Here is a 46,043-nt window from a genome sequence, read left to right on the forward strand (position 1 = left end):
AGGGCGGCGGGGACACTTTCGGCTGTGTCCCCTGCACCCCCGCAACGATAAGGGCGTTGCCCTTAACCCACACGCTTTCGCGTAGAGGATTTAGTATTTGTGGTTGAATATTACATTTCAAATACTGTCATTGCAAGCGAGTGAACCGAGCAGCCCAATCTTAAGCGATAGAACGAACGTCATTGCGAGGGCACACAGTGCCCGCGGCAATCTCAGCCGAGAGAAAATAGTAGTTACTGTACTTGTTCCATGTAGGGGATTGCTTCGCTATGCTCGCAATGACAAGTAAACCGCCTGTTGCCTGTCATTGCGAGGGCATTTATGCCCGTGGCAATCTCAGCCGAGAGAAAATAGTAGTTACTGTACTTGTTCCATGCAGGGGATTGCTTCGCTACGCTCGAAATGACAAGTAAACCGCCTGTTGCCTGTCATTGCGAGGGCATTTATGCCCGTGGCAATCTCAGCCGAGAGAAAATAGTAGTTACTGTACTTGTTCCATGCATGGGATTGCTTCGTCGGGCTTTGCCCTCCTCGCAATGACATGGTAGCCGTAACCCCAAAGGCGGGCGGAGAAGGGTTGCGGATTGCAACAACAGGAGCAACGCACGCGCACGGGCTGTATATTTAATACTGCCCTGTGCGGGCGGTGCTCACGTAGTTGCAAGACGCGCCCTTATACGCCCGCCGCCTACATTTTTTCGAAGAAAGTTCTCTTAAGCACCTCTTCCCTGTGCCCCTTGCTGAGAACGCAGAAACGAACGGCGTAACCGGAAACGCGGATTGTGAGGTTGGGATATTTCTCGGGGTGTTCGTGCGCGTCCAAAAGTACGGCGCGGTCGTACACGTTTATATTGAGGTGATGACCTCCGCGCGTAAAGTAGCCGTCCAAAATAGCCGCGAGATTTTTTTCGCGGGTGGGCTTGTCCTTGCCCAAAGTGGACGGAACTATGCCGAAGGTGTTGGAAATGCCGTCGCGGCAGTCGTTGTAGCTCAACTTGCTAACCGAGTTGAGCGAGGCGAGCGCACCGTTGTGTTCGCGGTTGTGGAGCGGATTTGCTCCGGGCGCGAACGGCTCGCATTTCTTTCTTCCGCAGGGCGTTGCGCCCGTCTTTTTGCCGTAAACCACGTTGCTCGTAATGGTGAGCAAACTCAAAGTGTGTTTTGCCGAGCGGTAGCACGGGGTGCGGCAAAGAGCCTTATAGAAATAGTCGGTGAGATGACGCGCTATATCGTCTACCCTGTCGTCGTCGTTGCCGTATTTGGGGAACTCGCCCTCGGTGATATAATCGGTTACGAGCCCGCTCTCGTCGGCAACGGGCGTTACGCGGGCGTATTTTATAGCCGACAAACTGTCGGCGGCAACGCTTATGCCCGCCGCGCCGAACGCCATAAGTCGCTCCACGCTCGTGTCGTGCAACGCCATCTGCAATTTTTCGTAGGCGTACTTATCGTGCATGTAGTGAATTATATTCATTGTGTTCACGTAAGTTTCTGCGAGCCAGTCTATATATTTGTGATAACGCTCGAGCACTTCGTCGTAATCGAGTTTGCCTTTAAGCGGCGGCATTTCGAACGCCACGCGTTCGCCCGTCATTTCGTCGCGCCCGCCGTTGATGCTCATCAAGAGCACTTTGGCAAGGTTGCAACGCGCTCCGAAAAACTGCATTTGCTTGCCTATCTTCATTGCCGAAACGCAGCAGGCTATGCCGTAGTCGTCGCCGTATATGGGGCGCATGAGGTCGTCGGACTCGTACTGAATGGACGAGGTGTCTATGCTCACGCGGGCGCAGAAATTTTTGAACTCGGCGGGGAGTTTTTCGCTCCAAAGCACCGTAAGGTTGGGCTCGGGCGAGGCTTTGAGATTGTAGAGCGTGTGCAGTATGCGATAGCTCGACTTGGTTACGAGCGTGCGCCCGTCTTCGCCCATGCCGCCTATGCTCTCGGTTACCCAGGTGGGGTCGCCCGCGAAAAGCTCGTTGTATTCGGGGGTGCGAAGCTGACGGTTAAGACGCAGTTTGAGCACGAGTTGGTCTATAAGTTCTTGCGCTTGAGTTTCGGTGAGCACGCCGTTTTTAATGTCGCGCTCTATATAAATATCGAAGAAAGTAGAAGTGCGCCCTATGCTCTCCGCCGCGCCGTTTTGCTCCTTTATCGCGCCGAGGTAGGCGTAATAAGTCCACTGGATTGCCTCTCGCGCGTTCTCCGCGGGACGGGTTATATCGTCGCCGTATTCTTTCGCCATTTGCGCCAGCTTGCCCAAAAAGTCCACCTGACGGAAAAGCTCTTCTCTGAGCCTAATGTTCTCCTCGTCCATGTACTTATGCGCGAGCGTTTCGAAATCCTTCTTTTTATCGGCTATGAGCCTGTCCGTTCCGTACAAAGCCACTCTGCGGTAGTCGCCTATTATGCGCCCCCTGCCGTAGGCGTCGGGAAGCCCTGTGAGTATGCCGTATTTTCTCAGTTTGCGCATTTCGTCGGTGTACACTCTGAACACGCCGTCGTTGTGCGTGGTCTTGTATTCGAAATTGTCCTCTATCTTTTGGCTCAACTTGTAGCCGTACGCCTCGCACGCGCCGCGAGCCATGCGTATGCCGCCGAACGGATTGACTCCGCGCACGAGCGGCCGTTCGGTTTGAAGCCCGAAAATTATTTCGTTTTCTTTATCCACGTAGCCGGGCTTGTAGCTTAACAGCGAAGAAACTTTTTCGGTGTCTACGCCGAGCACGCCGCCCGCCTCTCGCTCGCGCTTTAATAGGTCTTCGTAGTCGGCGAGCAGTTTTTGGGTTTTAGCCGTGGGCTTAGCCAAGAAATCGCCGTTTCCGAGATACGGCGTGTAGTTTTTTTGTATAAAGTCGCGAACGTCTATGCTCTCGCTCCAGTTGCCTTTTTTGAAATCTTTCCATGCTTCCATATTCGTTATTTTCCTTTTTAAGGTTATAATCCTTACTTACTTTGTTTAATTTTCGCAATTTTCGACAAAATTATACCTTTTCCGCGCTTTCGTATACGCATTCGAAATCCATCGTTTTCGTGCCGAGGTCGCTCGTGACCGCCACTCTGCCCGGTCCCGCAGATATGCTCCGAACGAAAAATCCGCCTTTGCCGCCCTGTAACGACAAGTGCCCGCTCCCTTCCACCGAAAGGCTTCCCGACGCGCACACCGTAACGGGCATAAAGCAGTAATCGAGCACGTTGCCGCGCCCGTCTTCGGCGGTGAGCGAAAACGCTATGCGCTCGAAAGATTTGGTGCACTTGAGAGTGCCCTCGCACGAGCTTTCCACCGAAAGAGTCTTTCTTATGGCGGGCATTATAACGCGCGTCTTTTTCACCTCGCCGCCGTATACGGCTTCGAACTTGTACGTCACGCCCTGCGGCGGTATGCGCAGATATTTTTCGGCAAGCGCGGTAATCTCGGCGTTGTCGAGCTTGCACAGCTTGCCGAGAAAATATGCCTTTTTGGACGCAACCGCGCCCAGCCGCGTAGGTCCGAACTTTTCGCAAGAACGTATCACGCTCTTAAACAGCTTGAGCCTGAGTCCCTCTCCCACCTCGCGAGCGGGCAGGTCGCCGCAAAAATCGTCTATCACCACGGGCGGATGCTTTAAGTGCGGGAAACGCTTGCGGTCGGGCAAAAATTCGCCCGTCTTTTCGCCGTCGCGATACATAACAATTTTGTCCGCGTTGGTAAACACATAAAGTTTGCCGGTAAAATCGCACTCGCTCAAATTACTGCTCAGTTCGAGCACCGGTTCGCCGTCGGTTTGGCTCATGTAGGCGAACGCCGCGAGCTTGGGATTGCGGTGCGCGTCGAACACGCCGTAGTGGTTCACGTTGTCGCCGTCGCCGTGCATGCGCCCCGCGGCAAAGTCGCAAAAGCTCATGCCGAACGCGCCGAGAGCCGCGCCGCCGAGAGTATCGTCTATAGCTTCGAGGTGGCGCAACGCCTGCTCGAGCCGCACGCTTTCGCCGCTGTACGCGCTCGACGGGCACACGCTCCCCGTGTGTTCGCTTATTATATAGGGCGCAAACCATTTGCGCTTAATCCGCCTTGCCCTCGAAACCCGTTCGCACTCGTTGTACGCAAACACGTCTTCGAACATTTTGCTCGCAACGAAATTGCGCGCGCCTATCGTGGCGCGGGTGGGGTCGGCGGCTTTCGCCGCTTTGTTCGCCTTAAAATACAGCTCGTCGCAGTCGGCGGAATTGTTTACCCGTATGCCCCAGCCTATTATGCAGGGCGCGTTGCGGTCGCGCAGTATCATGTCGGTTATGCTTTCGGTAAACGCTTCGCGCCAGTCGGCATTGCCTATGTAGCCGTCGCCGTACACGTCCTCTATTACCATTAGCCCTATGCGGTTGCACTCGTCTATAAAGTCGCGGCTTGCCTGTCCCATAGTGCGAACGGCGTTACAGCCCATTTCCTTTATTATGCGGGCGTCGCGCCTTTCGGTTTCCGCCGTGGCGGCTCTGCCTATGGCGGGATAGCAGTCGGCGCGGTTAAGCCCTATAAGTTTTATCTGCTTGCCGTTCAAATAAAATCCGTCGCGCCTGAACACGGCGGACGCGAAACCGAACCGCACCGTTTTGCAGTCTATAATCTTTTTGCCGCTCTTGAGTTTTACCGACGCCGTATACATTACGGGATTGTCGGGCTGCCAATACTCGGGCGACGACACTTCGCCGTGCAAGCGCATAGCCGAGCCAACCACCGTGCGCGGCGCAAGCTCGCCCACGGAGTTTCCCGAGGGGTCGAGAATTTCGCCGCTAAGCTCGGTGTCGGGATAGTAATCGTAAAGTTCCGCGTCGGCGGTGATTAAGCTCTTATTGCCCTCGCGCACCGTGCGCACGCAAACGTCGCGTATATCTCTGCCGTCGCATATCATAAACACCGCGTCGCGGTGCACTCCGCCGAAAAGCGTGAGCGGACCGCGCGTGCCGCTCCCGTACTCGGGTCGAAGCGCCGCGTCGGCTTTAATCACTATGCGGTTTTCGTAGTTGTATTTTACGGGCGCGGTGATATCGGCAACAAAGGGAGCTTCGCCCTTGTGACTCGTAACGAATATGCCGTTTACGTACACCTCGGCATACGAAAGCACCCCTTCCATTCGCAGAAGCAAACGCTTGCCGTTGTAGGTTTCGGGCACGGTGAGTATGCGGGAATACGTTCCCACCGCACGCATTGCGCGTTCGTCGAAATAATTTTCGCTGCCGCACTTTACGTTGTGCGGGAGCTGTACTATGAAACTGTCCGACCAGTCGAAATCGGGTTCGAGGCAATCTGCCAAAAATCCTCTTCTGTACAGCCAACCGTCGTTAATAGGTATTTCCTTAATCAATGTCCGCCTCCGTTCAGCATTGTAAAATACTGCACAAACTTATATTCGCTACGTTGCGAGTATATCTTGCCTTCGGCGTCTTTGCAGTAAAAATATACGTATGGATTGCTTATTTTGAGCGCGTCCGCCTCGCTCTGCTTGAACATGAACCGCTCCATTTCCTTGCGGTAAGAGGCAACCTCGCCGCGCACGAGCAGGTGCGGGATATTGTTTATATCGTCGGTTGCGGCGTAAAGCGGACGGTAAGAAACGTATTTGTCGGCGCAGTGCAAGCCTATTTCCACCACCGAAAGATTGCGAACGCCTGTGTTTACAATTCGCCAAATGAGCCTCTTGCTGTCGGGTATCATCTTGCCCTCTATACGCGCGCGCTTTTTGTTGGAATAAACGAATTTGACTATTTGCATTGCCGCCAACGCAAGCAACGATAAAGGCACTGCCGTAACAAAGAAATAAAACAGTATATCGAGTATCATTCGCATTACCTCTCTTTTGAGTTATTGCAACAGTTTCGCGCTTCGCATAATGCGCATGAGTATGGAAACAAGGAAATACGAACCGAGTATAACCGTTGTGGCAAAGAACAGTTCCGCCAAATCCAAGCCGGTCACTCCGAACAGGTCGGGCAGGAATATCACGCCCACTATGCTCACCGTAAGCACGGTAATCATGAGCACGGTGCGGAAACCGTCGAACGGCTCGCAAGTCTTATAGAGCACCATCATGCCGGTATAGGTCATTGCTATAACGAGCATGCTTTGGTAAATATCGTTGGGCATTGCTGGATTGCCGAATTTTTGATACAGATACGTTGCCATAACCGCGCAGGTGAGCGTAACTCCGCCCGGCAAACATCGCCCTATTACGTTCGACAGGAACCTGCCGCGTATGATATCGGTGTTTCTTTGGAAAGCGAGCGCGAAACTCGGCAGTCCTATAACCAGCATTTCGAGCATGAGAAGGTTGGAGGTATCGAAAGGATACGGCTTTCTCAAAATCAGGAAAATTACGGAGAGAGCCATGCTCATGAACGTTTTCATAAGGAACAGCGAGCTTGATTTTTGAATGTTGTTTATAACCCGCCTGCCCTCTTTCACCACGTCCGGCATGCTCGTAAAGTTGGAGTCCAAAAGCACGAGGTGGCTCACGTTTCTCGCCGCGTCGCTACCCGAGGCTATTGCCACGCTGCAATCGGCTTCGCGCATGGCGAGAATATCGTTCACGCCGTCGCCCGTCATGGCAACGGTATGACCTTTGGCTTTGAGAGCTTTCACGAGCAAGCACTTTTGTTCGGGCGTGACTCTGCCGAACACGGTGTACTTGTTCGCCGCCTCTATCACTTCCTGATTGCTGAGCCCCTCGAGCGAAATATAAAGTTCGGCGTTTTCCACGCCCACGCGGCGGGCAACCTCCGAAACGGTGATGGGATTGTCGCCCGATATTACTTTTACCGAAACGTTGTTTTCCTTAAACCACTTTATGGTTTGCACCGCGTCGTCGCGAATATGGTCTTCTATAACTATAAGGCAAACGGGACGGCGCACCGCGGGCAACTTTTCGCCCGATATCTCGGCGGGAGAATGAGCAAGCACGAGCACGCGGTAGCCGTTGGCGGCGTTCTCGCTCACAATCTTTTCTATGCGCACGCCCATATCTTTGAGCACAAACTCGGGTGCGCCGAGCATGTAAGTGCCCGCGCCCTCGAAAGTAACCGCGCTCAGTTTGCGCTGACTGGAAAAGGGCATAACCGTTTTGGGCTTGAGCACCGAGCTGTAGCCGAACTTGTTGGCGAGAGCCATTGCCGTTTGGTTGTTGTCTTCGGTGGCGGTGAGAACGCTTCCTATAATTTCCGAAAGCGAATTTTCCTGCGCTCCGCCCTTTATTTCTATTACGTTGTTTACCTGCATGCTGCCGTCGGTGATAGTGCCCGTTTTATCGAGGCACAGCACGTCTACGCGAGCGAGCATTTCTATGCAGTACAAATCCTGCACGAGCGTTTTCTTTTTGGCGAGCCGAATTACCGACACCGCGAGTGCGCTCGAGGTAAGAAGGAACATACCCGAAGGTATCATGCCTATAACCGCGCCCGAGGTACTGCTTATAATCGCCCGCCACTTTTCCATGCCCAAAAGCGCGGCAACGTCGGGACTTTTGTACGCGCTCCACAGCAAAAGAGCGGTAAGGGGTATCAAAATCACGCCCACCACGCGAATTATAAGGCGCACCGAGTTGTGAAGCTCGGATTTGGGCTTGCGGTACTTTTTGGCGTAAGACGTGAGCGTTTCCACGTAGTTGTTCGCGCCCACCTGCGTTACGCGGGCGTATGCCGTGCCGCTCGTAACGAAACTGCCCGAGAAAAGCTCTCCGCCCTCTTTCTTGCGCATGGGAACGCTTTCGCCCGTGAGCATGCTTTCGTTAACCTCTATATCGCCTTTTATCACAACCGCGTCGGAGGGTATCTGCTTGCCCATTTCGAGATAAATAATATCGTCGAGCACTATGTCCGATATGGGCACGGCTTTCTTTTCGCCGTCGCGCACCACAATCGCGCTCGGCGCGGTAATCAGGTTGAGTTTGGCTACGGTGCGTTTACTCTTTATTTCCTGCACTATGCCTATCGTTGTGTTTGCAACCGCTATAACCAAAAACAGCATTTGGTTGAACTTCGCGCCCACGGTAATGAGCGCGGCGGCAACGATGAAAATTATGAGGTTGAAGAACGTGAACAGGTTGGATATGAAGATGTGAGCGTAAGACTTGCCCGTTTTGGTCTTGCTCACGTTCACGTAGCCGTCGGCTTCCCTCTTTTCCACCTGAAAAGCGGTGAGCCCTTTGGAATACTCGGGCTCGTAACGCTCCGCCATGGAATAATCGGTGCTCACGAAACGCTTGCGCTTTTTTCTTCTCTGCGCGGTGAGCCTGTCTTGACTGAGCATAGAGCCGTCTATTGTTCTGCTTCGCGAAACGGTGCTCGCGCTCCCGTCGTCGTCGTTGCCGCCCGCCTCGAACACCCGCCTGTCTATGCGCAAGTCTATGGTGTTGGTGTCTTTGGTGACTACTTTGGGAAGCCCCTTGAGCCGCTCGCGCGTTTCCTGCTCGCGCTCCGCCCTCGCCGCCGATTTTTTGGCGGCGGCACTCTTGGTCGGCTTGTCTTCGCCGTCCATCATGCGCTTGGCTATTATTATTTCTTCTTCTGCCGATTTATCGAGCGGCGAACGGTTCTTTTCGCCTGCCGAAACGGTCTTGTTGCCCGCGGTTTTCTTCATGTTACAATTATACAGCAATGCGCCGAATGTGTCAAGCCCGATTGCGAGTAAAAAATTATCGCCGATTGTTACGATAAGGCGAATTCCCTTTTGCTTTTAATCCGATACATCGGAAAAAGCAACTTTGTCCAATTTTTTCACCGTAAAAACAATATCAAACGCGAAAAATTTCAAAAAAACTTTACTTTTTAACGCGGATACTGTATAATTATATAAAGATAATACTTTTGACAACAAAAATCGACTTTTTTCGATTTTCTATTTTACGGAGAAAACCACCGCATGCGTTGGAACTTAAAAAGAGCCAAAATGCTATTTGCACTGATACCCGCTATATCCATAGTGTTTTTCATTTTGACCTCCAATAACAATATATTCGCCGACCAGAGCTTTGCCGCCTTTGATATTTATATGCAAATATGCGACGCGGCGCAACCCGAAGAGGGCAAAAATTCGCCCCGCGATTACGACGCGGCGCAAAATTTCGCCATTGCCGCCGACGTTTACAACAATACCGACTCGGTGCAGGGCACCATTACGGGCACGGTTAACGCCCTCGGCGGCTTTTACACGCAGAAAGTGCAAAACTACCACGCCAAAACCGCGGGCCATATTTTCACCGAGTCCGTTTCCCTTTCGGCTATAGCCTCGGTAGCCGAGCAACGCTATTTCAAAGACGGCGCGCTTTTGTACAGAAAGGGCGAAACCTCGGGCAGTACCGTTACCGGCTGGGCAAGCGGCGTAACCGAGCTTGCGCCCGCGGTATACCGCCAGCGTTACGGCATAGTGCCGCAAGAAATATCCAAATACAGCGTTACGAGCGGCAACGGAGAAAAAGAAGGCTCGATAATTTCGGGCAGTCTCGTATCCGAAAACGCCGACGGCACGTTCACTTACGAACTCATATTAAACGGCGAACTCGCGCAAAAATACTCGCGCTACGAAATGATGACCTTTGCGGGCGTGACCGAGTACCCCACTTTTTACTCCTGCCGCATGGTTTACACGATTGACTCGGCGTGGCGCATACTCGAAGTTAAGAATTTCGATACCTACGATATAGCGGTAATGAACGGCATCAGGTGCGAAAGCTCGCTCACCGAAATTTTCAGTTACGAAGAAGGGTACATGCCCGAACGCGCAAAGATATTCGCGGACTACGTTCCCACCGGCAACACCGGCAACGTGGACGTTCAAAAAGGACCTTCGGAATATTTGAGCGAGGCGTTCGGCGATTACATATCGGGCGTAAAGCCGCTCAAACTCACCGCAAAAGCCGAATTGCTCGGCGAAACTTTGGATATCGCCGCGGCTATAGATATAAAAAACAACGATTTCCGCTTTAAGATAGGCGAAGATATCTTCGCGGCGTATTCGGGCAACGAAATATTCCTTTCGCTCGGCGAGAGCAAAGTTCGCGCCGCGGTTTCCGACCTAAGCCCCCTGCTTTCTTCGCTCGGCATAGATTTGGGCGGCTTCGGTTTTGACGCGAGCATACTCGACAAGCTGTTTGCCAACCACACCATAGAGGAAACGGACTCTCACGTGCACATTTTGATGCCTTTCGAACTAATGGGCATTAAACTTAACGTGGATATGGGGCTTATAAAGCTCGAAAACGGCAAGACCGCCGCCGACACCATAACCGCCGAGATTACGGCGGGTTCGGTAAATATAGACGCGGCCATACAAATCACCGACTCCGTTTCCCTTCCCGAGCTCGATAAAAGCGAATACGTTTCGATTTCGCCGCTGCTCGGCTCGATAGCCGATACTCTCTCGCAAAAGGCGTTCTGCGCGGATATAGCGGTACTCTTGCAAACCGACAATGCCGCCGAGAGCATAAGCGGCAAAATAAACGTAAACTTAAATAACGGCACGCAGATTTGGGGCGAACTCGGTTTATCGGGCATAGCCGCCGAATTCGCGTACGCAGACAACGCCGTTTATCTCGGCGCGGGCAATATAAAGCTCATGCTTCCGCTATCCGACGCGCACAGTCTGTCAGACTCGGTAAACGAAATCTTCGGCAGCATGGACGAGTTCGCGCAAAACGTCGCGCCGCTTTTGGGCAAAGAAACGGCGGACAAAATCGTTGCCGCGCTCGACACTGTAGACGATGCGATTTCCTCGCTTAAAAACGGGGATACCTCCGCTCTGCTCGACAAGCTGAACTTTATTTTGCCCGAACTCGGCGTAAACAGCATACTCAAACTTTTGTGCGGCGCGGAAATAACCCAAAATTCCGTAAAACTGCCGATTACCGCCGCAAACGGAAACGCCTTCGATATTTCGCTTAAAACGGACGGAAATTACATATCCGAGCTTTCGCTGAGCGGGCTCGAGCTGTTCGGCGTAAAAGCCGACTTAAACGCCGCGCTTACCTTCGGCGACAACGGCAACGCCAACGTAAAGCCCGACGATTACGTAAATATTCTTGCGCTCAAACCGGTGCTCGACGCGTTGCCCGCGCTGTTAAAGTCGGACAAATTCAACCTCGAAATAACCGACGGCTATCTCGGAACGTCGGTGATATCGGGCGAGCTTAACGGAAAGATACAGCTTTCGCTCTCCCCTCTTTCGGTAACGGGCAAGCTCGAGTTCCGCGGCAAGCACGATATTGCCTTTAAGTTCGAAAACGAAACGATATACGCTGCTATAAACGACTTGCGGGTTAAACTCGCGCTTTCGGACATAAACTCCATAGCCGACAAGATAGCCGCGCTCATTCCGCCCAAAACTCAAGACGGCGCGGCGGTGGGCGACGCGGCATACTCCGCGATTAAAGCCGCGGGAATTATACAAAACGCGCTCGGCGGAAAAACGCTTGCGGATATCCTCTCGTATGTAACGGGCTTTACTCAAAACGGTAACTGCGGCGTTACGGTATCTTTGGCATTCGGCGACTTTGCCGCGGATATCGCAATTTCGGCAAACGCAAACGCGCTCGTTCTCGACGCCTACAACATAAGCTACGGCGACGTGCTGAAAAACAGCCGCATAAAATCAGCGCTTTCCCCCGCCCTGTCGGTGGACTCTTTCGCGTTCGATACCGCTACGTTCTGCGACCTCGCAACGGTGAGCGACTACATTGCGCCCGTGTTCAACACGCTCGACGAAAAATATTTCAACGTGGCGTTTGACGGCAGCGTGCTCGACAGCCGCAACTCCGCGATTACCGTAAACGGCGAACTCAAAGTGCGCGTAACCGAGGGCTTTGCGGATATATACGCGCAAGTTTCGCTCGGCGGCAAAACGGGCGAACAAAACCTAAAAGTTTATCTTATAGACGGCACGGACTACTCCGCCGAAAACGCAAAGTTCGACGCCTACAAGTTACGCGCCTATCTCGACTACAACGGATTTACGGCAACCATAGACTACGAGTCGGTGCTCCGCATTGTGGGCGCGCTCTCCGATATCTTGAACATAAAGTCGGATTTGATAGACAACCTCGTAAAAGACGTTTACAACGAGTCGCTCGACCCGTCGGTATTCGAAACTCTGAACATAGCGGGGCTCGATTCAATCCGCGACGCGCTCAACTCCGTGCTCGGCGCGGCTGACGGCGGACTGTCGTCTATTCTCGGAACTGCCGCCGACAAAATGCTCGACTCCGTTCTCGCGGGCATATCGCTCGGATTTAACGAAAACGGTTTCCTCGAAATAGGCGTAAACAATTCGGTGTTCAATCCGTTCGACACGGGCAAAGCGGTTATCACGCTCGGGCACGACGGCAAACTTTTAACCCACGCGGGCATAAGCAATTTGAGCGTGAAAGGCAATACCGTGGATTTCAACGCGCGACTCGATTGCCAAGCGTTCGAGTTCCCCGCAGAGCCTACCGAAAACGTGAAAGACTTTTCGAGCATAGACGAGCTTTTGATAGCGGTTATAAAAACCGCGAGTCTGCGCGAATTCGAAATAACGGGCAAAATCAAGCTCAATTTGCTCGGACTGATTAAGCCCGAAATCCCGTTTAACGTAAAAGTCAAAATTCTTTCCGACGGCTCGACCGTTGCGGCGGTTAAGCTCGAAGTGCCTTACGTAATGTTCGGCTCGCTCAAGCGCACCGACAGCTACATTTACTTTGCCAACGACATGTTGTATTTCGTGGTGGACGTATGGGACAACGGCGCGTTCGGCGCGGGCAATTACAAGAACACCGAGTTCAAATCGGCAACGCCCGAGGAATTTTTGGCTAATCCCATAGATTACCTGTTCTTCCTGCTCCGCATGAGCGACTCCATACAGTCGCCCATCAAAAACGCAATGACCGGCTCGAGCGGCGGCACTCCCTCCGCCGACCTTAACCAAATACTCAAAGCGTACTCGTATAGCGAGCAAAGCGGCGCGTTCAACTTAAAATTAGGCTTAAAGGAACTTACAGGCAGTAAAGACCTTAACGACGTTAACATAAATCTTTACACCACCGACGGCTACGTATCGGGATTTGCGCTCGACACCAAGTTTACCGATATGAACATAACTCTTTCGCTCGAAAACACCGTGCTTTCCAACCTAAACGTACAAGACGGCAAAGTGCTCGGCGCAAACAAGCTCGCAAACGTAAGTTTCGGCAAAAGCGCGGCACAGCTCGGCGGCAGTATAGACAACCTCGAAGATTATCTTGCCGTACTCTTCCCCGTTGAAGCCGCCCAAACTTTGGGCAAAAAAGCCGAGCACAAAGCAGACCTTGCAAACGCCGCGGCGCAAAAGGCGGGCGAGTCCGTAACGGCGGCTCAACAAGCCGTAGATACGGCGCGTAGCGCATACGACTACGCGAACAAAGCCGCCGAATACGCCGAAAAGGCGGCGGCTCTGCGCACCGAACGCGGATACGCGGCGGCGGGCTATGCGGCTCTCGGCTCTATAAAAGCGGTATCGGCAACGGTAAACGCAGTAAACGCGGCAATAATCGCGGCGCAAAACGCGGGCGACGAAGGGGCGCAAACGCTGGAGAACGCAAACGCATTGCGCTCCGAAATTCTCGCAAGCATATCTTCCGTAGCCGCAAAAGCGGCAACGGCGGCAAACGCCGCTTGCGCCGAAAGCATAAAGGTTGCGGGCGAAACCGTTCGCGCTGCAGTTCAAAAAGCGGACTCGGCGCAAAGCGCGAACAATTACGCCGATTGGTTCGAAGCCGCCGCCCTTGCGGGCGAAACGCTTTCCGCCATAGAAACGGTGAACACGGCGAGCCGAGCGGCAAGCCTTGCCGCGGCAATCAGCGGCGACCAAAGCCTTATAGCTCAAGCCGAGCAAAACGCCGCGGCGGCGAGCGAGATATCCGCCGACTACGCGGGCAAAGCCGCAAACGTGGCGATAAATTCGGCTGACGCAATATCCGAGCGCGGCAAAGCCATAGCGCAAAATGCGTGTGAGAACGCTCAAAACTCTAACTACGAGTCTGCGAGCGCGAGCATAACCGAAGCTCTCGACTACGCTCGCGCCGCATTGCAGGCGGCAAACAGCGCGAAATCCGCGGCACTGCTCGCCGAGCTCGAGCAAACCTCGAACGAGGCTCAAGCCGCCGCCGACAACGCAGCTAAAGCCGCGCTCATAATAGGCGACAAACTGCTCGACACCTGCTCGCACTCGGTAACCGCGCTTTACGGTTCCATATCGGGCAAAGACGACTCCCGCGCTTCGCTCGAAAGCTCGCAATCCGAACTTAAAACGGTAAGCGAATTTGCAAATCTCGCGGCGCAAGCCAAACCCTACGCGGGCGAAAACGGAGCAAGCAGACTGAAAGAAATTTACCGCACCGCGGCAGACTGTGCGAACGCGACTCTTACGCGGGCGAACAAAGTTTTGCACGAGCTTGCTCAAAGCGCGGCGGCCGCCCTTACGCAAACGGTTGCGCAAATAGGCTCGCCAAACTACGGCACGAGCGATTTCGACAAAATAAAAGAGCACGCCGCCAAACTCTCGAGCGCGGCAGACCGTTTCGACTCGGCTATATTTACCCTTACCGAAAGCACGCTTTCTACCGCGAACGCAATCTACTCCGCCGCTCTTCCCATTCTCGACGAAACAGCCAAGGAAACGGCGCGGGCGTTACTGTTTGAAACTCTCAACGACGGCAACACCGTAACGGGCGCGTTCAACTTGCTCGACTCGGCGATTTCCTCCGCGCAGGCAACCGCGAACCGCGTTTGCGAATATTCCGAAAAGCTCAAAGCCCCTTGGTACGACGCGGCGGGATTATTCACGGTTAAGCCCGCAAAGGAAGCGGCAACCGCCGCCCGCGACAAAATAAACAATATAAACGCCGCCGCAGACACTGCCGCGACGGCATTAGACTCTTTACGTTCTTTGTATAAATCCATATACGCTTAATTGTCATTGCGAGGGCGTAGCCCGCGGCAATCTCATGCTACAAACACGTATTTTCGGCTTTATCTATTTACGAGAATGCGCCCCCGAAGCAGACGGTTATATACCGCCTTGGAGTATAACCTGCCCCATATTATGAGCGCGGACACAACGGTAACCCAAAGCACGATGTGCACCCAGCCGTAGCGGAAATCCAGCCAAATGCTCAGCGCGCTCGAAAAAAGCGCGAACGCGAACATCGCCGCCATGTAAACGTCGGCGGCAACGTGGTGCACTTTTATCCAAACGCGATTGTCGGCAAGGGTGTATTTGTTCTTAAGTCCTATCGCGTCGTTGCGCCTGAGTACGGGCAAAAAGTTTGCGAGCATACCCACGGTGAGCGAGGCGAGCAACGCCGCCGCGCCGAAAAACTCGAATGTCATGAGTAAGTCTATGCTGTACTTATATATATTGTATATCATGCCGTAGGCTATCGCGAACAAAAACACCACTCCGAGCACAAGCGCGGAAAGTATCATGTACTTAAAGTTCCTGTCCACCAAACGGCGAGCGCGGAACACTCGCGCGAATATAACCAAAAGCGCGGGCACAAATCCCATAAGCCCGAGATACAGGTACTGATATTTGCCGAGCGTAAGCGGCTTTTCCGCCCCGAGAATATTGAAAATTATTCGGTCGGGAAAAAGTTGCAAAGAACTCGCAACCAAAATAAACGGTAGTATGGATATCATGAGAGCCGCGGCGGAAAGCCATCTTTCTTTATTCGTCATTATTCTGTACCCTTTGTTATTATAAACCATATAAACGCTATTGTCAACACATACATAATACGGCGCTGTAGAACGCATAATATTGTTATGCGCAACCGTTCGTCAGTCCGAATAAACCGCTACGCCGAGCAGTCGCACGCCAAAAGAGCGTGCATTTTAATGATACTCACCGTTTCGGGCGCGTTTGTGGGCTGGGTAGCCGAAACGCTGTTGTTTTTATATAAGCGCGGCGACTTTGTAGACAGGGGTCTGCTCACCCTGCCGCTCTGCCCCGTTTACGGACTGAGCATGCTCGCGCTTTACGCGGTTATGCGCACGCCGCAGTCGGGATTTTGGAGGCTTTGGCGCAATAAATACAAAACAAAAACCGCACGGGTTACCGTAACGGTTTTAAGCGTTTTGCTTTACGCCTTAGTCGCCGCGCTGCTCGCAACGGCAACTGAATATACCACGGGCGTTGTGTTTTATAAAGGTTTCGGCATACGGCTTTGGAGTTACCACGCGCATAACAACAATTTCGGCGGCTACGTTTGCCTCAGCTATTCGGTAATGTGGGGTGCGCTCGCCGCCGCGTATATGGGGCTTGTGTGGTATCCCTTAATGCAACTGCTTTCTCATGCGGACACGGCGATACTCGCGCCTATTGCGTTCGTGCTCGTTGCGCTCACCGCCGCCGATTTCGGGTTCAATATTTTATACTTACATTTCCGCGGCGCAAGATACCTGCCTTTCGGGTAACGCCCGATATTTTTTGCAGTATGAGATTGCCGCGTCGCTACGCTCCTCGCAATGACACCGGGGAAGCATGTCATTGCGAGCGAACAAAGTGAGCGCGGCAATCCCCTTCATGGAACACGTACTATTTTTCTACCGTTTCTATAAAGGTTTCCATGTAGTCGGTCTTGCCTTGCCTATCGAGCGCGGCAAGATATTTTTTCTTTTCGGAAAAATACTTCTTTTTCTCTTTACCCGAGAGCGAAGCGACGTATTCTTCCTCGCGCTTTATATTTTGCTTTTTACGCTCGTTCTCGTCTATCACCGTTTGGAAAACCTCGAGCATTTTATCTACGCACGCCTCTATTCTGAACTGCTTCGAATACTCGAGATATTCCGCGCTCATCTTCTCTTTTTCTTCGGGGTGCTCTATAAACCAATCTATTTTGGCGGCAAGGTCGCTGCTGTCGCCGGCTCGGAAAATATTTCGGTCGGAAAGGGCGAACTGTTTGGTTGCGCTCATCTTAGCGTCGGCTATAACGGGCACGAGTCCGCAGAAAAACGCTTCCATGCAGGAAATGGCTTCGAGTTCCACCTCGGAGGCGTGCACGTACAAATCCGCCGAGCTGAATATATTTATAAGTTCTTCTTTGGAGCAAAATTTTATTTGCAACGGATTGGCGAGCAACTTTTCGCCCAGCTTTTCGAGCTTGCGCCGAATGTGCCCTTGCCCGCACAGCACGAGCTGTATTTTATCGGCGTATTTAGACTTTGCAACCGCCTTAATGAGCACGTCCTGCCGCTTTTCGCGCGCAAGTCTGCCCGACATAACTATTACGTATTTGCCTTCCCACTCGGTCGGGCGCACCGCTTGGGGATTGCCGTGAAAGTCGGATATCACGCCGTTTGATATAACGTGCTTGGCAGAGCGGTATTTGTATTTATTCAAAATTTCGCGGAGCATTTCGCTCGGGCAATGTATGTGCGAAAACCCGTCGAAAAACTTTTTGAACTTTTTATACAAAAACACGTTGAGCGGCTTGAGCTTGTTGAGCTTTATGTTATACGTGATGTTTTCGGGCTGAACGTGGAAAGCCGCCATATTCGCAACTCCCAACTTGTCCGCGATTTCTTTGGTAACTCGCTGTAGCTTAAAAGGCATAAGCATGTGCACTATATCGCTTCCCGCTATAGCCTCGGTTATTATCTTTTCGTCGGGTTCGGCAAACTTTATGCCGTTTCTGTCTATTATGTACTGAAACACGGGCAGTTTCCACTCGGGCAAAGTAAATATGCCGTCGCCGTCCACCTTAGAGGCGGTAAGCACACGCACCTCGTGTCCTTTTTCTTTTAATATTTGAGCGAAACGAAGCGCGGTGCACGCCGTGCCGTTGCTCGTTTCGCCGAATTGGTCCATAACGAACGTGATTATCATTGATTTTCGAGTTTATCTCCCTTTACGTCTACTAATATTATGCCACTTAATCCCCGAACTTGTCAACGATTAGCGTTAAATACAGGTTAAAAACGGATTAAATATCAATAACCGCGCTCGATTATGGGCAATAAGAACCGTCCCGTTTCGCTTCCCGCGATTTTGGCAACCTCTTCGGGCGTGCCCGCGGCTATCACCGTGCCGCCCTTGTCGCCGCCCTCGGGTCCCAAATCAATTATATAATCGGCGGTCTTTATCACGTCGAGATTGTGCTCTATCACCGCAACGGTGTTGCCGCCCGCCGCAAGTCTTTGCAAAATGGATATGAGCTTTTCCACGTCGGCTATATGCAAGCCGGTGGTAGGCTCGTCGAGTATATACAGCGTTTTGGAGGTGGAGCGACGGCTCAGTTCGGTTGCGAGTTTTACTCGCTGCGCCTCGCCGCCCGAAAGCGTTGTTGCGGGCTGCCCCATCTTTATATATCCGAGTCCCACCTCGTAGAGCGTGCGTATCTTGTTGGCTATCTGCGGAATGTTTTCGAAAAATCCGTACGCTTCCTCTATGGTCATTTCCAGCACGTCGGCTATACTCTTTCCCTTATATTTTACGGTGAGCGTTTCGCGGTTGTACCTCTTGCCGTCGCACACCTCGCAGGGCACGTACACGTCGGGCAAAAAGTTCATTTCCACCCGTATTATGCCGTCGCCGCCGCAACTTTCGCACCTGCCGCCCTTTACGTTGAAAGAGAACCTGCCCGCTTTGTAGCCGCGCTCCTGCGCGTCGGGCGTTTTTGCGAACAGCTCGCGTATCGCGCCGAACACGCCCGTATACGTTGCGGGGTTACTGCGCGGCGTGCGCCCTATGGGGCTTTGGTCTATACATATAACTTTGTCTATGCGCTCGAGTCCCTCGACAGAGGCGTGCTTGCCCACGGCGAGTCTGCCGCCCATCACCGAATTTGCCGCCGCGGGATATAGTATTTGGTTTACAAGACTGGATTTGCCGCTGCCCGAAACTCCCGTAACTGCGGTTATAAGCCCTATGGGAAAACTCGCCGTCACGTTTTTGAGGTTGTTTTGCTCGCAGCCCCTCAGAGTTATAAAACCGTTTTCGGGCTTTCTGCGCGTATCGGGCACGGGTATGCGCCGCTCGCCGCTCAAAAATTTACCCGTAACGGAGCGCGGCTCGGCTATAATTTCGGGTATTGTGCCCGCCGCCACTATCTCGCCGCCGTGCACGCCCGCGCCCGGTCCTACGTCCACCACGAAATCGGCGGCGCGTATCGTTTCTTCGTCGTGCTCTACCACTATGAGCGTGTTGCCGAGGTCGCGCAGGTGCGTGAGCGTTGCGAGCAGTTTTTCGTTGTCGCGCTGATGCAGTCCTATGCTCGGCTCGTCGAGAATGTACAGCACTCCCTGAAGCCCCGAGCCTATTTGCGTGGCGAGTCTTATGCGCTGAGCTTCGCCGCCCGAAAGCGTAGCCGCCCCGCGCGAAAGCGTGAGATACCCGAGTCCCACGTCTTTGAGAAAGCCCAAGCGGGCGCGTATTTCTTTGAGAAGCGGTTTTGCTATTATTTCCTTTGCGGGCGAGAACGTGAACGTATTGATAAAGTCGAGCAGTTCCACTATGCTGAGCCGAGTAATCTCTTCTATATTCCTGCCGAACAAGGTTACCGCAAGGGCTTCGCGCTTGAGTCTTTTTCCGCCGCACGCCTCGCAGGGCCGGGTGCGCATAAACCGCTCTATATCGTTCTTTACGTAGTCGGAGGCGGTTTCGCGATAGCGCCGTTCGAGATTTGTCACGATACCCTCGAACGAGGTGTTGAAACTCCCCTTGAAGTTATATGAGTTATACTGCATTTCTATCTTTTCGCCGCCGTTGCCGTACAACAAAATGTTTTTTATGTTTTCGGGCAGGTCGCGAAAGGGCACGTCGAGCGAAAAGCCGTATCTTTTGGAAAGCCCTTCGAAATAAAGTTGAGTTTGCGCCCCGCTGTCGAAATTCCAGCCGCTTATGGTGAGCGCACCCTCGCGCAAAGATTTGCTGCCGTCGCCGTAGATGAGTTCGGGGTCTATCGCTTGCTTATAGCCCAGTCCCAAACACTCGGGACACGCGCCGAACGGACTGTTGAACGAGAACAGCCGCGGCTCTATTTCGGCGAGCGAAATGCCGCAGTCGGTGCAGGCGTATTTTGTGTTGAACAGTCTTTGCTCGCCCGCGCACTCCACTACCGCTATGCCCTCGCTCAGCTTGAGCGCGGTCTCCAAACTGTCGGTAAGCCGCTTTTCTATTCCCGCCTTTACAACGAGCCTATCCACAACAACGCTTATGTTGTGCTTAATCTGCTTATCGAGCTTGATTTCTTCGTCGAGCGTGTAAGTTTCGCCGTCTACCCAAACGCGGGAAAAGCCCTGCTTGCGGTAGCCCTCGAACAGTTTGCCGAACTCGCCCTTTCTTCCTCGCACGGCGGGCGCGAGAAGCAGTATTTTACTGCCCTCGGGATACGCCATGATTGCGTCGGCGATTTGGTCTATAGACTGCTGTTCTATCTTTTTGCCGCACTTGGGGCAGTGCGCCTCGCCTATGCGGGCATAGAGCAGTCGGAGATAGTCGTATATTTCGGTCACCGTCCCCACGGTGGAGCGCGGGTTGCGGGCAGTGGTTTTTTGGTCTATGGATATTGCGGGACTCAAGCCGTCTATGCTCTCAACGTCGGGCTTATCCATTTGCCCGAGGAACTGGCGGGCGTAACTCGAGAGCGACTCCACGTATCGCCTTTGCCCTTCGGCGAATATGGTATCGAAGGCAAGGCTTGTTTTTCCGCTGCCGGACAGTCCCGTAAACACAATGAGTTTATTTCTCGGAAGCGTGATGTCCACGTTTTTGAGGTTATTTTCTTTTGCGCCTTTAATTACTATATTTTCCATTATCTTTTATCCTCTACGGCGGCGTATAGTGCACCGCATAGCGGCTACGTTTGCCACGCCCGCTCGGTTACGTATTAGAGTATACGCGCCCTCGCGTGCGCGGCAACTGTTGCCGCTCTTCGCCACACTCTCCGCCGCCTCATCTTTATCTTTTTATGGTAATGTTACTTGTTTTCTTGTCATTGCGAGGGCACTTGTGCCCGTGGCAATCCCAACCATGGAGCACGTACAGTTGCTTTTCCTTTCTCATGCCTTGGATTGCTTCGCTTCGCTCGCAATGACGGGGGGGGTGTTTCTTTTACTTGTCATTGCGAGCGAGCACCGCGAGCGTGGCAATCCCCTGCATGGAGCACGTACAGCCGCTTTCCCTTTCTTTCGGCTGAGATTGCCGCGTCGGGCTTCGCCCTCCTCGCAATGACGGTGTTGCTTATCTTTTCGCGCGTTTCATGCCGTCCTGTACCCTGCGTAGTTCCGTTATGCGGTCGCGCAGTCGTATTGCGGTTTCGAAATCGAGCGAACTACTCGCCACGCTCATCATACTGCGCAAACGGTCTATCTGGCGCGGTATATCCTCTTCGTCTATCTTCTCTTCTTCTTTCTTGGTGATTTCGAGCGTGTTGGTTATGGGCTTAACTATGGTTTTGGGCACTATGCCGTGCGCGTCGTTAAACGCCTTCTGCTTTTGCCTCCTGCGGTTGGTTTCGCCTATCGCCCGCTCCATAGAGCCGGTGAGCGTGTCGGCGTACATTATTACCCTGCCGCAGTCGTTTCGCGCCGCACGTCCCACCGTTTGTATGAGCGCGGACTCGCTGCGCAAAAAGCCCTCTTTGTCGGCGTCGAGTATCGCCACGAGCTGAACCTCGGGAATATCCAACCCCTCGCGCAACAGGTTTATGCCCACAATCACGTCGAACTCGCCCGCTCTCAGTGCGTTTACTATTTGTATGCGCTCCATTGTGCCTATATCGGAGTGCAGATAGTTTACGCGCACGCCGTGGTCGGCGAGATAGTCGGTAAGGCTTTCCGCCATGCGCTTTGTAAGCGTGGTTACGAGTATCCTGCCGCCGCGCCCTACCGTGCTCTTAATCTCGGTCAAAAGGTCGTCTATCTGACCTTCGGTGGGGCGCACCGTTATTTCGGGGTCGAGCAGTCCCGTGGGGCGTATTATCTGCTCCGCCGTAAATCCGCCCGCCCGGTCGCGCTCGTAAGGCGCGGGAGTCGCCGATACGTATATTGTTTGCCCTATCCGCGAATTGAATTCGTCGAAGGTGAGCGGTCGGTTATCGTACGCCGCGGGAAGCCTGAAGCCGTAATCCACAAGGCTTTGCTTGCGGCTGCGGTCGCCCGCGTTCATTGCCCGCACCTGCGGCAAAGTCATGTGGCTTTCGTCCACAAACAAAAGAAAGTCGCGCGGGAAATAGTCCAAAAGGGTGAACGGCGGCTGCCCGGGCGCTCTGCCGTCGAAATAGCGCGAGTAGTTTTCTATGCCCGTGCAATACCCCATTTCGCGCATCATTTCCATATCGTATTTAACGCGCTGACCTATGCGCTGAGCTTCAATGAGCTTGCCCGCGTCGGTGAAATATTTTATCTGCTCTTCCATATCGCGCTCTATTTCGAATAACGCGCGGTCCATTGTTTCCTTTTCCACCGCGTAGTGACTCGCGGGAAATATCGCGGCGTGTTTAAGCCTGTTAACCACTCTGCCCGATACTATTTCGAACTCGCTCAAGCTCTCGATTTCGTCGCCGAAAAATTCCACTCGCACCCCGAGGTCGCTCGAGGAAGCCACGAATATATCCACCGTATCGCCCTTCACCCTAAAGTCGGTACGCTCGGCGGCTGTGTCGTTGCGCTTGTAATTTATTTCTATCAAGCGGCGTATGAGGTCGTCGCGGCTCAGTTGGTCGCCGGGGCGGAGCGATACCGCGAGTTTATAATACTGCTCGGGTGCGCCCAGTCCGTAAATGCAGGATACCGACGCCACAACCACGGTGTCGCGCCGCTCGTAAAGCGAGCAAGTCGCGCTGTGCCGCAACTTGTCTATCTCGTCGTTTATCTGCATGTCCTTTTCTATATAAGTATCGCTCGAAGCGATATACGCTTCCGGCTGATAGTAATCGTAATAACTCACGAAAAATTCAACGCGGTTATGCGGAAAAAACTCGCGGAACTCGTTGCAGAGTTGCGCCGCGAGTATTTTGTTATGCGCGAGCACAAGAGCGGGCCGCCCCATACGCGCAATCACGTTCGCCATCGTAAAAGTTTTGCCGCTGCCCGTAACTCCGAGCAACACCTGACTGCGCAATCCGTCGCTCAATCCTTCGCACAGTTTATCTATAGCTTCCGGTTGGTCGCCCATGGGGGCATACGGAGCGCACAACTTATATTCCATGCGATTAGTATACCACTTTACCGCCTTTTTCGCAAGTAATTACAAATCTTTTAACAACACTTTAAGCAATTCCAAATCGCCCATTACCTTATCAAACCTTTGTGAAGATAAATCATATCCCTTTTTCTTACTGCTCCAATTTTCGCAACAACCGTTATAATCGATTATTTTTTCGTAAACGTCACAATAGTATACTCCTCGCCGCAGAAACCAATAGAACGGACCTTCAACCATCGTTTTGCACGCATTGCAATTGCCGCACTTTTTCACCTTGCTCGTTTTCACGGCTGTCCTCCTCTATAACCTCGCGTATCGCCGAAATTTGATTTAATAAATCGTTCAAACAATATTGTACCGACATTCTTATATGTTTGCGTAGCGGTTTGGCTTTATAACTTTCGCAATTTTCATGCAAGGTTACTATTCCGCGCTTTTCACAACACCACCCCACTTTGGATTTATTATATCGCTTATCGCCTTTGGTATAAAAAACATTAAATTTTCTGCATCTATAACAATGATTTCCCGAATTGTCCATAGCTTACTCTCCTTAAACTTTGTATTGTTAGCTAACATAAAACTATTTTACAATATATTTATAAACTTTGCTTGGTTTCTACATATTTGTAACCAGTAAAATTATGTAAATATTTAGTGTAAAAAGAAAATAGCCTGTTGCGAATAACGCAACGGGCTATTAACATGTCATTGCGAGGAACTTTAGTTCCGAAGCAATCTCATGCATGAGAAAGCAATAGCCGCTGTACCTGCTCCATGCAGGAGATTGCCGCGCTCGCGTTGCTCGCTCGCAATGACAAAGTAATCAGTGCTCGCTCGCAATGACAGGGTAATTCGCAGCTACTTTATTTCCGTTACATCGTAGCCGGCGTTTTCAATAGCGGCGGTGATTTCTTCGTTAGTTGCCGAGCCGATAAAAATCGCAGTGCCGGTTTCGTGACTTACCTCGGCTTTCTCCGTTCCCGAAAGAGCGAGTAATGCCTTTTGCACTCTGCCCGAGCAGTGACCGCAACTCATGCCGGTTATAAAAATCTTCTTTTCCATGTTTATATTCTCCTTTAGGTTTATTTGCAAATTACATGCGCCGCCGCAGTCTTGCACCGCGCGGGCGGAGGGCTTGAAAAGCCGCAATCTCAAAGCGTTTAGCACCACGCACACCGAGCTTACGCTCATAGCCGCCGCGGCAAACATGGGATTGAGTTTCACTCCCGCCCACACGAACGCGCCCGCGGCGAGCGGAATACACAGCAGGTTATAGAAAAACGCCCAAAACAAATTTTCTTTAATGTTTTTCACCGTTTTGCGGCTGAGCCTTAAAGCGGTTTCGGCGTCGGACAAACTCGACTGCATGAGCACAACGTCGGCGGTTTCTATCGCTATATCCGTGCCCGCGCCTATGGCTATCCCGAGGTCGGCGGCGGCGAGCGCGGGCGCGTCGTTTATGCCGTCGCCCACCATTGCCACGTATTCCCCTTTTTCGCGCAACTCGCGCACAAACTTTTCTTTGTCTTGAGGCAGAACCTCGGCGCGGTAGTCGTCTATGCCCGCCTTTTGCGCTATGGCTTTGGCAACCGACTCGTTGTCGCCCGTGAGCATGTACACTTTCATGCCCGACTTTTTGAGTTTTTCCACGGCTTCGCGACTGTCGGCTTTCACCTCGTCGGCAAGCGCGAACAACGCCGTAACTCTGCCGTTTTCGGCAAGATAGAGGGGAGTTTTGCCCTCCGCCGCAAACGCTTCGCCGCGCTCGGCGAACTCGGCGAAACCGTTAAATTTTCCGCACAGTTTTGCGTTGCCCGCAACGATTTCTTTGCCGTTTGCAACAGCCCGCACTCCGCCTCCCTCGGTTGCCGCAAAGTCGGAGCTGTTTATAAGCCTTGTCCCTTTAGCCGCCGCGTAGGCGCACAGGGCGGTCGCGAACGGATGCTCGCTGTTGTGCTCGAGCGCGTAAACGTATTCGAGAGCGGTCTTTTCGTCGGCGGCTATAAAGTCGGTTACCGTAGGTTTGCCCGCCGTGACGGTGCCCGTTTTATCGAGCACAACCGCCGTAACTTTGTGCGCGTTTTCAAGCGCGGTAGCGTTTTTGTAAAGCACGCCCAAACTCGCGCCTTTGCCCGTTCCTACCATAATGGCGGTGGGCGTGGCAAGCCCGAGAGCGCACGGACAGGATATGACGAGCACCGAAATAGCTATGCTCAAAGCGTAGGCAACGCCGCTCCCGAGTATGAGCCAAACTGCCGCCGCAACCACGGCTATTCCGAGCACCGCGGGCACGAAATACGCGCTCACTTTGTCGGCAAGCCGCGCAATGGGCGCTTTGCTTCCGCCCGCTTCTTCCACAAGCCGCGCTATCTTACTCAGCGCGGTGTCTGCCCCTACTGCGGTTATTCGCGCGTGAAACACGCCCTGACGGTTGACCGTCCCGCCCGTTACGCGCTCGCCCTCGCCGCGTTCCGCGGGAACGCTTTCGCCCGTTATCGCCGACTCGTCTATGCTCGCGTGTCCGAATATTATCACGCCGTCGGCAGGCACGCTCATGCCGGGGCGCACGAGCACGATATCGCCCGCCCTAAGCTCGGATACGGGTATTTCGCGCTCGGAGTCGCCGTCGAGCACCACGGCGGTTTTGGGGCTTAAGTCGAGCAGTTTTTCCACCGCGTCGCTCGCCTTGCCCTTGCTCAGTTCTTCGAGATATTTGCCCACCGATATGAGCGTGAGTATAGTGCCCGCCGACTCGAAATAAAGGTCGTGCCCGAAGCGTGCGGCAAGCGCGGTATCGCCGTGCCCCAGTCCGTACCCTATTGCGAACACGGCTATAATTCCGTACAAAAGAGCCGCGCCCGCGCCGAGCGCAATGAGCGTGTCCATGTTGGGCGCGCCGCGAAACACCGCCTTAATTCCGTTTATAAAAAATTTGCCGTTAAGTAAAACTATGGGCAAGCACAGCAAAAACTGCGAAAACGCGAATATGAGCAGGTTTTCCGTCCCGAGAAAAACAGAGGGAAGCGGAAGCCCCATCATGTGCCCCATGGATAAGTACATCAAAAGAACCAAGAACGCAACGCTCGCCCACAGCCGCACAAGCCGCCCCGCGCGTTGCTTTTTTTCGCCCGCGCCCGCGCTCGCCGACTTTGCCGCCTCGGACTGTTTGCCGTGCGACTTTTGCGCCGCGCCGTAGCCCGCGCGTTCCACCGCCGCTATTATGCTTTCGGCGGTTACGCCCTCCTCGCACTCCGCTTGCATATAGTTTCGCAAGAGGTTTACGGATACGCTCTTTACTCCCTCGAGTTTGCTCACCGCTCGCTCTATGTGCGCCGCGCATGCCGCGCAAGACATTCCGCTAACGTCGAATTCGATTTTGTTATAACTCAAAATTGTGTTCCTCCCGTAATTTTACCACCGTGCTCTCGCCGCCCGTAAGCAACGCGGTAGGATAGCACTTTGCCCCGAACGGAGCAATCGCGTACTGTGCCAAATGAAAGAACCTCGAGCCGATATATGCGCCGAAAACGGTTGCGTACCACACCCCAGCGCACAAAATACATATTAAAGACGCTTCCCAGCCCGTGGTTATAGCCCAAAACGCGTTGCCGAATTTGTGCGACATAAAATCTATATACGCGTTTTTGCCGTACGGCGCAAGGCAAAACGCCGCGCACTTAAGGAGCACATACGCCTTTTTAATTCCCACAATACTGAGCGCATACACTATGGCGGTTGCGGTAAAGTACAGGCATATCACCCAACCCCCGCCCACTCCGAACGCTATGTTTTTAACAACTCTCACGCATTTAGTATGGCTGTATTGCGCTTTGAGTATATCACAAAAGCAAAAAGTTGTCAAACAATTTGTTATCCGTGATTAACAAATCACATTTGCAGTTAACGTCATTCACAATTATAATTTTCGTTTCACCGTAATTGCGAGCGAACTTTAGAATTTTCCGAGTCATTGCGAGCGAACTTTAGGATTTTCCGAGTCATTGCGAGCGAGTGAAACGAGCGAAGCAATCCCCCGCATGAGAAAACAACAATAACTGTACAAGTTCCATGTAAGAGATTGGGCTGCTCGCGTTGCTCGCTCGCAATGACAGGGTTGAAATATTATGCCGCATGTTGTACTCAACCGAGCGCACGCAGCGAGCAGCCCAATCTCAGCCGCCACTTCTCTACCCCGTCATTGCGAGGAGTCCGCCGGACGACGCGGCAATCTCATACATGAGAAAGCCGCAACCACTTAGCCGCCTTTAACTCGAACATCATTTTATGTCTCGAATTATAAAAATATAACGAATAATCAACCGCTTCAACCCGCTCGTCTTTCATGGCTTTCGTTTCTTCCTTAGATAAAGGAATTTCCATAATTTTGCTATTTGATTTCCGACCTTGCCGCTCCCGCTTTATCTTTAGTCATTTTGTTCCCCTATTCTCGTTTTCGTCATTCGACAATTTTATTATATATCTTCTTTTCGTCATCTACAAGTAAATGCACTGTCGAATTGTGTCGAATAATAACTTTGATTGTCGATACCTTCTTTTCGTCACCTTTTTGTCCTTTTAATTCGTAAAACGGCATAATAATATCGAGTGATGACGTATGGAAAGTAAAATACAGGCATTTTCGGAAACGCTTTCCGAACTTATGGAAGATGCGCAAATGGGCGTTAACAAATTAGCGGAAACGGCAAACTGCGATAAAGCCGCAATTCGCCGCTGGTTTTACAATATGTATTTGCCCGACCCCCAAACTCTTATTAAAATTACGAATGTTTTCAACGTATCGGCAGATTATTTGTTCGGACTTACCGACGAAAAAGAATTTGAAAAAGTTTTATCAAACGATACGTTTTATCAAAGATATTCGCGCTTACGCGATAACGCGGGTTACAGCGATTATTTCGTTTCCAATAAACTCAATATTCGCGACAGCGCGATTTCCAAGTGGAAGAACATCAAAAGTTTTCCCACAACAATCTCTTTGCTGAAACTCGCCGATTTTTTCCATTGCAGTTTGGAATACCTTCTCGGGCGTTCCGCAAGTTAACTCTCTCGTTTTCGTCATCTCGTTTTTGCAAGCATGTTTTTTATATCATAATATACGCAAGAGGTGACGAATGGAAGATATCGAAATACTTGACGCGTTAAACTATTTTTCCGAAAAAGGGCTTATATCTTCCCTGCCCGCAAAAGATAATACAAACCGCCATAATAAGCAAATCGTCTATAAATTACATGTTCGGTTTATCCTGCAAAAAAGAGTTTAACTATTGTTTGCAAAACACCACATTTTACGAACGGTACGAACATTTGCGCGACCTGCGCGGCTACAATAATTATCAAGTAGCCCGTCTTTGCGATTTCGGCAACAGTTCGGTCTACGACTGGCAACAAAGAACGACCTGCCCCAAAGTTTTTCAAGTATTGAAACTGGCAATCAAATTGCAAGGCTCTCTCGATTACTTATTCGGCATTTCCGAATTGATATAATATACCACGTTACGTTTCCGGTCATTGCAATTATATCGGTTCGCTCACCGTAATTGCGAGCGAACTTTAGGATTTTTCGAGTCATTGCGAGCAAGTGAAACGAGCGAAGCAATCCCCCGCATGAGGAAACAACAATAACCGTACAAGTTCCATGTAAGAGATTGCCGCGCTCGCGTTGCTCGCTCGCAATGACGTGTAAAAGAGAATAACTATACAAAATAATATAATTCAATCTCCAAAACTTGCGCAAAGCGTTTGACATTTCGCGACGACTATTATATAATATATAAGCCGTAAACAAATTGCGGCGGAATGTGCGCTGTTAGCTCAACTGGATAGAGCGTCGGTCTACGGAACCGAAGGTTGGGGATTCGAACTCCTCACGGCGCGCCAAAAGGCGATTAAATCATAAAGATTTAATCGCCTTTTTCAGTAGGTCGTATGCTTCGAGGGGGTCGTTTGTTGCGGACACCGCCTTTTCCATGGGGCATATATCGGTGCCCGAGCGGTTTATTATTCTTTCGGTAAGCGTTTCGTACTCGTACTTTATTCCATACAGTTCGAGTATTTTTTTGCCGCTTCGAGACAGAGTTTTGGCATATACGCTTTTTATTCCGCTTTTCGCAAAGAGCAACGCCGCCGCCTTGCCCACCACGATATCGGCAACCGAGTAGCCCGCAAGATTTAAGCCGCTCGCCATAAAGTCCATCATGGGCGCGATACCTCTTTTATCGCTTGAGATACACGCGCCGTTTTTGCAAAGGCATATGGTGTGCCCCGCAAGATTAAACTTAGCGGTTTGCAAGTCGGTCATGCTATTTTTCTCTTTGCAGTAGGTAACGAATAACCGTAACCGCAACGGGCACGAGCACGATTTGCGCGACAACGCCGTAAATTCCCGCTTTTATCTGCGCCCAAACCGCGGGGAGCGCGAATTGCGTACCCGAGCCGAACACAGCCGCGCACAGCAAAAACGAAGCTCTGCCCGCTACGAACGCGAGCGCCGCGGCGGGAAAAGCCGCCCAACCGTTTTTAACTATATTTTTGGAGAACAGACCCGCAACCGCGGCGATTACGGCAAGTTCCGTAACGATAAACGGAAGCCGTTCCGCGGCGGGCATGGGATTGCCGACCGCAAGAGTGAGCAAAAAACTCACTACGGGCGCAAGCGTTGCAATGCCCGCGCCCCACGCAACGCCCAAAACGCAACCGCCGAGCAACACGGGCAAATACATGGGCAACCACGTCACGCCGCCCGACCGCCCCGCCGCGATATGCACGACTTGCGGCAACAGCAGCGCGAGCGCAACTATCCCCAATGCAACAATACTCTTTACCGTAAATTTCGCGCGTTCCGAAAAGTTCTTTCGGCTCAATGCGTTTTCCAAAATACTCTCGTTCACGTCAGTTTTCAAACTCCTCGGCAACTTTTTTCAACAGTTCGCGTATGGGCAAATGTTGCGGGCAGGATTTTTCGCATTTGCCGCAACTTATGCAGTCCGACGCCTTTCCGCCCGACTCGCTGTATATGTCTTTGTAGTAGTCGGCGTTCCAATCGTGGTATATGTTTTTGGCGTTGGAGCACGCAAACAAATCGGGTATGGATATCTTTTTGGGGCAGCCGTCGGTGCAGTAGCGGCAAGCCGTGCACTGAATTATGTTCATGCCTTTGAACGCCGCGCACACCTTTACCACCGCTTGCATTTCCTTTTCGTTCAGCGGCTTGAAATCCTTCATGTACGAAAGATTGTCTTGCATTTGCGCGGTGTCGCTCATGCCCGAAAGCACCATGAACACGCCCTCGCAACCCGCGGCGAAACGTATGGCGTAGCTCGCCGAACTCATGCCGCCGAGCTCTTCGAAATACCCTTTCGCGCCCTCGGGAAGATTTACGAGGTTGCCGCCCTTTACGGGCTCCATCACTATTATCGGCTTGTTAAACTTGTTGCACACCTCCAAGCACTTGCGCGACTGCACGGCGGGGTCTTCGTAGTCTACGTAGTTGAGCTGAATTTGCACCGTTTCTATCTGCGGATACTCGGTGAGTATTTGTTCCAAAACCTCTGCCGTATCGTGGAAAGAAATTCCCAAGTGCTTTATCTTGCCCTCTTTTTTGAATTCCAACGCCTGCTCGTAGGCGCGGCAACGCTTGAACTTCGCAAACAAATTTTTGGTCTGCGTGTGCATGAGATAAAAATCGAAATAATCCACGCCGCAAATTTCGAGCTGTTTTTCAAAGAAGGGGCGCACTTCTTCTTCGGTTTGGAAATAGTCGCCCGTGAGTTTGTTCGTAAGTATGTAACTCTCGCGCGGATATCTCTTTACAAGGCAGTCCCTTATAGCCGTTTCGCTCTTGCCCTGAATGTAGCCGTGCGCGGTGTCGAAATAATTGAAGCCCGCGTTTATAAAATCGTCGGTCATCTTATTAAATTGCTCGTAGTCCACCTCGTCTCCGCGCATAGGCAGGCGCATACAGCCGAACCCCAACTTCTTTTTTACTTCTTCGAACATTTTCAATTCACCTTTCCCGTTTGTTTTTTCACAGTCTTAAAATGCTTGCTTTGAGTATGGCGCGTATGCCGTTTTCTTCTTATTCTATTTTACTATTTCGACGCCGTTATGTCAAATACTTAAAAACATTATTATTTATGCGCCCGAGTTATGCTCGGCTACGTTGAAATTTTCGTTACACTGTGTTATAATATAATCGTGACCAAATCGAGCGACAGACTTATACTGCACTGCGACCTCAACAATTTTTACGCGTCGGTGGAGTGCGTGACTCACCCCGAGTGGAAGAATATTCCGCTCGCCGTTGCGGGCAATCCCGAACAGCGGCACGGGGTTATTTTGGCAAAGAACGAAATAGCCAAACGCAGCGGCATAAAAACGGGCGATACAATTTGGCAAGCCAAGCAAAAGCAACCCGACTTAAAGTGCGTTCCGCCGCACTTTTCGGAATATATGCGCTACTCCAAGCAGGTGTTCGATATTTACACCCGCTTTACCAGTCAAGTCGAGCCGTTCGGGCCCGACGAATGCTGGCTCGACGTTACCGCCTCCACCCGCATATTCGGCACGGGCAAGCAGATGGCGGACAGGATACGCGAAACGGTTAAAGCCGAAACGGGACTTACTTTGAGCGCGGGCGTGAGTTTTAACAAGGTGTTTGCCAAAATGGCGAGCGACCTGCGAAAGCCCGACGCAACCACGGTGGTTATGCGCACCAACTACAAGCGGGTGCTGTGGGAACTGCCGGTATCCGAAATGCTGATGGTGGGCAAGCGCACCGCCGCCAAGCTCAATAAGCTCAATATTTACACGGTGGGCGACCTTGCCGCCGCCGACGTAAACATGCTCAAATCGCATTTCGGCATAGTGGGCGAAAAACTGCACGCGAGCGCGAACGGCAACGACTCCGAGCCGGTGCGCGAATACGTTGACCGCCGCGAAGAAAAATCGGTGGGGCACGGCATGACCGCCACGCGCGACCTATACGAATACTCGGAAGCCGAAGCGCTTATCACCTATCTTGCCGACAAAGTGGCGTATCGCATGCGAAAAGGCGGACTGCGCGGCGGCGGCGTGTGTTTGGGACTTAGAAGTTACGACCTAAAGCACATAACGCGAAGCAAGAAACTCCCCCGCTCCACCTGCGCGAGCGCGGATATTCGCGCCGCGGCGTTCGCTCTATTGCACGAGAGTTGGCACGAGAACGTGGCTCTGCGCACCATAACGGTGAGCGTATACGATATAGACCGCACCGCTGCCGTACAGCTCGATATGTTCGGCGGCGAAAAAGCCGACAAGAGCGAGGCGCTCGAAAAGGCGATAGACTCCATTCGCGCCAAATACGGCGAAGACGCAATATTCAGGGCGGGCATTCCCGGCACGGATTTTATATACGACAAAAACGACGACGAGGACTTTTTGCCGTTCAAGAGGTGAACATTTCTCATGCAGGAGATTGCCGCGTCGGGCAAAGCCCTCCTCGCAATGACAAGTAGCCCCTCCCTCCTCGTCCTTAGCCGAGCGCACACAGTGCGCGAACGCCACGAGCCGTAGGCGAGTATTGCGAGCGAACGCAGTGAGCGACGTGGCAATCCCACACTGTAAACCCGTAAAAATACGCGTACAAATTTACGTTGTGCGCGTATTTTTTTGTCGAAGCGTGACATAATACGTTTAGAACATACAAAAGGCGGAAAAACTCATGAAAGTTTATCAGATAGAAATAAACGACGAATTAAACGAAATACTTGAGGAGGCTTCGAGAAAAATGGACGTAAACATCGAAAGTTTCATCACCCAAATATTGGACCGCTTTGCCATAGACCCGCATATTATGGAACAGGACGAGGTAAAAGACGGTTACCGCGAAGTGGGCGATATCAACCTCGAAATAAGTAACAAATGAGGAGCGACGTTTTGGAAATTCGGCGCGGCGATATATTTTATGCGGACTTAAGTCCGGTAGTGGGCAGCGAGCAAGGCGGCGTGCGCCCCGTACTTATAATTCAAAATAACGTGGGCAACAGGTACTCGCCCACCATAATAGCGGGAGCAATCACGAGTCAGCTCACAAAAGCCAAACTGCCCACGCACATAGAGGTTGTGAAAGGGCAGTTCGGACTGCAAAAAGACTCGGTGATACTGCTCGAACAGCTCCGCACCCTCGACAAACGCCGACTGCGCGAAAAGGTGGGCGCGCTCGACCGAGAAACCCAGCGGCGGGTGGACAAAGCCATACTGATTTCGCTCGGTTTTGCCGAAAATTACTGATTTACTTACTTAATTATTACGTTGCTTGCGAGCAGACTCTCCGCGCCGTATATCCTTTCGGCTACCTCCGCGCACTTGCCGAAATGATAGCACCCGAGCACCGCGGCGTTTAGCGGCGGCATGCGGCAGGAAAACGCGGCTATCATGCCGCCGAGAACGTCGCCGCTCCCGCCCTTTGCGAGCGCGGGCGTGCCCGTTGTATTGAGATACACCTCTTTTCCGTCGGATATAACGGTTGTCGCGCTCTTTGCCGCTATAACAACGCCGAGCCGTGCCGCAAGTTCTTTTACCCTGTAGGCTATCGAAGGCATATCCGACGGCGGCGCGTTTTTAACAAGCCGCTCGAACTCGCCCATGTGCGGCGTGAGGATTATATTCGCTTTGTGTTTTTTGAGAATATCCGCGTTTTGAGCAACGGCGTTGAGCGCGTCGGCGTCGAGCACGAGCGTGCCCGAAAAATTGTTTTTTACATACTCTATTATTTTTATAAGCTCGGGATTTTCGCCCATGCCCGGACCTATCAGTATCGCGCCCGTTTTGACGAAAAGCGAATTTATCGCGGACTCGTCGAAAATTATTTTGCCGTTGCGGTCGGGCAGGAAACACAAAGTTTCTTCTTTTACCCGCGACTGATACGCCGCCTTGAGCGACTCGGGAACGCACAGCACACTGAGCCCCGCCCCGCTCTTTAGGGCGGCAACCGCGCTTTCGTGCGCGAGCAGCGCCGCGCCTATCATTTCGGGCGAGCCCGCCACAACGCGCACTCTGCCGTAGTTGTATTTGTGGCTCACCGCTTTGCGCTCGGGAAGGGCAAGACCGTCGCCGAGCACCGCTTTTATTTTGCCCTCGCCGCGTATGCCGATATCGGCAACTACGAGATTGCCCGTGTAGTTGCGCCCCTCGCCTATTATGTGCCCCGCTTTCACGCACGAAAACGTGAGAGTTTGGTTTGCGATAACCGCAAACTCGGTTTCGCCCGTGTCGGCGTTAAGACCCGACGGGATATCTACCGAGAGTACGAAAACCTCGCAGTCATTGAGCTTTTGCGCGATTTCGAGCACCGTCCCCTCGAGCGGACGATTGCAACCCGTGCCGAGCATGGCGTCTACCGTTAAAACGTAATCGTTCGGCTTAAACTCCGCCGCGGGAAGTTCGGGCACGCCGAGCGCACGGCAAGCCGACAGCCGAGCCTTTGCCGCCGCGCCGAAATTTTGCGCCGTGAGCACAACGGTAACTTTTTTGCCCGCCAAATACAGCATGCGGGCAAGACTCAAGCCGTCCGCTCCGTTGTTGCCGCCGCCGCACAGCACGCAAATTTTATCGCGCGGCTCGGTGAGCGAAAGCACCGCTTCTTTTAGAGCCGCCGCCGCGTTTTCTATAAGAATATCTTCGCTAAGCCCCGCGGCAACGGCGCGGGCTTCCGCCTCTTTCACTTCTTTTACGGTGAGCACTTCCATATTGCGTTCCTCCGTTTTTTTGGATTTCTCATGCAGGGGATTGCCACGCTCGCGTTGCTCGCTCGCAATGACGGGATAACCAAACGTGTCATTGCGAGGGTGCTTGCACCCGCGGCAATCTCGGGCATGGAGCAAGTACGGTTACTTTCCCTTTCTCATGCAGGGGATTGCCACGCTCGCGTTGCTCGCTCGCAATGACGGGATAAATGTTCTCATGCAGGGGATTGCTTCGGCTTTTCACGCCTCGCAATGACATGGGGAGTGTAGCCGTCACGGTTGCTATACCTTTCTCGCGTTTACAATTGCTACGGCGGTGGCATACTCCGCGCAGTGCGAAATCGAAATTTCTATTTGCGCGTTGGGGAAAAGTTCCGCCGCCTTTCCTATGAGTCGCGCACGCGGCGCACCGAGCGAGTCATGCATTATTTCCACGTGGCAGGGGCGAAAGCCGCGAAAACCGCACCCGAGAGCCTTTGCAACCGCCTCTTTCGCGCAGAACATGCCCGCAAGCGTTTCCGCCCTTTTGCCGTGCGACTCGTAATATTCGCGCTCCGCCGCGGTGAACGCGCCCGCCGAAAACGACTCGTTTTCCGCCGACTTGCGCACCCGCTCTATCTCTATTATATCCGTTCCTATCATACCGTTAAACTTGGCGGAAAAGCACCGCGCTTTCAACCGCCTTGCTCACCGCCTCCACAGCCATAACTCCGAGCATTGCAAACTCGCACTTTGCCGCGCCTTTGGATAACGCAAACAACGTGTCGCCGTCATGGTCGGTGTGCACCGGTCTTATACTGCGGGCGAGTCCGTTGTGCGCAACGGAGGCGAGTTTGTTGGCTTGCACTTTGGTGAGCGCGGCGTTGGTTACAATGCACCCTATAGTGGTGTTGCCGTACATGAGCCTAGCGAAATTGCCCGAAAGAACGCAACCCTCGGTATCGAGAAAACCGCCCGCGTTGTCGTGCGCTCCCGCGAGAATTTCGTTGGTCTTGTAGTCCACCACGTCGCCGAGCGCGTTCACCGCAACAATCGCGGTTACAAACAGCTCGGGCGTGCCCACCGTTGCCGCGCCTATGCCGCCCGCCGACGAAAACTCTTGCCCGCGTATCTTGCCCACCGTTGCGCCCGTGCCCGCGCCCACCTTGCCGAAAGGTATGTTTTCGGTCGCGGCGTTTTGTGCGGCGAGCATGCCCATAGCGGTATCGGGATAGTTGTAGTCGGGCGAGTTCAGGTCGTATAGCACAGCCGAGCAAACTATGGGCACAACCTTATCGCCGATTGCAAACCCCTCGCCCTTATCGCGCAAGTAGCGCATTACTCCGCAAGAGGCTTCGAGCCCGTAAGCACTGCCGCCCGAAAGCACTACGGCGTTTATCTTTTCCATTGCCTTTTCGTTGTGCAAAAGGTCAGTTTCGCGAGTGCCCGGCGCACCGCCGCGCACGTCCGCGCCCGCAACCGCGCCGCCCTCGCAGATTATCGCCGTGCAACCCGTTACGCTGTTGTCGGCATGCCCTACGCTTACGCCCTCGGGCAAAAGTATTTCGGGTGTGAATTTATTCATTTTTCAATCCCTCCTTTATTTGGTCGTAATCAAAGCCTTTGCCGAGTAAGTAGGCAATGAGCTTGCGTTCGTTGTATTCGTGCGAGCAAAGATACTTTTCGGCTATGCGCCTGATTTCGTCGCTCTGCTCCCCCAACTCCTCGAGCGCGTCCTCTATTAGATTGAAATCCACGCCCTTGCTCTTTAGGTCGGCTTCTATTCTGCGCGAGCCGAATTTGCGGCTGTATGCCGAAACGTACTGCCTGCAATATTCGGCGTCGTCTACGTAGCCGTATTCGCAAAGTTTATCAACGGCAGAAATTACAACCTCGTCCGAATAGCCCTTGCCCGCAAGATATACGCGTATCTCATTTTTCGTGCGCGGTCGCGCCCCCAAATAGTTGGCGGCTTTTTCGAACGCCGCGGTGCACTCGCTTTCGCGCACCGCCTTTGTCAATTCGTCGGGGTCTATTTCGTCGCCGATTTTGAGCCTGCGCTCGAGCACGGTAATCTTTTCGAGTCCGCAAAAAAACTCGCCGTCTACAAACACGCTCACGCGGCTTTTGCTCTTTTGTTGGGGTTTGATATCGGTTATTACCATATCGGTATTATACACCAAGTATAAAAAATAATCAACCCGCGCAACCTAAAAATATCCGATAACGATATCGGGAAGGAGAAAAACATGATACAAGCAAGCAAAGTACGCGAAAAAGAAAAACTCGTTTACAAAAAGTGTTGCAACTACGCCTGCGAATGCGGAAGCGACAAGTTGCGCGAACTGTTGGGCGAAGCCGCAAATCAGTCCCGTTTGCGCCTCGGCATCTCGAGCGAAGAACTCAAAAACGACTAAACGGTCATGCGAGCAAACCCGCCGCCGCAATGTCATTGCGAGCGAGTTTACGAGCGTGGCAATCTCAAACTGAAAACAACAAACAAATCAAGGAGAACAAAACATGAAATTCGATTTTTTCAAGAAGAAAGGTTGCAAAACGGGCAGCGACTGCGAGTGCGGTTGCACCCGTGAAGCGAGAGAAAGCGTTCGTCTTACCGACGCGGAAATAGCCGAAGATATTCTCGGCGAACTCAACGAGCTCGAAAAAGAGTATTCCTGCCTTTGCGGAGAGGGCTGTGACTGCTCCGAAAAGCTGGAGAGCTGCCGCAAGAGCAAAGAGTGCCTTTGCGAATTCGTAAAAGACTGCCGCTGCGGAAAATAAGAAAAAAAACAAACATATTAAACCCGAACAAAAAAAGCCGAACGGAACTTTGCCGCTCGGCTCTTTTTGCATAAAAGTAACACAGCGGCGCAATAGTCATATCATGGAGTATGAAAGTTGTGGATATATCGGTAGGCAAGATAGGCGTGGCGAATTCGCTCGGCGAAAAACTGCCCGAGAGCGGGCTCGACGCGGTACTCGTGGCGGAACCGCTGCTGCGCGAGGTAAAACTCGAGGGCGAAATATCGGGCATAACGGCGTTCGCCGCCTCGGTCGCCGCCCTGTCCGAATCGTGCGACTACCCGCTGTTATGCGGTTGCCTTACCCGCTTCGGCTCAATGCGGCACGTATCGGTAATGACTTTCGCCTCCGGCAGACTCGCCGACATAGCCGACCGCACGCTCAATCTTTCCGCAGAGCCGTACTGCGAGGGCGATACCATAAAGATACTGCGCCTTAAGCGGTTCGACGCGGGACTACTCGTAGACACCGACTTACTGCTCGCTAAGAATTGGCAAAAAATCGCGCCGCGGTGCGACGCCGTGATAGGCATAGCAAAGTGCGGCGCGGACGTCGACTTCGGATACGTCCCCACTCTCGCGTCGCTGTTCGGAAAGCCTTACGCCGCGGCGTTTTCGGGCGGCGAAATACTTTGGGGCACTCCGCCCGCCGAATAGCTTATTTTCCGCTTATCGGCAATATCATTTTAATATGTTTGTTGAGAACGCGCACCGAAACCGAGCCGCTCTCGCCCTTTTCTCCGTCGAAATTCCAAACCGTGTTATCGGGCACGCGCACCTCGAACTCGCCGCCCTTATAAGAAAACACGTTGCCGCTCTTACTGAGCCGCTTGTATCCCCGAGTAAAAACTTTTAGAGCCGAAAAAAGATACCTTCTGTGCTTGCTGTGTTCCGACTCGTTTTCGCGAGGATACCCTTTTATAACCAAAACCTCGGCCTCTCCGTCGTCGAGCACGCCGCCGGGATTTACCCGCATGCTCGCAACGCTCCTGCCGTTCATAATCATCACCATTACCGCGCTCGCGTCTTCGCTCTTGTCGCCGCTCGAAAATTCCACCTCGTATTCGTCGAACACAAGGTCGTTTTTTATTATCTCCGCCGCGTAAGCCATTTTGCCGAACGCCCGCTTCCCGCTCTGCGGCGCACTGTACGAACACCCCGTAAGACCGCCGCAACAGGCTACGTACATAACGAACGAGTCGTTTACTTTCATTACGTCGAGTTCGCGAGGCTCGCCGCGCAAAATGTTTTTGAGTGCGCCGCCTATAGAGCGCGGTATGCCCGCGCTTCGCGCTATATCGTTTACCGTGCCCGTGGGAATGTAGCCGAGCGCGGGTCGGTTTTCTCTCTCGGCAAGCCCGTTCACAACCTCGTTAAACGAACCGTCGCCGCCCGCGAAAACCAACAAATCGTATTTGCCGCAAGCCTCGGCGGCAATATCTTTAAGTTCGCCCGCTCGAGTCGTGGCGCGAACGGAAACCTCGCCGAACCTTTCGGAAAGTTTCGCCGCTATCTTGCCCGCTCGCTTCGCCGCTTTTCCTTTGCCGCTTATAGGATTGTAGGCAAACAAACATTTCATAACCATATTATACACCCGAAGCGGCGCAAAGTAAACAAAATTTTATTCTATTATTATATCGAATTCGCCGTTATCGAGCCTAAGCTCGTCTTGTGAGCAAAGTTCGCCGCAACGAAGCGTTTTGCCGTGCGCCCTAACCGTGCACTTAGTGTTCGCGGGAGTGCCGATATGCAACGAAACGCGATTGCCTTCCCGCTTCCAAGCCGACGAAATTTTGCCGCGCACCGTATCGAGCGAAGCCGAGGCGGAGCTTACGCCGCACGCAAAACAAGGCTCTATCGCTATTTCGGAAAACGCGCCCGAACACTCCTCGGTGCGTATTCCCGCCACGTAGTTGTACAAAAAGCCGTCGTAAGCCGCAAACATAGGGTGATTGAACGAGTGCATATCGGTGCCCACGTTCGCCTCCCATCGCTCCCACACCGTGGTTGCGCCCTTTTCGAGCATGTACCCCCAACCGGGATACTCGGGATTTACAAGCGTTTTGTATAAAGTATCGGCGTATCCGGCTTCGGCAAGCCTGTAAAACAAATGGCGGTATCCGAGATTTCCGCAAGTGGTGTGATACCCGCGCGAGATTAAGTCTTGCGCAGCTCGCTCCGCCCACTTTTTGCAAAGTTCTTTCTCCTCGGGAAACACCGTAATCGCTATGGCGCACTCGGTTTGCGAACCGTTTCCGAGCGCTCCGCTTTCTCTATCAAGATATTTTCCGAAAAACGCCTTTTTAAGCGCGGCGCGTTTGTTGCGCCACTTTTCGGCATCGGCGGTTTTGCCTATTGCCTCGGCGATTTGAGCGGTGAGCGATATGTTCCAAATGTAGCTCGCGCCCGCCATGAATTTCTCCGAAACCTGCGCCGAATGAGTTCCGTCGCCGCCCGCGGAAAACTCGAACGCGGGGCACCAGTCGCCGTATATTCCCCACTCCATTATGCCGTCGCGCTCGAACTCGGCGAGCCTGTCGTTCCAACGGCAAAATCCCTCGTAGTTGCGCTCGAGCACGCGCTCGTCGCCGTAAAATTCGTACGCAAGCCAGCCGAGCACGGGATAGGCGTCTATGCCGTCGGCAACCGCCGACCCCACCGAAAAAGGAACGGTGTCGCCGAAAGCTCCGCTCTCGTCTTGCGATTCGGTAATCATATCCACGAAATTGGGCAAAAACTTGCTCAAATCGAAATTGCAAATCGCTTCGTATATGCGCGAAGCCATATCGTTGAGCCAGCCGAGCCGCTCGTCGCGTTGCGGGCAGTCGGTAAAAACTCCGTTTAAGTTGTTGGACTCGGTGAGAAAAGCCATATCGTGCAACTTTTCGAGCGTTTTATCGCAAGACCCGAATTCGCCGCACTTATCTAACGCGGTTCGCATGTGCTCCACGCTCACCGCCGTTATTTCCGCGCCGCCCTCGCACTCTATTTCGGCGTATCTGAACCCGTGGTAGGTAAAGCAAGGCGCGTAAGTTTCTTCGCCCTCGCCCGAGAGTATGTATAAATCGCGGTTTTCGGCAGTGCGCAAATTGGCGCGGCCTATCCGCCCCTCGGAGTCGAGCACCTCGGCGTAGCGCACGCACGCTTTGGAGCCGCGTTCGCCCTTAACCGATATTTTCAATCGCCCGCACACGTTCTTGCCCGCGTCTACCGCAACCGTTCCGCCCGCAAGTTTTTTTACGCTTGCGGGAGAAAACGAATACGTAATTTTCATGGGCGGCACGGGGCACGAAACGAGTTTGCCCGCGGGCGCGTCCACATAATACGCCGACACGAAACGCGCCGTGTCGGGCTTCGCTTTTTCCGAAAATATGTTTTGAGATATCCTGCCGTCGAAAATTTCGCCGCCGTAAATGCTGTTTCCCGTAACTCTGCCGCGCGTTACGTTCCACACCCTGCCCGCAACGGTGGGATACATTTCCTCCCTGCCGTCGGCGTAGGTGAGCCACAGCTCGGCTTTGCACTTTTTCGCGCCGTAAAACCCGTAGCCGAGCTCCACGCAAAGCGCGTTGTCGCCCTCGGCTATATCGAGCGCGTAGGCGCGGTAAAACACTCGGCGGGAATATACCGATATCGCGCCGTCGAAAAACGAGTTTGAAATTTCCTTTCCGTTAAGATAAAGTCTGTAACAACCGAGGGCGGCGAGATACAGCCGCGCCCGCACGGGCTTTTGCTTCGTCGCAAAATCCAGTCGCACAACGTCGGTGCAACCGTGATACGCAAGCGGCATGCCTATCCAACCCGCGCTCTTCATTGCAACGCCGAGATACGCCGTTTCGAATTTGGTTACCGCCGACTTTATGCCGTTGCACTCCGCGCGCCAAAAATATTCGGTGCGGTCGGCAAGCGGCTTTCCGCCGTAGCGCACGCACAAAGTGCGAGAAGAATTTATTTTGCCGCTGTCCCACATATCGGGCTTATCCGCAATCAAAAGTTCCTCGCGCGAAGCCACGCAAATGCGGTAATCGTGCTGAAACGTTCCGTTCTCGCCCCGCAGTTTCCAAGAAAAGGCGGGCTCGGGCGAGTCGATACCCAGCGGCTCGCGCTCGCCCTCCGTCCTCAAATCGTAAATTTCCATGATGCCTCTTATACGCCTTTCTCATGCTCGGGATTGCTTCGTCGGGCTTTGCCCTCCTCGCAATGACAGGTAAATCATTATGCCTCACGTTGTCCTCAGCCGAGCGCGTAGCGCGAACGCCACGAGCGTAGCGAGTATTGCGAGGGCATTTATGCCCGCGGCAATCTCCCGCATGGAGCTTGTACCGTTTCTATGCCTTTTTCCTGCGCATTGTAATTGCGAGCGCAACAGCGAGTATCGCCGCACCGAAAGCAAGCGAAGCAACTCCCGCTACGCTCGAGCCGCAACCGCAACCCTCTTCTCCGTCGCCGTTACCGCCGCCGTCGCCTACCGTAATCACAAACGTGCCCGAAACGGATACGCCGTTTACCGATACGCGGAACGTGAGTGTTTGCTCGCCGTTCTTCTCGGGGTCGTAACCGGTTACGCGAGCTTTGGTGAGGTCTACCGCCTCGCCTTCCGCGCCCGAAGCCATAATCACAACGCCTTTGAGTCCGAAATTCTCCACAAGCGCGGCAACGTCGAGTTCTGCGCCGAGCGCAATATTCACGGGTTTTTCGGACGTAATTTTGATTTCCTTTTCCACGTCCGCAACCACAACGGTGAACTCCGCCTCGTCTATCACCTTTCCGTCAACGTCTTTGAGCGTGGCGGTAACTTTGGTGCTGCCTATTTTAAGACCGCTGATTAGTCCCGACGTGCTCACTTTGGCGATAGCGCTATCCGCAACGGTGAAATACCACTCGCCGTGCGTGGCGTATACGGGAGTGATTTCCACGTTGGAAGCATGGGTTTTGCCCAAGCCCACGGTTACCGTTTCTTCTTTAACCGCGCCCGATACGGGGTCTATGTGCCAACTGAATTTATCTCCGTTGTACTTAATCTTTATATCGTGCTTAAGCTCGCCCACTTTTACGTAGTCGCCCTCGCCTACGGGCACGTTTTGAGCGTCTTTCGAGCCGAACCACTGATAGAACGTAAGTCCTTTTTTAAGAGTGATAACGTCGCCCGTTTCAAAGCCTTGAATTTGCGAGCCGCCGAAAGTGAACGAAGCAACCAAAATGTGGGTGAGATAGCTGGGAGCGTGGTCGCCCGAATTGAGCACCGCGCCTTTCACTCCGCCGCGCTCGAATTCTATAAAGTTCACAACCGTGGCTTTCTGCTCCTCGGTAAGAGCTTTCATGTGTACGTTTGCCATGTTGCCGAAAGTGCCGTTAAAGTATACGCCCACCGTGTTCTTTTGGTTTGCCCAAAGCGCAAAGTTGGCAATTATTACTTCGCGGTTGGGTTGCACGTCTACGTTTACGTTAACTTTGGCACTAAGCTCTTTGCCGCCTACGGTAACCGTTACCGTTACTTCAACGCTGTGCGTTCCCGTTGCGGTGGGCATGGTGAACTGCGTGTTTTCTTCGGTAAGCTCTATGTCCTCGCCGTAATAGGTCTTGCCGTCGCTGCCCGTGCCGCATATGAATTTGCCGCGCACTTTGGTTATATCCAGCTTTTCGCCCTCCGCCACGTAGAAAGTGCGGTTGTTGGAAAGCTCCACGCCCGTGGGTTGCGCTTCCTCTACCGTTACGGTGAATTTCTTCGCGCCTTGTTCGGTTGCGCTTACTATATACGCGGTTATTTCCGCACTGCCCGCGGCTTTGGCAAGCAGCTTTCCGTCTTTAACCTCGACAATTTCGGGACTTGCGGAAGCGTATTGAACTTTTATATACGAACCGGGAGGAGCGAGAGTCACCTCGGGCGCGAAATACGAATACTGCGGAACGGTAAGCGTTTCGTATGCGGGCGTAAAGTCGGTGGTATCGCTTACGTAATTTTTCCATTCGCTTCCCGTCCATACGAATTTGAGAGGTTGGGAGAATTTATACTTTGCCACCCAGCCGCCGTCTTGGGAGTGATAAAAACGGAAATTTTCGCGTAATTCCAAAACCGCGCCAATCTCGAGTTTATTCATTTCGGTAGCGTTAAATCCGTTGAAATACAGCAAGCACTGCTTTTCGCGCGAATGACCTATAGTGCTCAACTTATAGGTCTTTTCGCCCATAAGAGCGGGCACGCGCAACACCGCCATATTTTCGTGGAGTTGATATTTCGTAATATTGCCGAGTTCTTTTATGGCGCCGCTTGTCGTATACGTGCTCGCTGTGTAATCGAGCACTTTCACAAAGTTGCTTTCGGGTCCGCCCACAACGTCGGCAAAATACAGCATGAGCGCGTTATCCCATTTGTTCACTCTCGCCGCGCTTATCGCTTCCACCGTTTCGGTTTCATATACCATTACGGGCAAATCCGCGTAAAAAGTTTGCTCGGTTTCAGTACCTGCATTTAGCACTCTTTTAACTTTAAGCGAAGTTTTACCCGCCTTAGTAAATATAATCGGAGATTTCTCGGCTTTATCGAAATCTTCAACCGACATGGCTACGTTGGCTTTTTTTACCTTTTCGGTTTTGCTACACAAAAGTCCGTTTTCGTAAACGTATCTGCTTACGATTTCTCTGAGATTTCCGCTGGGAGTTTCAAAAAGATTTAATTCTTCGTTTACGTACGCTCTCAGCATATACTCGCCGTCTACTTTTACAACGCCGAAACTGTCTTCTATTTTTTCGAGAGCATGACCCGTGATTGCGGGAGTTGCGCCCACCGTTACGGTAACCTCATCTGCGGCTTGAGCGTATTGCACCTTTATGGTGACAGTGCCCTCTGACACACCGGTGATATATCCGCTTTCGGTAACCGTCGCAACAGCGGTATTGCTCGACGAATACGTGGGGGGAGCTTCGAACGCGTTGTCGTCTATTTCGGTTTTTATCTTTATCCTTTGATTTACGCAAAGTTTTTGGATATCCGTCTTGTTAGTTATTGCTACGTTTTCGGTGTATACGGGCGTGTTCCACGTTCCCTTTCCGTCGTAAATAAAAGTAACGTCTCGGTCGCCTACCGTGTAAAGCAAGCCGTTATAATCCACATAGTGGAAGCCCGCTTTTACGGTTACGCTTGCGCCGCGCTCCACAGAGTTTACCGCATTTTCGTCAAAATACAGCTTTAAGCCGCCGCTCTCCGCCTCGGTTCTGATGGGGTCGGCAACGCCGCTTCTCCACGCCACGTCTGCGCCCGAAGAGTCCTTAAACACGATATACTCTTTCATTGCCGCGTTGTTGGTTATTCCCGTTTCGCCCGAGTTGGGTGCTCCCGCATGCGCAAACGGATTGAGTTTTACGAACATTTGGTTTTGCGCCCTTACGCTTTCCACCTCGAACTTTTGTTCATCGCCTACATACCAAGCCCCGCCGCCTAAGTAAGTGTAAGTTACGCTTTCGTTAAGCGTATAAGTCTTTTTCTCGGCGGCAGCATATGCCGCATTATTTGCCGCTGTATCTTCGTCGCCGTTAGGCAAATGCTGAACGGTAAACCCTACAACGCCGTTAGCCGAAATACCGCTGCTTAACGTAAGTTTTGTGCCTTTTTCTAAGCCGCTCCCTCTTGCCCAAGACCTATCTACAAAGCCTTCGGTGCCTGCCGCGCCGGTATCTAAAAAATATATTTTGAGTGATTTGTTATTGCCTTCGTATCTAAAATTCGTAGCTTCCGTACTCTTGCTTCCGTCAGGCGATACAATAGTTACCTTTTCTTTGCCTACTTCCCCGGCCAAAGGAGTTTCTCTTTCGGTACCCGCAACATAAACAAACGGGTTCATTGCAACATGCACTCCGTTGTCGAAATTAGATACTTTACCCAATGTGAAAGTATTTTCCTCTTGAGTCGGCTCTTCCGCCGCATGAGCGGGCAATAACGCCACCCATGCCGACAAAGCCAACATAAGGCTCATGATTGCCGCAATTACGGCAATTCGCATTGTTTTTGTTTTACTCATAACTTCCTCCTAAAAGAAATTTTTTTATTAGTTTCCGTAAGGCTCGCCCCTGCGGTGAAACTCGGTGATATTTGTTAATGGGTTGCGTTCCTCATGTTTGGGATTGCTTCGTCGGGCTTCGCCCTCCTCGCAATGACACGGTAAAGTCGCTCGCAATAACGCGGTAAAGTCGCTCGCAATGACGCGGGGGGGCAAGCGTATCCTCGTCATTGCGAGGGCATTTATGCCCGTGGCAATCTCCTGCATGGTACATGTAATGTTACTTTCTCATGTTTGGGATTGCTTCGTCGGGCTTCGCCCTCCTCGCAATGACACGGTAAAGTCGCTC

At 52.5% G+C, this 46,043-nt stretch carries 34 protein-coding genes and 1 tRNA gene; 12 read left to right on the forward strand and 23 right to left on the reverse strand.

Features of this window, described 5'->3' with window-relative positions; genetic code table 11:
* Nucleotides 1–688 precede the first annotated feature (688 nt).
* The 4 genes from pflB to NFR55_RS08815 all read right to left on the reverse strand — a co-directional run bounded on the left by pflB (nt 689) and on the right by NFR55_RS08815 (nt 8,602).
* On the reverse strand, nt 689–2,911 hold the full coding sequence (pflB, locus tag NFR55_RS08800; protein WP_251548380.1) for a formate C-acetyltransferase: 2,223 nt from the start codon (nt 2,909–2,911) through the stop codon (nt 689–691).
* Between the two features lie 70 nt (nt 2,912–2,981).
* Nucleotides 2,982–5,336 carry a glycoside hydrolase family 2 protein gene (locus NFR55_RS08805; protein WP_251548381.1) on the reverse strand — a complete coding sequence of 785 codons (2,355 nt, stop codon included), beginning with the start codon at nt 5,334–5,336 and terminating at the stop codon, nt 2,982–2,984.
* Nucleotides 5,333–5,812 (reverse strand): class III extradiol ring-cleavage dioxygenase family protein, encoded by a 480-nt coding sequence (locus NFR55_RS08810; protein WP_251548382.1) that lies wholly within the window; start codon nt 5,810–5,812, stop codon nt 5,333–5,335. The genes NFR55_RS08805 and NFR55_RS08810 overlap by 4 nt, the downstream gene beginning before the upstream one ends.
* 21 nt (nt 5,813–5,833) lie before the next feature.
* On the reverse strand, nt 5,834–8,602 hold the full coding sequence (locus NFR55_RS08815) for an HAD-IC family P-type ATPase (RefSeq protein ID WP_251548383.1): 2,769 nt from the start codon (nt 8,600–8,602) through the stop codon (nt 5,834–5,836).
* 411 nt (nt 8,603–9,013) lie between these two features.
* On the opposite strand from NFR55_RS08815, the gene NFR55_RS08820 reads away from it, so the two are divergent.
* Nucleotides 9,014–14,941 carry a hypothetical protein gene (locus NFR55_RS08820; RefSeq protein ID WP_251548384.1) on the forward strand — a complete coding sequence of 1,976 codons (5,928 nt, stop codon included), beginning with the start codon at nt 9,014–9,016 and terminating at the stop codon, nt 14,939–14,941.
* A 59-nt stretch (nt 14,942–15,000) separates the two neighbouring features.
* On the opposite strand, the gene NFR55_RS08825 is transcribed toward NFR55_RS08820, so the two are convergent.
* Nucleotides 15,001–15,738, reverse strand: coding sequence for an SdpI family protein (locus NFR55_RS08825; protein WP_251548385.1), 738 nt, complete (start codon nt 15,736–15,738; stop codon nt 15,001–15,003).
* 57 nt (nt 15,739–15,795) lie between these two features.
* Here NFR55_RS08825 and NFR55_RS08830 point away from each other — a divergent pair, with 57 nt between their 5' ends.
* The gene (locus tag NFR55_RS08830; RefSeq protein ID WP_251548386.1) at nt 15,796–16,446 is read left to right on the forward strand and encodes a putative ABC transporter permease; all 651 of its coding nucleotides are present in this window, start codon (nt 15,796–15,798) and stop codon (nt 16,444–16,446) included.
* 121 nt (nt 16,447–16,567) lie between these two features.
* Here NFR55_RS08830 and NFR55_RS08835 read toward each other — a convergent pair whose 3' ends face one another.
* The 8 genes from NFR55_RS08835 to NFR55_RS08870 all read right to left on the reverse strand — a co-directional run bounded on the left by NFR55_RS08835 (nt 16,568) and on the right by NFR55_RS08870 (nt 27,559).
* Nucleotides 16,568–17,857: a glycosyltransferase gene (locus NFR55_RS08835; RefSeq protein WP_251548387.1), complete on the reverse strand. Its 1,290-nt coding sequence runs from the start codon at nt 17,855–17,857 to the stop codon at nt 16,568–16,570.
* A gap of 104 nt (nt 17,858–17,961) precedes the next feature.
* Nucleotides 17,962–20,784, reverse strand: a complete 2,823-nt coding sequence (gene uvrA, locus NFR55_RS08840; RefSeq protein WP_251548388.1) for an excinuclease ABC subunit UvrA — start codon at nt 20,782–20,784, stop codon at nt 17,962–17,964.
* Nucleotides 20,785–21,211: 427 nt separating this feature from the next.
* Nucleotides 21,212–23,179 (reverse strand): excinuclease ABC subunit UvrB, encoded by a 1,968-nt coding sequence (uvrB, locus tag NFR55_RS08845; protein ID WP_251548389.1) that lies wholly within the window; start codon nt 23,177–23,179, stop codon nt 21,212–21,214.
* Nucleotides 23,180–23,218: 39 nt separating this feature from the next.
* A complete protein-coding gene (locus NFR55_RS08850) occupies nt 23,219–23,464 on the reverse strand; it encodes a hypothetical protein (RefSeq protein WP_251548390.1) in 246 nt (81 codons plus the stop codon).
* A gap of 135 nt (nt 23,465–23,599) precedes the next feature.
* A complete protein-coding gene (locus NFR55_RS08855) occupies nt 23,600–23,755 on the reverse strand; it encodes a hypothetical protein (RefSeq protein ID WP_251548391.1) in 156 nt (51 codons plus the stop codon).
* A gap of 282 nt (nt 23,756–24,037) precedes the next feature.
* Nucleotides 24,038–26,569, reverse strand: coding sequence for a heavy metal translocating P-type ATPase (locus NFR55_RS08860; RefSeq protein WP_275556923.1), 2,532 nt, complete (start codon nt 26,567–26,569; stop codon nt 24,038–24,040).
* Nucleotides 26,559–26,984 carry a YccF domain-containing protein gene (locus NFR55_RS08865; RefSeq protein WP_251548392.1) on the reverse strand — a complete coding sequence of 142 codons (426 nt, stop codon included), beginning with the start codon at nt 26,982–26,984 and terminating at the stop codon, nt 26,559–26,561. Before NFR55_RS08865 ends, NFR55_RS08860 begins: the two co-directional genes overlap by 11 nt.
* Before the next feature lie 425 nt (nt 26,985–27,409).
* Nucleotides 27,410–27,559 carry a hypothetical protein gene (locus tag NFR55_RS08870; RefSeq protein ID WP_251548393.1) on the reverse strand — a complete coding sequence of 50 codons (150 nt, stop codon included), beginning with the start codon at nt 27,557–27,559 and terminating at the stop codon, nt 27,410–27,412.
* A 235-nt stretch (nt 27,560–27,794) separates the two neighbouring features.
* On the opposite strand from NFR55_RS08870, the gene NFR55_RS08875 reads away from it, so the two are divergent.
* From NFR55_RS08875 to NFR55_RS08890, 4 genes are all read left to right on the forward strand, one after another.
* Nucleotides 27,795–28,241 (forward strand): helix-turn-helix domain-containing protein, encoded by a 447-nt coding sequence (locus NFR55_RS08875; RefSeq protein ID WP_251548394.1) that lies wholly within the window; start codon nt 27,795–27,797, stop codon nt 28,239–28,241.
* A 70-nt stretch (nt 28,242–28,311) separates the two neighbouring features.
* Nucleotides 28,312–28,461 carry a hypothetical protein gene (locus NFR55_RS08880; protein WP_251548395.1) on the forward strand — a complete coding sequence of 50 codons (150 nt, stop codon included), beginning with the start codon at nt 28,312–28,314 and terminating at the stop codon, nt 28,459–28,461.
* 7 nt (nt 28,462–28,468) lie between these two features.
* Nucleotides 28,469–28,684 (forward strand): helix-turn-helix domain-containing protein, encoded by a 216-nt coding sequence (locus NFR55_RS08885; RefSeq protein ID WP_251548396.1) that lies wholly within the window; start codon nt 28,469–28,471, stop codon nt 28,682–28,684.
* Nucleotides 28,685–29,000: 316 nt separating this feature from the next.
* Nucleotides 29,001–29,077, forward strand: a tRNA-Arg gene (locus tag NFR55_RS08890).
* Nucleotides 29,078–29,090: 13 nt separating this feature from the next.
* Here NFR55_RS08890 and NFR55_RS08895 read toward each other — a convergent pair.
* From NFR55_RS08895 to NFR55_RS08905, 3 genes are read right to left on the reverse strand one after another with little or no spacing between them, the layout of a single operon-like run.
* Nucleotides 29,091–29,498, reverse strand: a complete 408-nt coding sequence (locus NFR55_RS08895) for a DUF1893 domain-containing protein (RefSeq protein ID WP_251548397.1) — start codon at nt 29,496–29,498, stop codon at nt 29,091–29,093.
* Nucleotide 29,499: 1 nt separating this feature from the next.
* Nucleotides 29,500–30,087, reverse strand: coding sequence for a hypothetical protein (locus tag NFR55_RS08900; protein ID WP_251548398.1), 588 nt, complete (start codon nt 30,085–30,087; stop codon nt 29,500–29,502).
* Between the two features lies 1 nt (nt 30,088).
* The gene (locus tag NFR55_RS08905) at nt 30,089–31,195 is read right to left on the reverse strand and encodes an aldo/keto reductase (protein ID WP_251548399.1); all 1,107 of its coding nucleotides are present in this window, start codon (nt 31,193–31,195) and stop codon (nt 30,089–30,091) included.
* Between the two features lie 198 nt (nt 31,196–31,393).
* Between NFR55_RS08905 and dinB the strand changes: the two genes are divergently transcribed.
* From dinB to NFR55_RS08920, 3 genes are all read left to right on the forward strand, one after another.
* Entirely contained in the window at nt 31,394–32,632 is a 1,239-nt protein-coding gene (gene dinB / locus NFR55_RS08910) for a DNA polymerase IV (protein ID WP_251548400.1), read from the forward strand.
* Nucleotides 32,633–32,897: 265 nt separating this feature from the next.
* Nucleotides 32,898–33,101: a hypothetical protein gene (locus NFR55_RS08915; RefSeq protein WP_251548401.1), complete on the forward strand. Its 204-nt coding sequence runs from the start codon at nt 32,898–32,900 to the stop codon at nt 33,099–33,101.
* Nucleotides 33,102–33,112: 11 nt separating this feature from the next.
* The gene (locus tag NFR55_RS08920) at nt 33,113–33,466 is read left to right on the forward strand and encodes a type II toxin-antitoxin system PemK/MazF family toxin (RefSeq protein WP_251548402.1); all 354 of its coding nucleotides are present in this window, start codon (nt 33,113–33,115) and stop codon (nt 33,464–33,466) included.
* Between the two features lie 5 nt (nt 33,467–33,471).
* Here NFR55_RS08920 and NFR55_RS08925 read toward each other — a convergent pair whose 3' ends face one another.
* From NFR55_RS08925 to NFR55_RS08940, 4 genes are all read right to left on the reverse strand, one after another.
* Complete coding sequence (locus NFR55_RS08925; RefSeq protein ID WP_251548403.1) at nt 33,472–34,923, reverse strand: NAD(P)H-hydrate dehydratase; 1,452 nt, start codon at nt 34,921–34,923, stop codon at nt 33,472–33,474.
* Between the two features lie 279 nt (nt 34,924–35,202).
* A complete protein-coding gene (acpS, locus tag NFR55_RS08930) occupies nt 35,203–35,562 on the reverse strand; it encodes a holo-ACP synthase (RefSeq protein WP_251548404.1) in 360 nt (119 codons plus the stop codon).
* Nucleotides 35,563–35,566: 4 nt separating this feature from the next.
* On the reverse strand, nt 35,567–36,484 hold the full coding sequence (locus NFR55_RS08935) for a P1 family peptidase (protein WP_251548405.1): 918 nt from the start codon (nt 36,482–36,484) through the stop codon (nt 35,567–35,569).
* Nucleotides 36,477–37,064 (reverse strand): regulatory protein RecX, encoded by a 588-nt coding sequence (locus NFR55_RS08940; RefSeq protein ID WP_251548406.1) that lies wholly within the window; start codon nt 37,062–37,064, stop codon nt 36,477–36,479. The genes NFR55_RS08935 and NFR55_RS08940 overlap by 8 nt, the downstream gene beginning before the upstream one ends.
* A gap of 84 nt (nt 37,065–37,148) precedes the next feature.
* On the opposite strand from NFR55_RS08940, the gene NFR55_RS08945 reads away from it, so the two are divergent.
* The 3 genes from NFR55_RS08945 (at nt 37,149) to NFR55_RS08955 (ending at nt 38,357) form a co-directional block, all read left to right on the forward strand.
* Nucleotides 37,149–37,316 (forward strand): hypothetical protein, encoded by a 168-nt coding sequence (locus tag NFR55_RS08945; RefSeq protein ID WP_251548407.1) that lies wholly within the window; start codon nt 37,149–37,151, stop codon nt 37,314–37,316.
* A 103-nt stretch (nt 37,317–37,419) separates the two neighbouring features.
* On the forward strand, nt 37,420–37,680 hold the full coding sequence (locus NFR55_RS08950; RefSeq protein ID WP_251548408.1) for a hypothetical protein: 261 nt from the start codon (nt 37,420–37,422) through the stop codon (nt 37,678–37,680).
* A 110-nt stretch (nt 37,681–37,790) separates the two neighbouring features.
* On the forward strand, nt 37,791–38,357 hold the full coding sequence (locus NFR55_RS08955; RefSeq protein ID WP_251548409.1) for a hypothetical protein: 567 nt from the start codon (nt 37,791–37,793) through the stop codon (nt 38,355–38,357).
* A 1-nt stretch (nt 38,358) separates the two neighbouring features.
* Here NFR55_RS08955 and NFR55_RS08960 read toward each other — a convergent pair whose 3' ends face one another.
* From NFR55_RS08960 to NFR55_RS08970, 3 genes are all read right to left on the reverse strand, one after another.
* Nucleotides 38,359–39,279, reverse strand: a complete 921-nt coding sequence (locus NFR55_RS08960) for a diacylglycerol/lipid kinase family protein (RefSeq protein WP_251548410.1) — start codon at nt 39,277–39,279, stop codon at nt 38,359–38,361.
* Nucleotides 39,280–39,321: 42 nt separating this feature from the next.
* Nucleotides 39,322–41,838: an alpha-L-rhamnosidase gene (locus NFR55_RS08965; protein ID WP_251548411.1), complete on the reverse strand. Its 2,517-nt coding sequence runs from the start codon at nt 41,836–41,838 to the stop codon at nt 39,322–39,324.
* A 190-nt stretch (nt 41,839–42,028) separates the two neighbouring features.
* On the reverse strand, nt 42,029–45,715 hold the full coding sequence (locus NFR55_RS08970; RefSeq protein ID WP_251548412.1) for an Ig-like domain-containing protein: 3,687 nt from the start codon (nt 45,713–45,715) through the stop codon (nt 42,029–42,031).
* Nucleotides 45,716–46,043 lie beyond the last annotated feature (328 nt).

It is taken from the genome of Pumilibacter intestinalis, assembly GCF_943193005.1.
Classification (GTDB): domain Bacteria; phylum Bacillota; class Clostridia; order Christensenellales; family Pumilibacteraceae; genus Pumilibacter; species Pumilibacter intestinalis.

Coding starts and splice junctions, on each gene's coding strand:
- NFR55_RS08915 (WP_251548401.1), top strand. CDS start 32,898: ATGAAAGTTTATCAGATAGAAATAAACGACGAATTAAACGAAATACTT.
- NFR55_RS08855 (WP_251548391.1), bottom strand. CDS start 23,755: ATGTTAGCTAACAATACAAAGTTTAAGGAGAGTAAGCTATGGACAATT.
- NFR55_RS08830 (WP_251548386.1), top strand. CDS start 15,796: ATGCGCAACCGTTCGTCAGTCCGAATAAACCGCTACGCCGAGCAGTCG.
- NFR55_RS08965 (WP_251548411.1), bottom strand. CDS start 41,838: ATGGAAATTTACGATTTGAGGACGGAGGGCGAGCGCGAGCCGCTGGGT.
- NFR55_RS08895 (WP_251548397.1), bottom strand. CDS start 29,498: ATGACCGACTTGCAAACCGCTAAGTTTAATCTTGCGGGGCACACCATA.
- NFR55_RS08880 (WP_251548395.1), top strand. CDS start 28,312: ATGGAAGATATCGAAATACTTGACGCGTTAAACTATTTTTCCGAAAAA.
- NFR55_RS08870 (WP_251548393.1), bottom strand. CDS start 27,559: ATGGAAATTCCTTTATCTAAGGAAGAAACGAAAGCCATGAAAGACGAG.
- NFR55_RS08825 (WP_251548385.1), bottom strand. CDS start 15,738: ATGGTTTATAATAACAAAGGGTACAGAATAATGACGAATAAAGAAAGA.
- NFR55_RS08945 (WP_251548407.1), top strand. CDS start 37,149: ATGATACAAGCAAGCAAAGTACGCGAAAAAGAAAAACTCGTTTACAAA.
- NFR55_RS08820 (WP_251548384.1), top strand. CDS start 9,014: ATGCAAATATGCGACGCGGCGCAACCCGAAGAGGGCAAAAATTCGCCC.
- NFR55_RS08960 (WP_251548410.1), bottom strand. CDS start 39,279: ATGAAATGTTTGTTTGCCTACAATCCTATAAGCGGCAAAGGAAAAGCG.
- NFR55_RS08815 (WP_251548383.1), bottom strand. CDS start 8,602: ATGAAGAAAACCGCGGGCAACAAGACCGTTTCGGCAGGCGAAAAGAAC.
- uvrB (WP_251548389.1), bottom strand. CDS start 23,179: ATGGAATATAAGTTGTGCGCTCCGTATGCCCCCATGGGCGACCAACCG.
- acpS (WP_251548404.1), bottom strand. CDS start 35,562: ATGATAGGAACGGATATAATAGAGATAGAGCGGGTGCGCAAGTCGGCG.
- NFR55_RS08950 (WP_251548408.1), top strand. CDS start 37,420: ATGAAATTCGATTTTTTCAAGAAGAAAGGTTGCAAAACGGGCAGCGAC.
- uvrA (WP_251548388.1), bottom strand. CDS start 20,784: ATGGAAAATATAGTAATTAAAGGCGCAAAAGAAAATAACCTCAAAAAC.
- NFR55_RS08810 (WP_251548382.1), bottom strand. CDS start 5,812: ATGATACTCGATATACTGTTTTATTTCTTTGTTACGGCAGTGCCTTTA.
- NFR55_RS08955 (WP_251548409.1), top strand. CDS start 37,791: ATGAAAGTTGTGGATATATCGGTAGGCAAGATAGGCGTGGCGAATTCG.
- NFR55_RS08905 (WP_251548399.1), bottom strand. CDS start 31,195: ATGTTCGAAGAAGTAAAAAAGAAGTTGGGGTTCGGCTGTATGCGCCTG.
- NFR55_RS08835 (WP_251548387.1), bottom strand. CDS start 17,857: ATGATAATCACGTTCGTTATGGACCAATTCGGCGAAACGAGCAACGGC.
- NFR55_RS08970 (WP_251548412.1), bottom strand. CDS start 45,715: ATGAGTAAAACAAAAACAATGCGAATTGCCGTAATTGCGGCAATCATG.
- pflB (WP_251548380.1), bottom strand. CDS start 2,911: ATGGAAGCATGGAAAGATTTCAAAAAAGGCAACTGGAGCGAGAGCATA.
- NFR55_RS08925 (WP_251548403.1), bottom strand. CDS start 34,923: ATGGAAGTGCTCACCGTAAAAGAAGTGAAAGAGGCGGAAGCCCGCGCC.
- NFR55_RS08875 (WP_251548394.1), top strand. CDS start 27,795: ATGGAAAGTAAAATACAGGCATTTTCGGAAACGCTTTCCGAACTTATG.
- NFR55_RS08940 (WP_251548406.1), bottom strand. CDS start 37,064: ATGGTAATAACCGATATCAAACCCCAACAAAAGAGCAAAAGCCGCGTG.
- NFR55_RS08935 (WP_251548405.1), bottom strand. CDS start 36,484: ATGAATAAATTCACACCCGAAATACTTTTGCCCGAGGGCGTAAGCGTA.